Genomic DNA, 57,671 nt, shown 5'->3' on the forward strand with positions numbered 1-57,671 from the left:
TCCACCAGGGGCAGCAGGTATACCGGGTTGAAGGGATGGCCGACCACGCAGCGTTCCGGGTGGGTCGCAGACTCGTAGAACTCGCTGGGCAACAGGCCGGACGTGCTGGAGCCGATCAGGGCATCGGGTTTGGCCGCCGCACTGATCTTGCTGTGCAGGTCGAGTTTCAGCTCAAGGCGTTCCGGAGCGCTTTCCTGGATGAAATCGGCATCACGCACGCATTCCTCGATGGTGGCGACAAAGCGCAGGCGTGCTTGTGAGGCGCCGGGGGCCAGGCCCTGCTTTTCCAGGGCTGGCCAGGCATTGGCGATGCGTTTGCGCAGCGCAGCCTCGGCGCCCGGGGCCGGATCCCAGGCCACCACGTCCAGGCCGTGGGCCAGTGCGCGGGCGACCCAGCCGCTGCCAATCACGCCGCTGCCCAAGGCTGCAAAGGTCTTGATCTCGGTAATAAAGCTCATCGTGCTCTCCTGTAATCAGCGACGGGTCAGGTTCATTTTGGTGCGGCCTTCGGCCGGGGTGAGCACCCGTGCACCGAGGCGGCTGAGGATTTCCGTGGCGCGCTCCACCAATTGGCCGTTGCTGGCCAGCACGCCTTTGTCCAGGTACAGGTTGTCTTCCAGGCCGACCCGCACGTTGCCACCGAGCAGCACGGCTTGCGCGGCCATTGGCATCTGCATGCGGCCGATGCCGAAACCGGCCCAGGTCACGCCGGCAGGCAGGTTGTCGACCATGGCTTTCATGGTGGTGGTGTCGGCCGGGGCGCCCCAGGGGATGCCCAGGCACAGCTGGAACAGCGGATCGTCGAGCAGGCCTTCCTTCATCATTTGCTTGGCGAACCACAGGTGGCCGGTGTCGAAGATTTCCAGCTCGGCCTTGACGCCCAGTTCGGTGATCCGCTTGGCGCCGGCGCGCAGCTGCGACGGGGTCGAGACATAGATGCTGTTGCCGTCGCCGAAGTTGAGGGTGCCGCAGTCCAGGGTGCAGATTTCCGGCAGCAGTGCCTCGACGTGGGCCAGGCGTTCCAGCGGGCCGATCAGGTCGGTACCGGCGCCGAACTCCAGTGGGGTTTCGCCCGGGCCGATCTCCAGGTCGCCACCCATGCCGGCGGTGAGGTTGACGATGATGTCCACATCCGACTCGCGGATGCGCTCCATCACTTCGCGGTACAGCGCGACATCGCGGCTGAAACGGCCGGTCTGCGGGTCGCGGACATGGCAGTGGACCACAGTGGCACCAGCCTTGGCGGCCTCTACGGCGGCTTCGGCGATCTGTTTCGGGGTGACCGGGACCAGGTGGCTCTTGCTGGCGGTGTCGCCGGCACCGGTCAGGGCGCAGGTGATGATGACGTCGTGGTTCATGAGCGGTTTCCTTCAGGCGTCGTGGCTCGCTTCGTCGCCACGGCAGGCGACGAAGGCATCAGGTTCGTTGGGTCAGTTGGCAGTCAGTTGCAGATTGTCGGCGGCCGGCTTGCCATCGAAGGTGGTCACACCCTCAAGCCAGCGCTTCTGATCTTCGGGATGGTCCCTGAGCCACTGACGGGCGGATTCCAGCGCGTCCTTGTGCTCGAGCAGCGGTTGCATCATGCGGCTCTCGTCTTCGGCGCTGAAGGTCAGGTTGGTCAGCAGCTTGTTCACGTTCGGGCAACGCTCGGCGTAGTCGGGGGCCGTGACGGTCCACACCGTGGCGCGGCCTTCGTCCGGGCCCAGGGCGTTGTCGCTGCCGCTCAAGTAGGCCATATCGATGTTGACGTTCATCGGGTGCGGCGCCCAGCCGAAGAACACCACCGCCTCCTTGCGCCGTACGGCGCGGTCGACGGCGGCCAGCATGCCGGCTTCGCTGGATTCGACCAGCTGGAACTTGCCCAGGCCGAACTGGTTCTTGCTGATCATCGCCTTGATCTGGGTGTTGGCGCCGGAGCCGGGTTCGATGCCATAGATCTTGCCGCCCAGCTCTTTTTCGAACGTGGCGATGTCGGCAAAGGTTTTCAGGCCCTTGTCGGCCAGGTACTTGGGCACGGCGAGGGTAGCGCGGGCATCATCCAGGCTGGGTTGGTCGAGGACCTTGACCTGTTTTGCGTCGATGAACGGGGTGATGGTCTGGGTCATGATCGGGTTCCAGTAGCCCAGGAACATGTCCAGGCGCTGGTCGCGGATACCGGCGAAAATGATCTGTTGCGAGGCGCTGGTTTGCTTGGTCTTGTAGCCCAGGCCGTCGAGCAGCACCTGGGTCATGGCGCTGGTGGCTATCACATCGGTCCAGTTGACCACGCCAAGGCGCACGTTCTTGCAGGCGGCCGGTTCCGTGGCCATTACGTTGGTGCTGAGGATTGCGGTACCGACGAGCGTGAGCAGGCTACGACTGATCAATCTGTTCATGGTGGCTCCTCCAACGGCAGTTCTAATTGTTATAAGGGGCGGCCTCTGCGTGCCGTCCCGATCAAACTACGCCGACGCCAGGGTGAAAATTCGCACCCTGGCGACCAGCACTTGCACAGTGGCGACCTGCAGGGTATTAACCGCAGATCCGTGGCCGTCGAGTCGTTCGCTATGCCCCAGGATTTCTACTTTCTGCTGCTTCCCGGTTTTTCCGCCATCGGCTTCATTTCGGCGGTCGAACCGCTGCGGGTGGCCAACCGCTTTCGCGCCGGGTTGTACCGCTGGCAGGTACTGAGCATAGGGGGCGGGGCAGTGCAGGCCAGCAATGGCATGTCGGTCAACGCCGACGGCTCCCTGCAGTCGTTGGCGAAGGGCGCGACACTGCTGGTGGTGGCCGGCTTCGAGCCGTTGGGCAGCTACAGCCCGGTGCTGCAACACTGGCTGCGCAAGCTCGATCATGAGGGCGTGATACTGGGCGGGATCGACACTGGCACCGTGGTGCTGGCCGAGGCCGGGCTGCTCGACGGGCATCGGGTGACCCTGCACTGGGAGGCCCTGGAAGCGTTCAAGGAGTCCTACCCGCAGCTACAGGCAACCCAGGAACTGTTCGAAGTGGATCGGCGGCGCATCACTTCGGCCGGTGGTACCGCCTCGATCGATCTGATGCTCGACCTGATCGCCCAGGCCCACGGCCCGCAACTGGCCATCCAGGTGTCCGAACAGTTCGTGCTGGGGCGCATCCGCCCGCGCCAGGACCACCAGCGCATGCAGATCGCCTCGCGCTATGGCATCAGCAACAAGAAGCTGGTGCAGGTGATCGGCGAGATGGAGCGCAACACCGAGCAACCGCTGAACACCCTGGTGCTGGCCGAGCAGGTGCAGGTCACCCGGCGCCAGCTGGAGCGCCTGTTTCGCCTGTACCTGAAGGACACACCCAGCGGCTTCTACCTGCGCCTGCGCCTGGACAAGGCGCGCCAGCTGCTGCGTCAGACCGACATGAGTGTGCTGGAAGTGGGCATCGCCTGCGGCTTCGAATCGGCCTCCTACTTCACCCGCTGTTACCGCGGGCGTTTTGAGCGTTGCCCACGGGAGGACCGCAAGGCTCAGGCCGTGGTTGTCAGCGGCGGCTGAGCAACAGGGCGCAGGCGGTCTTGTAGGCTTCGTGCTGGTACTTGTTCAGTGAACCTGGCATTTGCAGGTTGTGCTTTTTGGCTTGAGCGCTGACGGTTTGCGGCGACAGCAAGTGAACCTCGCAGCCTTCAAGCATCTGCAGGATGGCTTCGATCTTGAACGTCAGCGGGCCGCCGGCAAACTCGCCTTTCTTGCTGCGCTTCTTGATGGCCAGGGCGGTGATGCCATGCTCGCTCAGCAGGGCTTGTACGCCGTGGGCGAATGCCTTGACTTGCGCGGCGTCCTCATCATTGTCCAGGGCAAGTTTCTTGATTGATGGTTGTGCATGGCTGGGCTGGCCAGCATCCAGCATTGCGACGGCGCACAGGGCTTCGCTGCCCTTGATTTCAATACCACAGATTTTCATGGGGGCTGCTGCTCTTCAGGGTAAGGCCTGGGCGGACCTGGCATTTCTGTCAGTATCGGCGCCAAACAATTGCGATCTATGGTGAAGCTCCTGTCCGAATAGGGCAAATCTCAAGGGAGCAATTTTTATGGACAATCTGATCAGAAAGGAAATACGAGCGCTTACTCGCGATGAAAGAGTTGGTTTAACCAGCGCATTTCTTGAGTTGAAACGTCGAGGGGAATACGACAAGTATGTGAAATGGCATCATGACGCCATGGAAGCGACTTCACTGCCTGGAGAGCCCCAGTACGCCAGTTTTCGTAACCATGCCCACAGAGGACCGGCCTTCCTGCCATGGCACCGCTGGTTCGTGAAAATGTTGGAAGATGAGCTGCGCACGGTGGGTTCGTTCAGGGACGGTGCACTGCCGTACTGGGACTGGACGCTGGACAGTGAAAATCCGCTGGCGTCGCCCATCTGGACCGCCGACTGGATGGGGGGAGATGGAAATCCGCAAGACAACGACTTCATCCAGAACGGACCTTTTTCCAACCCGCAAACGTGGCCAGTTGTTTTTCCGCTTGTAGAGGGCAGGCAAGAGCCTCTGCGGCGCAGCTTTGGCAGACTCGCAAGCACGCTGCCGAATGCACAGGCATTGGCAAGGGCCATGGCGCGGCCGCATTACTCTGAACCCGGACATTTTGGCGAGCAGTTCCAGATGGGATTCTGTAACTACCTGGAAGGATGGGTTACACCCAATGCCGACAGTGCCTTGACCGACCCGGGCACCCAGTTGCACAACCGCGTGCACAACTGGATCGGGGGCAACATGGCAACAATGATGTCACCGGATGACCCGGTGTTTTTTCTTCATCACTGCTTCGTCGACAAAGTCTGGGCGGACTGGCAGGCGATCAGGGGGCGGGACAACTATCAGCCCGAAGAGGGGGGCGCGCTGGGGCATAACCTCAATGACGATATGATTTATGGCCCGGGTGATGGCGACACACGCAAGCGCTTGAGTGATGTGTTGGATATTGCGGCCTTGGGCTACGAATACTCGTCATCGGTAACCCCGCAGCCGCCAGTATCTGAATGGGAGCATCGATTGAAGTACAACCCATATATCTAGGGTTACTGCAGGCCCAGCGATTGCAGGTATTCCGAGCGATCGTCGCTACGTTGGGCCAGGCAGGTGTTTTGCGCGGTGTCGAATGCCTGGCCGGGCTTGGCGTCAAAGGTCTCGACCTTGCAGTCGGCGTCGCGCAGCTGTTTCCACTGCGTTTCGGCGTTGTTCAGGCGCTTGCTCAGGTCACTGACCTTGGCCTCCTGGCCGGCATATTGCTCCTTGATCCGCTCCAGCAGGTCGGCAAACGCGGCGTCGAGTTCACGCTCGGCAGTGGTGCGGCTGAACAGTGCGCAGTCGTAGTTCTGCTGGTCGTTTTCGACGTTGTCGCACGGCGTACTGTCTTCTTCACTGGCGTGGGCACCAAAGGCCAGGGCGGCCAGGGCCAGCCATACCATCGTTCTCATTCAGTCATCCTCCGAGGGGAACATGGGCGCTGATTCTCGCTCAGCGCCCCGGCAAAGAACAGCATAGTGGCTGTCTCGCCACGATTGTTCATCTTGGGCCTTGCAGCACCTTTGTCGTGGTTTGACGCTTTCGGCAATTCCCCTGTCGTTTTTGCATCTTAGCGACCTGGCCCCGAGGCATATGCTGGTCCCAAAGCGCCGGCACACGATTCGGCGCAGGACTTGCCAATAAAGGGGACAGCCTGATGAGCCCAGCCGAATTACACGCCGACAGCATCGTTATCGACGGACTGATTATTGCCAAATGGAACCGCGAGCTGTTCGAGGACATGCGCAAGGGTGGCCTGACCGCCGCCAACTGCACGGTGTCGGTCTGGGAGGGCTTTCAGGCCACGGTCAACAACATTGCCGCCAGCCAGAAGCTGATCCGCGAGAACAGCGATCTGGTGATGCCGGTGCGTACCACCGCCGACATCCGCAAGGCCAAGGAGCTGGGCAAGACCGGTATCCTCTTCGGCTTCCAGAATGCCCATGCATACGAAGACCAGATCGGTTACGTCGAGGTGTTCAAGCAGCTGGGCGTGGGCATCGTGCAGATGTGCTACAACACCCAGAACCTGGTCGGCACCGGCTGCTACGAGCGTGATGGCGGTCTGTCGGGCTTCGGCCGGGAAATCGTCGCGGAAATGAACCGCGTCGGGGTCATGTGTGACCTGTCCCATGTCGGCTCGAAAACCTCCGAAGAAGTCATCCTCGAATCGAAAAAACCGGTGTGCTACTCCCACTGCCTGCCGTCCGGGCTCAAGGAGCACCCGCGCAACAAGTCCGATGAAGAGCTGAAATTCATTGCCGACCATGGCGGTTTCGTCGGCGTGACCATGTTCGCGCCGTTCCTGGCCAAGGGCATCGATTCGACCATCGACGACTACGCCGAAGCCATCGAATACACCATGAACATCGTTGGCGAAGACGCCATCGGCATCGGTACCGACTTCACCCAGGGCCATGGCCAGGATTTCTTCGAATACCTGACCCACGACAAGGGCTACGCCCGGCGCCTGACCAACTTCGGCAAGATCATCAACCCGCTGGGCATCCGCACCGTGGGCGAGTTCCCCAACCTCACCGAGACCCTGCTCAAACGCGGCCATTCCGAGCGCGTGGTGCGCAAGATCATGGGCGAGAACTGGGTCAACGTACTCAAGGACGTGTGGGGCGAGTAAGCCTTACTCCAAGTCTGTCCGCCCCGGCCAGTACGCCGGGGCCATCAATCAAAATTCTTCTGGAGTTGAGTTTCCATGGCCAAGATCGCCCCGCAATTGCCTATCGAAGTCGACAGCGAAACCGGTGTCTGGACCAGTGATGCCCTGCCGATGCTCTACGTGCCACGGCATTTCTTCGTCAACAACCACATGGGCATCGAGGAAGTGCTGGGCGCCGAGGCCTACGCCGAGATCCTCTACAAGGCCGGCTACAAGTCCGCCTGGCACTGGTGCGAGAAAGAGGCCGAATGCCATGGCCTGGAAGGCGTGGCGGTGTTCGAACACTACATGAAGCGTCTGTCGCAGCGTGGCTGGGGCCTGTTCAAGATCCAGGACATCGACCTGGAAACAGGCACCGCCAGCGTCAAGCTCGAGCATTCGGCCTTTGTCTACGTGTACGGCAAGGTCGGGCGCAAGGTCGACTACATGTTCACCGGCTGGTTCGCCGGGGCCATGGACCAGATCCTGGCCGCCCGCGGCAGCTCCATCCGCACGGTCGCCGAGCAGGTCTACGGCGGTTCGGAAGAAGGCCACGACGACGGCCTGTTCATCGTCAAGCCGCTGTAAGTCGAGGATCTCGCCATGGCTTTCGAAGCAATGTTCCAGCCGATCCAGATCGGCAAACTGACCATCCGCAACCGGGTACTGAGCACTGCGCATGCTGAGGTCTACGCCACCGACGGCGGCATGACCACCGCGCGCTACATCAAATACTACGAAGAGAAAGCCAAGGGCGGACTGGGCCTGGCGATCTGTGGCGGCTCCTCGGTGGTGGCCATCGACAGTCCGCAGGAGTGGTGGGCCTCGGTGAACCTGTCCACCGACCGCATCATCCCGCACTTCCAGAACCTGGCCGACGCCATGCACAAGCATGGCGCCAAGATCATGATCCAGATTACCCACATGGGCCGGCGCTCGCGCTGGGACGGCTTCAACTGGCCGACCCTGATGTCGCCGTCGGGCATCCGCGAACCCGTGCACCGTGCCACCTGCAAGACCATCGAGCCGGAGGAGATCTGGCGGGTGATCGGCAACTACGCGCAAGCGGCGCGCCGGGCCAAGGAGGGTGGCCTGGACGGCGTCGAGCTGTCGGCCGTGCACCAGCACATGATCGACCAGTTCTGGAGCCCGCGGGTCAACAAGCGTACCGATGAGTGGGGCGGCACCTTCGAAGGACGCATGAAGTTCGGCCTGGAAGTGCTCAAGGCCGTGCGTGCCGAGGTCGGACCGGACTTCTGCGTGGGCATGCGCATCTGCGGCGACGAATTCCACCCCGATGGCCTCAGCCACGAGGACATGAAGGAAATCGCCAAGTATTACGACGCCACCGGCATGGTCGATTTCTTCGGCGTGATCGGCTCGGGTTGCGACACCCACAACACCCTGGCCAACGTCATCCCGAACATGAGCTACCCACCGGAGCCGTTCCTGCACTTGGCCGCCGGGATCAAGGAAGTGGTCAAGGTGCCGGTGCTGCACGCGCAGAACATCAAGGACCCGAACCAGGCCACGCGCATCCTCGAAGGCGGTTACGTGGACATGGTCGGCATGACCCGTGCGCACATCGCCGACCCGCACCTGATCGCCAAGATCAAGATGGGCCAGGTCGACCAGATCAAGCAGTGCGTCGGTGCCAACTACTGCATCGACCGCCAGTACCAGGGCCTGGATGTGTTGTGCATCCAGAACGCCGCGACTTCCCGTGAATACATGGGCGTGCCGCACATCATCGAAAAATCTACCGGGCCCAAGCGCAAGGTGGTGGTGGTTGGCGCGGGACCTGCGGGGATGGAGGCGGCTCGCGTCTCGGCCGAGCGCGGCCACGACGTCACCCTGTTCGAGAAGAAGGACGCCATCGGCGGGCAGATCAGCATCGCCGCCAAGGCGCCACAGCGCGACCAGATTGCCGGTATCACCCGCTGGTACCAACTGGAGCTGGCGCGCCTGAAGGTGGACCTGCGCCTGGGCACCGCCGCGGATATCGACACCATCAAGGACCTGCGTCCGGATGTGATCGTGCTGGCAGTGGGGGGCCATCCGTTCCTGGAACAGAACGAGCACTGGGGCGCTGCCGAAGGCCTGGTGGTCAGCAGCTGGGACGTGCTCGACGGCAAGGTTGCGCCGGGCAAGAACGTGCTGGTCTACGACACCATCTGCGAGTTCACCGGTATGTCGGTGGCCGACTATATCGCCGACAAGGGCAGCCAGGTCGAGATTGTCACCGACGACATCAAGCCGGGCGTGGCCATTGGTGGCACCTCGTTCCCGACCTACTACCGCAGCATGTACCCCAAGGAAGTGATCATGACCGGCGACCTGGCGCTGGAGAAGGTCTACCGCGAGGGCGACAAGCTGGTGGCGGTGCTGGAGAACGAATACACCGGCGCCAAGGAGGAGCGGGTGGTCGACCAGGTGGTGATCGAGAACGGCGTGCGGCCGGACGAGGCGCTCTATTACGGGCTCAAGGAAGGCTCGCGCAACAAGGGCCAGATCGATATCGAGGCACTGTTCGCGATCCAGCCGCAGCCGATCCTCAGCCAGCCGGGCGAAGGGTATCTGCTGTATCGCATCGGCGACTGCGTGGCGCAGCGCAACACCCATGCCGCCATCTATGACGCCTTGCGCCTGTGCAAGGATTTCTGACCAGACTGCGGGACTGTGTAGGAGCGGGCTTGCCCCGCGATACGGTGTATGAAGCACCGTCGTAATCGCGGGACAAGCCCGCTCCTACAGGGTCATTTCCCGAGCGCGATTCGTGTGGGAGCCTCCCATGTTGAACACCCTTTTACCCATCCTGCTGTTCGCCGCCCTGGGCCTTGCCGCCCTCGGCGCACTGCGGCGTGTGCGGATGTGGCGCCAAGGCCGACCATCGAAGGTCGACTTGCTCGGCGGCCTGCTGGCCATGCCGCGGCGCTACATGGTCGACCTGCACCACGTGGTCGCCCGCGACAAATACATGGCCAACACCCACGTCGCCACTGCCGGTGGCTTTGTGCTGGCTGCGCTGCTGGCGATCCTGGTGCACGGCTTCGGTCTGCACAACAAGATTCTCGGCTATGCCTTGTTGTTCGCTACGGTACTGATGTTTGCCGGTGCCCTGTTCGTCTACAAGCGCAGGCTCAACCCGCCCTCGCGCCTGTCGAAAGGCCCGTGGATGCGCCTGCCGAAAAGCCTGCTGGTGTTCGCCGCGAGCTTCTTTATCGCCACCTTGCCGGTCGCCGGGATCCTGCCGGAAGGCTTCGGTGGCTGGCTGCTGGTCGCGTTGCTGGGCGTGGGTGTGCTCTGGGGTGTGTCCGAGCTGTTCTTCGGCATGACCTGGGGCGGGCCGATGAAGCACGCCTTCGCCGGTGCCCTGCACCTGGCCTGGCACCGCCGTGCCGAGCGCTTCGGCGGCGGACGTTCCACTGGCCTCAAGCCCCTGGACCTGGAAGACCCCGAGGCGCTGCTGGGGGTGGAGAAACCCAAGGATTTCACCTGGAACCAACTGCTCGGCTTCGACGCCTGCGTACAGTGCGGCAAATGCGAAGCCGCCTGCCCGGCCTTTGCCGCCGGACAACCGCTGAATCCGAAAAAGCTCATCCAGGACATGGTCGTCGGCCTGGCCGGCGGCACCGATGCCAAATTCGCCGGCAGCCCGTACCCGGGCAAGCCGGTTGGTGAACACGGCGGCAACCCGCACCAGCCGATCGTCAACGGCCTGGTCGATGCCGAAACCCTATGGTCGTGCACCACCTGCCGCGCCTGCGTGGAGGAGTGCCCGATGATGATCGAGCACGTCGATGCCATCGTCGACATGCGCCGTCACCTGACCCTGGAAAAAGGCGCCACGCCGAACAAGGGCGCCGAGGTCCTGGACAACCTGATCGCCACCGACAACCCCGGCGGTTTCGCCCCGGGCGGGCGGATGAACTGGGCGGCGGACCTGAACCTGAATGTGCTCGGCGACATCCAGACCACCGAAGTGCTGTTCTGGGTCGGCGACGGCGCCTTCGACATGCGCAACCAGCGCACCCTTCGTGCCTTCGTCAAGGTGCTCAAGGCGGCCCAGGTGGACTTCGCCGTGCTCGGCCTGGAGGAGCGCGACAGCGGCGACGTGGCCCGTCGCCTGGGTGACGAGGCGACCTTCCAGCAACTGGCCCGGCGCAATATCCAGACCATGGCCAAGTACAGCTTCAAGCGCATCGTCACCTGCGATCCGCACAGCTTCCATGTGCTCAAGAACGAATACGGCGCCTTCGGTGGTGACTACCTGGTGCAGCACCACAGCACCTACATTGCCGAACTGATCGGTGCCGGCAGGCTCAACCTCGGCCAGCACAAGGGCGGCAGCGTGACCTATCACGATCCGTGCTACCTGGGCCGCTACAACGGCGAGTACGAAGCGCCGCGCGACGTGTTGCGCGCCCTGGGCATCGAGATCAAGGAGATGCAGCGCTCGGGCTTCCGTTCGCGTTGCTGCGGCGGTGGCGGCGGTGCGCCGATCACCGATATCCCCGGCAAGCAGCGGATTCCCGACATGCGCATGGACGATATCCGCGAGACCGCTGCCGAGTTGGTCGCCGTGGGTTGTCCACAGTGCACGGCGATGCTTGAAGGTGTGGTCGAGCCCCGGCCGCTGATCAAGGACCTGGCCGAACTGGTGGCCGACGCCCTGCTCGAAGAACAAGCGCCAGCGAACAAGTCGACGCCGGCAAAGCGTGAACCTGCGGAGGTGCACTGATGAGCGACATTATTCGCCGTGATCCGCGCGCCGAGTGGATCGCCCGCAACCGCCTGCACCCCTTGCACGCGGCCATGCAGCAGACGCAGCAGCACAGCTGGATGGGCCCCAACGGCATTATCCGCAAGAACCCTCACGGCGTCGGTTTCATCGGCCCCAACGGTATCAAGCGCATCGACCGCAGCGGTGCCCAGCAGGGCACCAGCAACAAGCGAACAGCTGCCGTTGCCGTGCAGTTGCCGCTGCACCAGGTGCCGGCGCCGGCGTTCTACATTGCCGTGGTTCCGGACATGGTCGGTGGCCGCCTGGGCAGCCACGACCGTGACCTGCTCGGGCTTGCCCACAGCCTGGCCGGTAGCGACGGTGCTGTGCTCGCCGTGGTCTTTGGCGAGCACAAAGAGAGCAACTTTGCTGGTGCGGGCGTTGATCGACTGCTGGTCATCGAGGGCGATGAGTTCGAAGGTTATGCACCGGAGCAACTGGTGCAAGGCCTGCGGGCTGTGGATAACCAGTTTTCACCACGGCACTGGCTGCTTCCGGACAGTCGCACGGGAGGAGGGGAGCTGGGCCGGCGCTTTGCCGCCGCCATTGGCGAGCGGCCGGCGACCCGGGTCTGGCAGGTCAAGGATGGCCAATGCACCGGTCGAGCGGGTGCTGGCCAGCAGGACCTCCACCGCAGCTTGCCGCGGCTGGTCCTGGCGGCGGCAGAATGCGCCGAGCCGGTCAGCGAAACCCGTCATGAAGCCCTGCCGGTGGAGTTGTCCACAGGCGTGGCGCGCCACCTTGCACGCATCGAAGACCTGGGGCCGGTCGCTGTAGACCCGGCGGCGATTGCCATGGCCGAAGCCGAATTCATCGTCTCTGGCGGCAACGGCGTCAAGGACTGGGAGCTGTTCCACCGTGCGACCGTCGCCCTCGGCGCGACCGAAGGCGCCTCGCGGGTGGCGGTGGACGACGGCTTCATGCCGCGTAACCGCCAGGTCGGGGCCACCGGTACCTGGGTCACGGCGCGGGTTTACGTGGCTGTGGGTATCTCGGGCGCGATCCAGCACCTGCAGGGCATCGGCGCCTGCGACAAGGTGGTGGCGATCAACATGGACCCCGGTTGCGACATGATCAAACGGGCCGATCTGTCAGTGATCGGCGACAGCGCCGCGATTTTGCAGGCGCTGGTCGAGGCTGTGGAAAACTATCGCAACGACGCCAAGCGTGACGCGGCGTAAGGGCAGGGGATAACTATGAACGCCAAGGTCATCAGTCTGGTTTCAATCGGTGCCCATCCCAGCTCCGGCCGCAGCCGGCGTGCAGAGCAGGACGCCCGGGCGGTGGAACTGGGGCTGCAACTGGCTGGGGATAACTTGCAGGTGCTGCATGCTGGTGATCCACAGGAGCCGGCATTGCGCGCCTACCTGGGCATGGGCCTGGCGCAGCTGGATGTACTGGAGCAACCCCAGGGAGCGGATGCCTTGGGTGTGTTGGGCGACTATCTTCGTGACGCCGGTGCACAGTTGGTCCTGACCGGGAGCCAGGCCGAGACCGGCGAAGGCTCGGGTATGCTGCCGTTCCTGTTGGCCGAGCGTCTGGGCTGGCCGCTGGTGGTCGGGCTGGCCGAAGTGGAATCTATCCACAATGGCGTAGCCCAGGTTTTACAAGCCTTGCCACGGGGCCAGCGGCGTCGGCTCAAGGTGCGCCTGCCATTGCTGGCCACTGTGGATAACGCTGCGCCCAAGCCGCGCCAGAGCGCTTTCGGCCCGGCGCGGCGGGGCGTGCTGGCGGCGCGCACGGTAGAAATTGTCGAAGATACGTTATTCACAAGCGCCGAACTGCAGTCGGCCAAACCGCGGCCCAAGCGCCTCAAGGTGATCAAGGCCAAGAGCGGCGCCGACCGCATGAAAGCCGCCACCGCCAAGGCCAGTGGCGGCGGTGGACAAGTGCTCAAGGACGTCAGCCCGCAGGCCGGTGCCGAAGCCATCCTCAAGTTGCTGGTGGAAGAAGGCGTATTGCGCTGAGGGATTGCCCACAATCTCTGTTGGCCGATCTGTGGATAAAGTGTTTGTGTATGGCTGGAGGGCACGCATGGCGTGCCCTCTGGCGTTATGGTCAAAAAATGATCAGGTTAAGTCACGGATTTTCCTGGTTATTCTCCCTCTGTCCTGATTGATATTGCCCACAATGGCTGTTGGCGCCTCTGTGGATAATATGTTTGCCCATGGCTGCAGGCCACGTTCTGCAAGGGCTGTATCGAATTGATCAAATAGTGATCGATTGCCGGCCTTAGCGCTGTTTATCCCCGTCAAACCTGGCGCTCAGGGCATTATCCACAGCACTTTTCCACCGTCCTGACTTTTGCACACAAAGTCTGTTGGCGTCTTTGTGGATAAGGTGTTTGCGCTCGCCTGTGAGCCACGTTTTACAAGGTGTTCAGCCGATTGATCAAATATTGATCAAACTATTTTCGAGGGAAAATCAATGACTTGCCCACATTCGCTGTGGGTTGTCCTGTGGATAAAGTGTTTGCTGTGTGGCGCGGGCCAGGAGGGGCTGGGGATTGCGGGGGGTGATCAGAATTTGTACAGGCAGTGCCGGCCTCATCGCGGGGCAAGCCCGCTCCTACAGACCCGTAGGAGCGGGCTTGCCCCGCGATGGGTTCACTACTATTGCGCAGCCACACCCTTGAGGTAAGGCGCAGGCGCCGCCCCCAGGTTGTTCAGCATTCGCTCGCTGTACCAGTCGACAAAGTTCACCACACCGAACTCATAGGTCTTGGAATAAGGCCCTGGCTGGTAAGCCGTGGAGTTGATACCCCGCTGGTTCTCCTCGGCCAGGCGACGGTCCTGGTCGTTGGTGGCGTCCCATACCTGGCGCATGCGCTCGGGGTCGTAGTCCACGCCTTCGACCGCGTCCTTGTGCACCAGCCACTTGGTGGTGACCATGGTTTCCTGGGCGCTGATCGGCCAGACGGTGAAGACGATCATGTGATCGCCCATGCAGTGGTTCCAGGAGTGCGGCAGGTGCAGGATGCGCATCGAACCGAGGTCTGGGTTCTTGATCCGGCCCATCAGCTTCTGGCAGCCCTGCTTGCCATCCAGGGTCATGGACACCGTGCCCTTGAGCAGCGGCATGCGCACGATACGGTTGCGCAGGCCGAAGCTGGCATGGGCATAGGGGATCTTCTCGGCGTCCCAGGCCGCCGCGGAGGCGGCGACGTGGTCCTTGAACGCCTGGTCGGCCCGTGGGTCGGTGACGTCGTCCCACTCCAGCAGGGTTTTCAACAGCTCCGGGTGCGAACCACTGCAGTGGTAGCACTCGCGGTTGTTCTCCAGTACCAGCTTCCAGTTGGCCTTTTCCATCAAGGTGGTCTGTACGGCCACCTTGGTGTTCTCCATGTCGTAGGGCTCCATGTAGTGAGCCAAGGTGGAGAGGAAGTCGTCGATCGCCGGCGGATTCTCCGCCAGGCTGATGAAGATGTAGCCACCGGCAGTCTTCACGTTCACAGGCTTGAGGCCGTATTGCTTCATATCGAAGTCGGCACCCATCTCGGTGCCGGCGAACAGCAGGCGGCCATCGAGCTCGTAGGTCCACTGGTGGTAATGACAGACCAGCTTGGCCACCTTGCCCTTGTCACTGGTGCACAGGCGCGAGCCACGGTGCCGGCAGACGTTATGGAAGGCATGCACCTGGCCTTCGGCGCCACGCACCACCAGGATCGGGTTCTTGCCGATCTGCAGGGTCAGGAAGTTGCCTTTGGCCGGGATCTCACAGGTCATCCCGGCAATCAGCCATTCCTTCTGGAAGATTTCTTCCATGTCGATCTGGAACAGGCGTTCGTCGGTGTAGAACGGCTGTGGCAGCGAGAAGGTGCGCTCGCGGCTCTGCAGCATCTCGGCTGTCGCCTTGCGCGCAGGTTCCAGTGGATCGCCCAGACTCAAAGTTGCGGTGACGTCCATCGTGTAGGTCCTCATGGCCGGTGCTGGTGGCCGGTGAAAGTGGCTAATCGTTGTTATGGCGACGCAAGGCTTGATTACAGCAGGATCATTTGCGATGGAGTGTGCGTTCGAAGGCGCCACGAACCATATCCATGGGCGACATGAAAAGATCCGTTTCCGACGCGCCAGCCCTTGTGGCAGGGGCCTGGTCGCGATAAGCACGCCGATGTCGCGGATAGGTATGTGTCCGTTGCGCAGCTTGAGCAGAATCGAAGCCATCAGGCCGCAGTCGGCCGTGGAGACGAGCATGTCCAACTTCCTCAATCCGGTCAGCACCCAGACCTGGGCCAACGGCCGCCACATCGTCCGTTGCGTCAAGGTGATCCAGGAAACCTGGGATGTGCGGACCTTCTGTTTCATGGCCGACCAGCCCATCATGTTCTTCTTCAAGCCCGGGCAGTTCGTGACCCTGGAGCTGGAGATCGAGGGCGAGCCGATCATGCGCTCGTACACCATTTCCAGTTCGCCGTCGGTGCCCTACAGCTTCTCGGTGACCATCAAGCGGGTGCCGGGTGGCAAGGTTTCCAACTGGTTGCACGATACCCTGCACGAAGGTCAGGAGCTGGCGGTGCACGGGCCGGTCGGGCTGTTCAACGCCATCGACTTCCCCAGCCCCAAGGTGCTGTACCTCAGCGGCGGCGTCGGCATCACCCCGGTGATGTCCATGGCCCGCTGGTTCTACGACACCAACGGCAATGTCGACATGGTCTTCGTCCATAGTGCCCGCTCACCGAAAGACATCATCTACCACCGCGAGCTGGAACAGATGGCCTCGCGGATCCCCAACTTCAGCCTGCACATCATTTGCGAGAAGCATGGCCTGGGCGAACCCTGGGCAGGCTATCGCGGCTACCTGAACCAGAAGCTGATGGAGTTGATCGCGCCGGACTTCATGGAGCGGGAAATCTTCTGCTGCGGCCCGACCCCCTACATGCACGCGGTCAAGCGCCTGCTCGAAGGTGTCGGTTACGACATGAGTCGTTATCACGAGGAATCGTTCGGGGCGACACCGGCCGAGGTCAAGGCCGATGCCGTGGAACACGCCGAGCAGGCGGCGGAAGCTGCCGAAGTCGACGCCAGCGACCTGCACCAGGTGGAGTTCACCTCTACCGGCAAGAGCATCCGCGTGGCCCCGGGCGAAACCGTGCATGCGGCGGCGGCCAAGCTGGGCCTGATGATCCCCAAGGCCTGCGGCATGGGCATCTGCGGCACCTGCAAGGTGCTCAAGCTGGGCGGCGAAGTGGAGATGGAGCACAACGGCGGCATCACTGACGATGATGTGGCGGAGGGCTATATCCTGTCCTGCTGCAGTGTGCCCAAGGGGGATGTGCGGATTGAGTACTAGTGCCGCACACACCGCCGTAGAGTTCCGGGCGGCGATCCTGGTGCACATGGTTATGGTCGCTGATCCACTTGTCGTCGGCTTCGGCAAGATCGATGTCGGTCACCAGCAATTGTGCTTCGGGCAGGCTGCTGGCGCCGGCCAGGGGGAAACCGTCGGCGTCGACAATGGTTGATCCACCCACCCAGTCAATCCCGCGCTCATGGCCGTGGCGATCACAGGCGGCGATGAACATTCGGTTGACTGCCGCGCCGGCCTGGACTCTCACGATCTCGGCCGGCCTTTCACCTTCCGGACGACCCAGGTCTGGCCAGTTGACGGGCGCACAGAGCAACTGTGCGCCGCCGAGTGCCGCCAGGCGAACCCATTCGGGTAGTTCCAGGTCGTAGCAGATCACCAGGCCGATGCGGCCTTTGGCCGTATGCACGATGGGTGGAGGCTGGTCGCCGGGGGTGAAGATGAGTTTTTCCCGGTCCCACAGGTGGGCCTTGCGGTAGCAGGTCAACCAGCCCCGGGGATCGACCAGCACGACGCTGTTGGCCACTTCGACGGCTGACAGGCGCTCGCAGAGCCCGCCGACAACGATGATGTCGTGTTGGCGTGCCAACTCGAACCAGCCCATTACCGTCTGGTCGTACAGACCTTCCGCCGACTCGAGGGCTTCATCAAGGTCATGGAAGGCATAACCGCTTTGCGCCAGCTCCGGCAGTACGACCAGTTCTGCACCTTGTTGCGCGGCGTGGGCAATGGCCGCGTTGCACAGTTGGCGGTTGTAGTCCACTTCGCCCACCCTGGGGGCGATCTGGGCACAGGCGATACATAAAGGCAATGATGTGCGGGTCATGCGTTTATCTCCTGGAAAGAGCATGTATCAATGCGCTATTAACTGCGGCCGTCAACTAGCATTTTTGCCAGTCCAAGAAACTTGGCTTGAATTTCAATTCAATATAAGTAGCCCGATTCTCTGGCACTACGCTCTTTCCGTAGGTCTAACTTCTGCGGAGAGTGCAATGTCTTCCATTCCTTCTCGTATACGCCTTGCCAAACACGTTATGGACAAGGATGTGAGTGCGCTTATTCCAGACTTTCCATTTGATTATGGTGGTTACCTTCTGGCGAGAGGGGAGAAGACGCTTGGATCTATCAGTGCGCAACACGCAGGGGAGCAGGTGCTGGTGGTAGGTGCGGGTGCCGCCGGGCTGGTTGCGGCCTACGAGATCATGCGCATGGGGCTGCACCCGGTTGTTGTTGATGCGGGGGGGCGTATTGGTGGGAGACTGTTTTCACAATCGGTAAATGACGCTGTACCTTTTGAGCGTGGTGCCATGCGCTTTCCTGTTTCGGGGAAGGCCTTGATGCACTATTTTCGTAAAGTCGGAATGGTTGGTAATAGTGAGGAGTTCCCTAACCCGGGAAGTTCGGCGGCAGTGAGTACGGTGGTTGATTTCGAGGGGGATAAATATTATTTCGAAGGTGATGAGGGAGCGTTTCCGCGCCCTCTTCGATTTAAGGAAATAGAAGATCGGTTCTTTGGCGAGTTTCTTGAACAACAACCCATCCGCTTCACTGAGATGGAAAATGCCATGTCAGCGGGCTCAATCGATCAAGCATTGATCAAGCAGATATGGGACAACATTCTCAGTGAGGGTTGGGACAACCTCAGCTTCCATGCCGCCATGGTCGAGCAGGCACGCTGGTCAGCAGCAGACATCAATGTATTCGGACAGATCGGCTTCGGTACGGGGGGCTGGAATACAGACTTCCCCAACTGTTTTCTCGAAGTGCTGCGGGTGCTGTACACCGGCCTGGATATCAATCACCTGTTAATGCGCGACGGCGCCGACCAACTGCCCCAACGCTTATGGTCACGACCTGCTGCCGATTTCGGTGATGAGCAGGTGCCCGGGTTGCCCGCCGAGACCGTAGAACAGTTGAGCCTCCACGCATTGCAGGGAGTCAACCCCCTGCGTCAGGAAGTCAGACTGATCAGTCGGCGGGAAGATGGCCGATTCGAGGTGGTATTCCACAACCTTGATAGCGGAGCGGACTTTCGTCGCGACTACGCTGCAGTTGTGTACACCCCGCACCTTCGGGTTCTCGATAAATTCCGCTATTTGAACGGTGTCGAGGGGCTCGAGGCCAGCCAGTCATTGTTAAGCCAGAAGCAGTGGGAAGCGGTGATGTACTGCCACTACATGCAATCGGCAAAGATTTTTGCCCAGACCCGCACGCCTTTCTGGCACCAACGCGGAACTGATGGCAAACAACTGATGAGCATCACGCTTTCCGACCGCCTGACCCGAGGCACTTACCTGGTCGATTACAGCCGAAACACAGGAGACTACAAGGGCAGTGGCATTTTCCTTTCCTACACCTGGAACAACGACAGCCTTAAATTTCTCGGTGATCGTTCGATCATGCGCCATGGCGAGCTATGCACGACGCTGCTTGACAAGGTTTACCCAGGCCTGGACCTGGCTTCGCACTTTGTCGACAGCGATCCTTTCGTGGAGATCAACTGGGAGGAAGAGCCGTTTTACCTGGGCGCATTCAAGATGAACCTGCCGGGGCAGTATGAGAACCAGCGGCAGTTGTTCAGCCAGTTCTACGAGGGCGGCAATGGCGTTGCCATGGATGGTTTCATCCTGGCCGGGGATGATGTTTCCTGGACGGGCGGCTGGGCGGAGGGGGCGGTAACCACGGCGTTGAACGCCGTGGACAAGCTGGCGACCAAGTTCAACAACGGCTTCGCCCCCGAGGGTGGCCCTGTATCGCAGTGGCATCGCCTCAAGCCGAAGGTATTGGAGGAAAGGGTGCATTGCCGCCAAGACGTGCCGCGCCTATCGGTCTGGATAAGACGGTTGTGGGCGAAGATAAAAATCTGGGCCGGCCAGCTTTTCCCTGACCAGCGGCAATGATGAAAGGGGAACCGGTGGGGTATCGGTTGGTCAATCAACACCAGGCCGATGTGTCTAGATCCGATATCCCTGGCGACCACGCGGAGTTTTCTTTATCGTGTGCGCCCCCTGAAAATCCCCGAGAAGGCAATCATGTTGGAAACTTCCCTCAGTCAACTGGAACAACTGGTCAGCGACCTGGTGCAGAAGAATCAGGAACTGGCCGAGCGCAACGCGCAGATCAGCGCCGAACTGGCCCAGGCCAAGGATGAAAACGAAAGCCTGCAGCTGGCGCTGATGGAACACGAAGAGAAGCAGGGCGCTACCGCCGCGCGCATCCAGGCCCTGGTCGAGCGCGCCAGCGTCGGTGCCGTCAACGCATGAGAACTTCAGCACAGCCGATCAATGTCGTGTCGATCCTTGGCAACGACTATTCGATCAAGGCCCCCGAAGGCCAGGAACAGGCCCTGGCGCAGGCCGTGCAGATGCTCAATGCGTCGCTGGCCGAGACCAAGCGTAAATACCCGACCCTGATCGGTGACAAGCTGCTGGTCCTGGCAGCCCTCAACCTGTGCTCCAAGCAGATCGAACTGCAACAGCAGCACCAACAGGCCCTCGACCGTTACCAAGAGCAAGTCAGCGCCACGGTCGATGTCATTGCCCGGACCATCAGCAACAACTGATCGTCCTGCGCCCAACGTTGTCCCTTCTTTTGCTCGCTCACTGCCTGTGGCAGTGGGCGGCATTGCCGTGGGTCAATGAAGTAATTGTATTTCCATCTGTATACAATTGGCTTGTGTATTGCAGTACAAGGCTCATTTACCCAGGGGAAATCCATGCAGTTCTGGCGGCGCAGTATCCAGTGGCAATTGATCGCAAGCATGGGCGCAGCCCTGCTGGTGAGCGTTCTCATCGTGGTCGGGATCTATTCGGTGGCGGTCAATCGCCTGACGGAACGTTACCTGGTCGACACTGCCTTGCCGGCAAGCATTGAGGCAATTGGTAACGACATCGAGCGCATGTTGACGCGTCCGCTGACCGCTGCGGCCGACATTGCCAACAACACCCTGCTGCGTGACTGGTTGGCGGCCGGAGAGGACAGTGCCCAGGCGCCGCAATTTATCGAGTACCTCGAAGCGGTCAGAGAAAAGAACCAGGCATTCACCGCACTGTTCGCCGCCACCGAAACCCATCACTACTACAACGAGAAAGGCCTGGACCGGACCCTGAGCCGCAGCAATCCGGCAGACAAGTGGTTTTACGGCTTTATCGATAGTGGTAACCCACGGTTACTGAACATCGACACCGACGGCGGCACTGGCGAGCTGGCGCTGTTCATCGACTATCGGGTAGAGAAAGCCGGCAAACTGGTGGGTATAGCCGGGTTGGGCCTGCGCATGACCGAACTGTCGGCCCTGATCCACAATTTCAGCTTCGGTGAGCGCGGTCGGGTCTTCCTGGTGCGTGGCGACGGCTTGATTCAGGTCCACCCCGAGCAGCAATTCAGTGGTAAACGCACCCTGGCCGAGCAAATCGGTGAGGAGGCTGCGCAGGTTGCACTGAGCCGCGGGCAAGGCGTACACAGTAGCCGCTTCGAGCGGGATGGTGAGGGCTACCTGGCCCTGAGTCTACCGCTGCGTGACCTGAACTGGAGCCTGGTGGCCGAGGTGCCGGAATCGCAGATCTATGCGCCAGTGCGCGAAACGCTGTGGTTGACCAGCCTGATCGGTGCGGCGGTGGCGCTGGTATCGTTGTTGCTGGTGGTGCTGCTGGCGCGGGGGATCGTGCGACCGATTCGCCGGGTTACCGGCGCCTTGATGGCGATCGGCAACGGTGGCGGCGACCTGACCCAGCGCCTGGATGCCTCCCGCGCCGATGAATTGGGTGACCTGGCCCGGGGGTTCAACGGCTTCCTCGACAACCAGCGCGCACTGATCGGCGACGTGTTGCGCACCACCGGGCGCTTGCATGAGGCGGTTGGTCAGGTGAGCGAAGTGGTGGACAACACCGCCGATCGTTCGCTCAGGCAGCAGGAAATGACCGAAATGGTCGCCACGGCGGTGCATGAGATGGGCCTGACCGTGCAGGAGATCGCGCAAAACGCCGGCAATGCCGCCCAGGCCTCGCAGACGGCGCGCAGCGAAGCCCTGCAGGCCCGCGATGTGGTGCAGCGTTCCATTGCACATATTGAAGGCATGTCTGGCGAGATTGGCCAAGCCGCAGGAGCTGTCAGCCAGTTGGCCGAAGAAGTCGCCTCGATTGACGAAGTTCTTGCAGTAATCCGCAGTATTTCCGAACAGACCAACCTGCTGGCGCTGAACGCGGCCATCGAGGCGGCGAGGGCTGGCGAGATGGGCCGTGGCTTTGCCGTGGTCGCTGATGAAGTGCGCACCCTGGCCCAGCGGACCCAGGTGTCCACCGACGAGATCCAGCAGATGATCCAGCGCCTCAAGCAGGGCGCCGGCAACGCCGTGGCCTCGATGCATGCCGGGCAGGCGGCAACGGGTACGGGGGTCGAGTCTAGCCAGCGTACGGGGGCGTCCCTGACCACCATCACCGGGCAGGTGGAGCACATCAGCGACATGAACCTGCAGGTGGCGACAGCGACTGAAGAGCAGTCGGCGGTGACCGAGGAGATCAACCGTAACGTGCAGGGAATTTCCGATCTGGCGCGGCAGACAGCGGCCGAGGTGCAGGGCTGCCGGCAGGATTGCCAGGCGTTGCGCGGGCTGGCCGATGACCTGGCACGGCAGATGGGTGGGTTCCGTCTGTAGCCCCGCTCAATGCTTTTGCTTGCCGCGTCGAGAGTGAGCAGTCATGAGTTTGAGGAGGCGCTCTTTGTCTTTCGATGTATACCCGATAATGCCAATGGTCCATTTTCCTTGATTGGGACTCTCAAAAACATATCGTTGAGAGACACGAAAACTAAGGTACTTGTTTGCTGTTGTAGTGAATTGCACATTGTCGCCGATGGCGAAGGACGAAAGCATTTCTATGCCCATCACATCACGGGGGTTGTGAGGTTCGCCATCGACAATAAAAAATGCTGAGACAACGAGATTTGAAATGTCTGTCATTTTGAGACCTGGGGGTGAATTGATCACCAGTAAATCGCTGTGGGGATCCACTCTAAACCGCAGCAAACAGGGGCTCAACTGACAGAAATATCAGGTCAATTCGCGGGGCAAGCCCGCTCCCACATGGCCCGGTGGGAGCGGGCTTGCCCCGCGATAGGGTCCTCAAGCCCCCATTGCAGCCCGGATATCCGCCGCCAGCTCACGCACCCGCGCTTCGTCGGTATCCCAGGAGCACATGAAGCGCGCGCCACCGCTGCCGATAAAGGTGTAGAAACGCCAGCCCTTGTTGCGCAAGGCTTCCAGGGCAGGCTCCGACATCTGCAGGAACACCCCGTTAGCCTCCACCGGGAACATCAGCTCGACACCCGGCACGTCGCTCACCAGTTCGCTGAGCAGCTGTGCGCAACGGTTGGCATGGGCGCCGTACTTGAGCCAGGCACCGCTTTCGAGCAGGCCGACCCAGGGCGCGGACAAAAAGCGCATCTTCGACGCCAGCTGGCCCGCCTGCTTGCAGCGGTAGTCGAAGTCATCGGCCAGCTTGCGGTTGAAGAACAGGATCGCCTCACCCACAGCCATGCCGTTCTTGGTGCCGCCAAAGCACAGCACATCGACCCCGGCCTTCCAGGTCAGCTCGGCCGGCGAGCAGCCCAGGTACGCGCAGGCGTTGCTGAAGCGGGCGCCGTCCATGTGCAGGTTCAGGCCCAGTTCCTTGCAGGTGGCGCTGATCGCCTTGAGCTCGTCGGGGCGATAGACGCTACCGACCTCGGTGGCCTGGGTGATGGTCACCACCCGTGGCTTGGGGTAGTGGATGTCCTGGCGCTTGAGGGCCACTTCGCGGATTGCATCCGGGGTCAGCTTGCCGGCCACGGTACGGGCGGTGAGCAGCTTGGAGCCGTTGGAAAAGAACTCGGGCGCGCCGCATTCGTCGGTCTCGACGTGGGCAGTCTCCGAACAGATCACGCTGTGATAGCTCTGGCACAGGGACGACAGCGCCAGGGAGTTGGCCGCGGTGCCGTTGAAGGCGAAGAACACCTCGCAGTCGGTTTCGAACAGTTGGCGGAAATACTCGGCGGCCCGGGCCGTCCACTGGTCGTCGCCGTAGGCGCGGTCGTGACCCTGGTTGGCTTTTTCCATGGCGGCCCAGGCTTCCGGGCAGATGCCTGAGTAGTTGTCGCTGGCGAATTGTTGGCTTTTATCTGTCATGACACTGTCCTGTGAACGACGCAGGTGAGCACTGTAAACAAGATTTATGAAGTCGCCTATACAACCGTAATAAGCGGCAAACCATCGCGGGGCAAGCCCGCTCCTACAGGCTGTAGGAACGGGCTTGCCCCGCGATGCGTCCCCATGTCGTAAACGCACCTTTGTGTGGCGCCCGTAGGCATCTGGGCTGTCTGCGCCAGTCATACCATCGCTGCAAAAGGGCAATTGCCCCACAAGAACCGATGCCGCTGCCGGGAGAGACTGCGATGTTCAGCAAGCAAGACCAGATCCAGGGTTACGACGATGCACTGCTGGCGGCGATCAATGCCGAAGAGCAACGCCAGGAAGATCACATCGAGCTGATCGCCTCGGAGAACTACACCAGCAAGCGCGTGATGCAGGCCCAGGGCAGCGGCCTGACCAACAAATACGCCGAAGGCTATCCAGGCAAGCGCTACTACGGCGGTTGCGAGCATGTGGACAAGGTCGAGCAACTGGCCATCGACCGCGCCAAGCAGCTGTTCGGTGCCGACTACGCCAACGTCCAGCCACATTCCGGCTCCTCGGCCAACGCGGCGGTCTACCTGGCCCTGCTTCAGGCCGGCGACACCATCCTGGGCATGAGCCTGGCCCACGGCGGCCACCTGACCCACGGTGCCAAGGTGTCGTCCTCGGGCAAGCTGTACAACGCCGTGCAGTACGGTATCGACACCGTCACTGGACTGATCGACTACGACGAAGTCGAGCGCCTGGCGCTGGAACATAAACCGAAAATGATCGTTGCCGGGTTCTCGGCCTACTCGAAAACCCTCGATTTCCCACGCTTCCGTCAGATCGCTGACAAGGTCGGTGCCTACCTGTTCGTCGACATGGCCCACGTTGCCGGCCTGGTTGCCGCGGGCCTGTATCCGAATCCGCTGCCGTACGCCGACGTGGTCACCACCACCACCCACAAGACCCTGCGTGGTCCGCGCGGTGGCCTGATCCTGGCGCGCAGCAACGAAGAGATCGAGAAGAAGCTCAACGCCGCGGTGTTCCCCGGTGCCCAGGGTGGCCCGCTGATGCACGTGATCGCCGCCAAGGCGGTGTGCTTCAAGGAAGCGCTGGAGCCGGGCTTCAAGACCTATCAGCAGCAGGTCATCGACAACGCCCAGGCCATGGCCCAGGTATTCGTCGAGCGCGGCTACGACGTTGTCTCCGGCGGCACCGACAACCACCTGTTCCTGGTCAGCCTGATCCGTCAGGGCCTGACCGGCAAGGACGCTGACGCCGCCCTGGGCCGCGCCCACATCACCGTGAACAAGAACGCCGTGCCCAACGATCCGCAGTCGCCGTTCGTCACCTCGGGCCTGCGCATCGGTACCCCCGCAGTCACCAGCCGTGGCTTCAAGGTTGCCCAGTGCGTGGAGCTGGCCGGCTGGATCTGCGACATCCTCGACAACCTCGGCGATGCCGATGTCGAGGCCGATGTCGCGAAGAACGTGTCGGCACTCTGTGCAGATTTCCCGGTTTATCGCTGAGTGGTTCAGGAGTGAAGACTATGCAACGTTACTCGGGCTTCGGCCTCTTCAAGCACTCGCTCAGCCACCACGAGAACTGGCAGCGCATGTGGCGCACGCCGACCCCGAAAAAGGTCTACGACGTGGTCATCGTCGGCGGTGGCGGGCACGGCCTGGCCACGGCCTACTACCTGGCCAAGGAACACGGCATCACCAACGTTGCAGTGGTCGAGAAAGGCTGGCTGGGCGGTGGCAACACCGCACGCAACACCACCATCGTGCGCTCCAACTACCTGTGGGACGAGTCGGCGCACCTCTATGAGCACGCCATGAAGCTCTGGGAGGGTCTGTCCCAGGACATCAACTACAACGTGATGTTCTCCCAGCGCGGCGTCTACAACCTCTGCCACACCCTGCAGGACATGCGCGATTCCGAGCGCCGGGTCAGCGCCAACCGCCTCAACGGCGTGGACGGCGAACTGCTCAATGCCCAGCAGGTGGCTGAAGAAATTCCGTACCTGGACTGCTCGAAGAACACCCGTTACCCGATCATCGGCGCCACCGTGCAACGTCGCGGTGGTGTGGCCCGTCACGACGCCGTGGCCTGGGGCTTTGCCCGCGCCGCCGACGCCCTGGGCGTGGACCTGATCCAGCAGACCGAAGTGATCGGCTTTCGCAAGGAAAACGGCGTGGTCATCGGCGTCGAGACCAACAAGGGCTTCATTGGCGCCAAGCGCGTCGGCGTGGTCACTGCCGGTAACTCCGGGCACATGGCCCGGCTGGCGGGCTTCCGTCTGCCGATCGAATCGCACCCGCTGCAGGCGCTGGTGTCCGAGCCGCTCAAACCGATCATCGACAGCGTGATCATGTCCAACGCCGTGCACGGCTACATCAGCCAGTCGGACAAGGGCGACCTGGTCATCGGCGCCGGTATCGACGGCTGGGTCGGCTACGGCCAGCGCGGCTCTTACCCGGTGATCGAACACACCCTGCAGGCCATCGTCGAGATGTTCCCGATCCTCTCCAGGGTGCGCATGAACCGCCAGTGGGGCGGCATCGTCGACACCACCCCGGACGCTTGCCCGATCATCTCCAAGACCCCGGTGAAGAACATGTTCTTCAACTGCGGTTGGGGCACCGGTGGCTTCAAGGCCACCCCCGGCTCGGGCAACGTCTTCGCCGCCAGTCTGGCCAAGGGCGAAATGCACCCGCTGGCCAAACCCTTTTCCATCGACCGTTTCTACAACGGTGCACTGATCGACGAACACGGCGCCGCCGCTGTCGCCCACTAACAGGAGAAATTCCCATGTTGCATATCTTCTGTCCCCACTGCGGCGAGATGCGCTCCGAGGAGGAGTTCCACGCCGCAGGCCAGGCGCATATTCCGCGGCCGCTGGACCCCAACGCCTGCTCCGACGAGGAGTGGGGCACCTACATGTTCTTCCGCGACAACCCCCGTGGCCTGCACCACGAGCTGTGGATTCACGCCGCCGGGTGCCGCCAGTATTTCAACGCCACGCGCGACACGGTGACCTACGAGATTCTGGAAACCTATCCGATTGGCGCCAAGCCGCAAGTGACCGGCAAAAGCACCAGCCCGCAGTTGGCAGTCAGTGGTCAGGGAGAAAAGGTATGAGCCAGGTCTATCGCCTGTCCAACGGCGGTCGCATCGATCGCAGCAAGGTCTTGAACTTCACCTTCAACGGCCAGACCTACCAGGGCTACGCCGGTGACACCCTGGCCGCCGCGTTGCTGGCCAACGGTGTGGATATCGTCGGGCGCAGCTTCAAGTACTCGCGCCCGCGCGGGATCATCGCAGCCGGTTCCGAAGAGCCCAATGCCATCCTGCAGATCGGTGCCACCGAAGCCACCCAGGTCCCCAACGTGCGTGCCACCCAACAGGCCCTGTACGCCGGCCTGGTGGCCACCAGCACCAACGGCTGGCCGAACGTGAACAACGACGTCATGGGGATCCTCGGCAAGGTCGGCGGCAAGCTGATGCCGCCGGGCTTCTACTACAAGACCTTCATGTACCCGCAGTCGTTCTGGATGACCTACGAGAAGTACATCCGCAAGGCGGCGGGCCTTGGGCGTGCGCCGCTGGAAAACGATCCGGACACTTATGACTACATGAACCAGCACTGCGACGTGCTGGTGGTGGGCGCAGGCCCTGCCGGCCTCGCCGCAGCACTGGCCGCTGGCCGCAGCGGTGCCCGGGTGATCCTCGCTGACGAACAGGAAGAGTTCGGCGGCAGCCTGCTCGACAGCCGCGAAACCCTCGACGGCAAACCGGCCGCCGACTGGGTCGCCGCAGTGGTCGCCGAGCTCAAGGGCATGCGCGAAGTGACCCTGCTGCCACGGGCCACGGTCAATGGTTACCACGACCACAACTTCCTCACCATCCACGAGCGCCTGACCGACCACCTGGGTGACCGTGCGCCGATCGGCCAGGTGCGCCAGCGCATGCACCGGGTTCGCGCCAAGCGCGTGGTGCTGGCGACCGGCGCCCATGAACGTCCGCTGGTGTACGGCAACAACGATGTGCCGGGCAACATGCTCGCCGGGGCGATCTCCACCTACGTGCGCCGCTATGGTGTGGCGCCGGGCCGCAACCTGGTGCTGTCGACCAACAACGACCATGCCTACCGCGTGGCCCTGGACTGGCACGATGCCGGCCTGAAAGTGGTCGCCATCGCCGACGCTCGCCACAACCCACGCGGTTCGCTGGTGGAAGAGGCACGCGCCAAGGGTATCCGCATCCTCACTTCCAGCGCGGTGATCGAGTCCCGTGGCAGCAAGCATGTGACCGCTGCCCGTGTTGCCGCCATCGACGTCAAGGCGCACAAAGTCACCAGCCCCGGTGAATGGCTGGACTGCGACCTGGTGGCCTCCTCCGGTGGCTACAGCCCGGTGGTGCACCTGGCGTCGCACCTGGGCGGCAAGCCGGTCTGGCGTGACGACATCCTCGGCTTCGTGCCGGGCGATGCCCCGCAAAAACGTGTGTGCGTCGGTGGCATCAACGGTGTGTTCGCCCTCGGCGACGCCCTGGCCGACGGTTTCGAAGGCGGCGTGCGTGCGGCCACCGAAGCAGGCTTCAAGGCGGTGCAGGGCAGCCTGCCCAAGGTCCTGGCGCGTCATGAGGAAGCCACCGTGGCCCTGTTCCAGGTGCCCCACGACAAGAACACCGCCCGGGCGCCGAAGCAGTTCGTCGACCAGCAGAACGATGTCACCGCAGCGGCCATCGAACTGGCCACCCGCGAAGGCTTCGAGTCGGTCGAGCACGTCAAGCGCTACACCGCCCTGGGCTTCGGTACCGACCAGGGCAAACTGGGCAACATCAATGGCCTGGCCATTGCCGCCCGCTCCATGGGCATCAGCATCCCGGAAATGGGCACCACCATGTTCCGCCCCAACTACACGCCGATCACCTTCGGCGCCGTGGCCGGCCGGCACTGTGGTCACCTGTTCGAGCCGGTGCGCTTCACCGCGCTGCATGCCTGGCACCTGAAGAACGGCGCCGAGTTCGAAGATGTCGGCCAGTGGAAACGGCCGTGGTACTTCCCGCGCAACGGCGAAGATATCCATGCCGCCGTGGCCCGCGAGTGCAAGGCGGTGCGTGACAGCGTCGGCCTGCTCGATGCCTCGACCCTGGGCAAGATCGACATCCAGGGCCCCGATGCCCGCGAGTTCCTCAACCGCATCTACACCAATGCCTGGACCAAGCTGGACGTGGGCAAGGCCCGCTACGGCCTGATGTGCAAGGAAGACGGCATGGTCTTCGACGACGGCGTCACCGCCTGCGTCGGCGACAACCACTTCATCATGACCACCACCACCGGCGGCGCGGCCCGCGTACTGCAGTGGCTGGAGATCTACCAGCAGACCGAATGGCCGGAGCTGAAGGTGTACTTCACCTCGGTCACCGACCACTGGGCGACCCTGACCCTGTCGGGCCCCAACAGCCGCAAGCTGCTCAGCGAAGTGACCGATATCGACCTGGACAAGGACGCCTTCCCGTTCATGACCTGGAAGGAAGGCCTGGTCGGTGGGGTGCCGGCGCGGGTGTTCCGTATCTCCTTCACCGGTGAGCTGTCCTACGAGGTCAACGTCCAGGCCAACTACGCCATGGGCGTGCTGGAGAAGATCGCCGAGGCCGGCAAGCAGTACAACCTGACCCCATATGGCACCGAAACCATGCACGTGCTGCGGGCTGAGAAGGGCTTCATCATCGTCGGCCAGGACACCGATGGCTCGATGACCCCGGACGACCTCAACATGGGCTGGTGCGTAGGGCGCACCAAACCGTTCTCGTGGATCGGCTGGCGCGGCATGAACCGTGAAGACTGCGTGCGCGAGAACCGCAAGCAGCTGGTTGGTCTCAAGCCGGTCGATCCGACCCAGTGGCTGCCGGAAGGTGCGCAACTGGTGTTCGACCCGAAACAGGCGATCCCGATGGACATGGTCGGCCACGTCACCTCCAGCTATGCCAGCAACTCCCTGGGCTATTCCTTCGCCATGGGTGTGGTCAAGGGCGGGCTCAAGCGCATCGGTGAGCGGGTCTACTCGCCCCAGGCCGACGGCAGCGTGATCGAGGCGGAGATTTGCTCTTCGGTGTTCTTCGATCCGAAGGGCGACCGGCAGAACGTGTAATCGACTTGGTGGCGTGATCACCCTGTGGGAGCCGGCGTAGCCGGCGATGAGCGCCAAACCCGCTCCCACAGGGCGATCACCGAACAGCATACGAATTCAAGGTAGGTGCCCCATGAGCACAATCAACGTTTACCAGCAACGCCCCGGCAACGACGCCAAGGCCGAGTCGCCACTGCATCACGCCGATTTGCCCAGCCTGGTCGGCAAGGGCCGCAAGAACGCCGGGGTGACCCTGCGCGAGCACAAGTTCCTCGGTCACCTGACCCTGCGTGGCGATGGCCGCGATCCGGCCTTCGCTGGTGGCGTGTTCAAGGCCCTGGGCCTGGAGCTGCCGGTGGCCCTCACCGTGGTCGCCAATGGCGACATGTCGCTGCAATGGCTGGGCCCGGATGAGTGGCTGCTGATCGTACCCGGCGGCCAGGAATTCGCCATCGAACAGAAACTTCGCGATGCCCTCGACGGCCAGCACATCCAGGTGGTCAACGTCAGCGGCGGGCAGACCCTGCTGGAGCTGAGCGGCCCCAACGTGCGCGACGTGCTGATGAAATCCACCAGCTATGATGTACACCCGAACAACTTCCCGGTCGGCAAGGCCGTGGGCACGGTATTCGCCAAGTCGCAGCTGGTGATCCGTCGTACCGGCGAGGAAACCTGGGAGCTGTTGATCCGCCGTAGTTTCTCCGACTACTGGTGGCTGTGGCTGCAGGACGCAGCAGCCGAATACGGTCTGAGCATCGAAGCCTAGGGAGGGTTGTCATGAGCCGAGCACCGGACACCTGGATTCTTACCGCCGACTGCCCGAGCCTGCTTGGCACGGTGGATGTGGTGACGCGCTACCTGTACGAGCAGCAGTGCTATGTCACCGAGCATCACTCGTTCGATGACCGTTTGTCCGGGCGCTTTTTCATCCGCGTGGAATTTCGCCAGCCCGATGGGTTCGACGAAGCCAGCTTCCGCGCGGGCCTGGCCGAGCGCAGCGATGCCTTCGGCATGCTGTTCGAACTGACCGCGCCCAACCATCGACCCAAGGTGGTGATCATGGTTTCCAAGGCCGATCACTGCCTCAACGACCTGCTGTACCGCCAGCGCATCGGGCAGTTGGGCATGGACGTGGTGGCGGTGATTTCCAACCACCCCGACCTTGAGCCCCTGGCCCAGTGGCATCGTATTCCCTACTACCACTTCGCCCTCGACCCGCACGACAAACCGGCGCAGGAACGCAAGGTGCTGAAAGTGATCGAGGAGTCTGGCGCGGAGCTGGTGATCCTTGCCCGTTATATGCAGGTGCTGTCGCCTGAGTTGTGCCGCAAGCTCGATGGCTGGGCGATCAATATCCATCACTCCCTGCTGCCGGGCTTCAAGGGTGCCAAGCCATATCACCAGGCCTACAACAAGGGCGTGAAACTGGTGGGCGCCACCGCGCACTACATCAACAACGACCTCGACGAAGGGCCGATCATCGCCCAGGGCGTCGAGGCGGTGGATCACAGCCATTACCCCGAAGACCTGATTGCCAAGGGGCGGGACATCGAGTGCCTGACCCTGGCGCGGGCGGTGGGGTATCACATCGAGCGGCGGGTCTTTTTGAACGCCAACAGAACGGTAGTGCTCTGACGGCCGCCATCGCGGGGCAAGCCCGCTCCTACACCGGTAGGAGCGGGCTTGCCCCGCGATGAGGCCTTCAAGGCAAAAACAGATTCCAGTAACACAGCGCAGCCCTCTGGCTGCGCACTTTGCACCGCTACATAACAACAAACTTTAGCGAGGTAAAAGCATGTCTGGTAATCGTGGTGTGGTGTATCTCGGCGCCGGCAAGGTCGAGGTGCAGAAAATTGACTACCCGAAAATGCAGGATCCGCGTGGCAAGAAGATCGAGCACGGGGTGATCCTGAGGGTGGTCTCCACCAACATCTGTGGTTCCGACCAGCACATGGTACGTGGCCGTACCACCGCCCAGGTCGGGCTGGTGCTGGGCCATGAGATCACAGGTGAAGTGATCGAGAAGGGCCGTGACGTCGAGAACCTGCAGATCGGCGACCTGGTCTCGGTTCCCTTCAACGTCGCCTGCGGCCGCTGCCGCTCGTGCAAGGAACAACACACCGGTGTCTGCCTGACCGTCAACCCGGCCCGTGCCGGTGGTGCCTACGGCTATGTCGACATGGGCGACTGGACCGGTGGCCAGGCCGAGTACGTGATGGTGCCCTATGCCGATTTCAACCTGCTGAAACTGCCGAACCGCGACAAGGCCATGGAGAAGATCCGTGACCTGACCTGCCTCTCCGACATCCTGCCGACCGGTTACCACGGTGCCGTCACCGCGGGCGTCGGCCCGGGCAGCTCGGTGTACATCGCCGGTGCTGGCCCGGTGGGCCTGGCCGCTGCCGCCTCGGCGCGCCTGTTGGGCGCGGCGGTGGTGATCGTCGGTGACGTCAACCCGGTGCGCCTGGCCCACGCCAAGTCCCAGGGCTTCGAAATCGTCGACCTGTCCCAGGACACCCCGCTGCATGAACAGATCGCCAACCTGCTGGGCGAGCCGGAAGTGGACTGCGCGGTCGATGCCGTGGGCTTCGAAGCCCGTGGCCACGGTCATGCCGGCGTCCAGCACGAAGCCCCGGCCACCGTGCTCAACTCGCTGATGGGCGTGGTGCGCGTTGCCGGCAAGATCGGTATTCCCGGCCTGTACGTCACTGAAGACCCGGGCGCGGTGGATGCTGCGGCGAAGATCGGCAGCCTGAGCATCCGCTTTGGCCTCGGCTGGGCAAAGTCGCACAGCTTCCACACCGGCCAGACCCCGGTGATGAAGTACAACCGCCAGCTGATGCAGGCGATCATGTGGGACCGCATCAACATCGCCGAAGTGGTGGGCGTGCAGGTGATCAGCCTGGACCAGGCGCCGGAAGGCTACGGTGAGTTCGATGCCGGCGTGCCGAAGAAATTCGTGATCGATCCGCACAAGCTGTTCAGCGCGGCTTAAGCTCATCGCGGGGCAAGCCCGCTCCCACAAAATCTGTGGGAGCGGGCTTGCCCCGCGATAGGCTTTCAAAGCCAAACCGCATCCCAATGCGGATAGTCCCCCAGTTTCTTCACCAACCCGGCCCGCAGCGGGTTGGCCACTACATAGCGCGCCACCGCACATACATTTTCTTCCCGACGCAACGCATGGTCATGGTACCCAGGCTGCCACAGTGTGCCCTGCAGTTTGCCCAGCTTGAACAACGCACAACGGCTTCGGGATTTGAAACGGCGCATCAGACAGGCCAGTGAGCTTTGCTGCAACTCGATCAGCCAGTGCACATGATCCGGCATAACCACCCAGGCCAAGGTACGTGCGGCACCTTCAAGTTGTGCCTGGCGGAACTGGTGCGCAATGCAGCGTGCGGCCTGGAAACTCTCGAAGATTGGTATTCGGTCACGCGTGATACTGCTCAGCAGGTAAAGGCGGCCAGGCTCGGAAAATCGACCGCGACGTAGCCGGTGGGATGCAGGACTGTCCATGTCTTGGCTCCTTGAAAGATGAATATTCAAGGTAGATGTCGAGCGCTGGCATTACTGTGCTGGATTGGTTCTTGATGTTGCCGCAACTGAGTCCTCGATGGCGCATGTGCCGCGATGCGATGTGGCAGACAAACCGCAATCGCGGGGCAAGCCCGCTCCCACCGGCAATACATACACCCAGTGGGAGCGGGCTTGCCCCGCGATGAGGCCGCCACTGGCCACGGAACATTCCCCCGTCTACACAGTCCAACCCCTCGTTTCCCCGCCTTTTTTGGCCGACGAGGTCCTTGAATGAAACGTTTTGCACTGGTCACCCTGATGACCCTGGCCGCCAGCCCGGTGTTCGCCTTCAACCTCAGTGATGCGGCCAATGCCGTTTCCGCCATGCAAGGCAACAAGGACGGTGCGGCGGTGCAGGCGCCCGCCGCCTCGGCGAACCTGCTCAATACCCTCGGCAGCGAGTTGAAGATCACCCCGGAACAGGCCATCGGTGGCACTGGCGCCTTGCTGGGCCTGGCCCGCAACCAGCTCAGCAGCGGTGACTTCGAGCAACTGAGCAAGGCCGTGCCAGGCCTGGACCTGCTGGCCGGCGAGAATGCCCTGGGTGCGCTGAGCGGCCTGGGTGAGCTGCTGGGCAACAGCGACAACGCCTCTGCCTTGAGCAATGCCCTGGGCAACAACGTCAAGAACACCAACGACCTGAGCAACGCCTTCAGTGCCCTGGGGATGGACACCGGCATGATCGGCATGTTCGCTCCGCTGCTGCTGCAGTACCTCGGCCAGCAGGGTGTCACCGCTTCGCTGTTGCAGAACCTGGGCAGCCTGTGGACCACCCCGGTCGCTCCGATCGCTCCGGTCGCCCCGCCTTCGGTGTAACGCGGGTCAGCCTGCTTCGGAGAAATTGACCATCCGTACCGGGCGGCGGAACCCTGCGGTGAGTACCAGCAGGTAGGCCAGGCCCAGGCCGAACCAGGCAAGGCCGATGGTCAGGGTCAGGGTCGACAGGCTGGTCCACAGCCACAGGGTCAGCCCCAGCCCGACCAACGGGATCAAACCGTAGTGCAGCAACCCTGGCAGAGTGCGCTGGCCGGCTTCGTTGAGCAGGTGGGTGCGGATCACCGCCAGGTTCACGGCCGAGAAGGCCACCAGCGCGCCAAAGCTGATCAGCGAGGCGAGGGTGGCGAGGTCAATGACCAGGGCCAGCAGGGAAAACGCCGACACTACCAGGGTCGCCGTGACCGGCGTGCCAAAACGTGGCGACAGGTGGCCGAACCAGCGCTGCGGCAGGACCTTGTCGCGGCCCATGGTGTAGAGGATCCGCGACACCGCCGCCTGCGAGGCGAGGGCCGAGCCGAGGCTGCCGGCGACGAAGGCGGCGGTGAAGAAGTTGGCCAGGAACTGGCCGCCTGCCTTGAACATCACCTCGTTGGCGGCGGCGTCGGTGTTTTCGAAATGACTTCCCGGCAGCACCAGCTGGCTGATGTAGGCGAGCAGGGTGAACAGCAGGCCGGCGCCGAGGGTGGTGAGGATGATCGCCCGTGGCACATCGCGCCGCGGGTCGCGGGTTTCCTCGGCCAGGGTCGACACCGCATCGAAGCCCAGGAACGACAGGCACAGCACCGCCGCACCCGCCATCAAATGACTGAAGCCAGGCCGGCTGCCGTCGCCCAGCAGCGGCGAGAGCAGGTCGACCGGCTGACCGCCGCCCAGGGTCTTGCACGACAGCGCAACGAACACCCCGATAAAGACGATCTGCGCGCCGACGATCAGGTTGCTGGCCTTGGCCACCGAGTGGATGCCGACCACGTTGAGCACCGTGACCAGGGCGATCGAGGCCAGGACCAGGGTCCAGACCGGAATGCTCGGGAAGGCAATGTTCAGGAACAGGCCGATGAGCAGGTAGTTGATCATCGGGATGAACAGGTAGTCGAGCAGCAGCGACCAGCCGGCGAGAAAGCCGATGTTCGGCCCGAAGGCCAGGTTGGTATAGGAGTAGGCGGAACCGGCCACCGGAAAGCGCCGGACCATGAAGCTGTAGGACGTTGCCGTGAACAGCATGGCCAGCAGGGTGACCAGGTAGGCCCCGGCGGTGCGTCCGCCGGTGAGTTCGGTGACGATGCCGTAGGTGGTGAAGATGGTCAGCGGAACCATGTACACCAGTCCGAAGAACACCAGGGCAGGGAGCCCGAGGACGCGGCGCAGTTGAGCGGGGGCTGCCTGGGCAGCAGGGCTGGATTGCTTGGCCATTGATCGATCCTGGCTATTTTTGTAGTTGTTCGTTGATCGATTTTTATCCAGTTAAATGGCCAATAGCAAAGAAGATTCCCTTATCTCGATTATTAACGCAGATTTTAATCGGCTATCTGTGGGGGCCGGCATCGCCGGCGATGGCATCAGCGCAGTATCAGTTCGTCTCGGCGCCTGCATCGCAGGCTTCGCCAGCTCCCACAACAGCAGGCCTTGGCAGACCGCCGCTCAGCGCAGCTCGGTTCGCAGGCGTTCGATACGTTCGTCCTTGTCATGCCACAACTGGTTGACCCAGTCCTGCACCGCCTGGCGCACGGCCGGATCGCTTTCGTAGTCGCCGCTCCACAGCGCCGGGTCCAGTTCGCGCACCTGGATATCGATGATCACCCTGGGGACTGCGCCACAGAGCAGGTCCCAGAAGCCCGGGGCCTTGTCACCGGGGTAGACGATGGTGACATCGAGCAGGGCGTCGAGCTGTTCGCCCAAAGCCGCCAGTACGAAGGCCACGCCGCCGGCCTTGGGCTTGAGCAGGTGTTTGAAGGGTGACTGCTGGGCAGTGCGCTTGGCGTCGGTGAAGCGTGTGCCTTCCAGGTAGTTGACCACGGTCACCGGCTGGCGCTTGAACAACTCGCAGGCGGCCTTGGTGATTTCCAGGTCCTGGCCTTTGAGCTCGGGGTGCTTGTCGAGGAAAGCCTTGCTGTAGCGCTTCATGAACGGGTAATCCAGCGCCCACCAGGCCAGGCCCAGCAATGGCACCCAGATCAGCTCTTTTTTCAGGAAGAACTTGAAGAACGGGATGCGCCGGTTCAGTACCTGGATCAGCGCCGGAATATCCACCCAGCTCTGGTGGTTGCTGATGGCCAGGTAGGAGGTGTCCAGGCGCAGGCCTTCAGCACCGCGCACATCCCAGACCGTGGGGATGCACAGGCGGAAGATCAGTTTGTCGATTTGTGCCCAGGTCTCGGCGATCCACATCACAGCCCACGAGGCGTAGTCGCGGTAACGGCCCGGCAGGACCAGTTTGAGCAGGGCAAAGACCATCAGCGGGCCGATCAGGACCAGGGTGTTGAGCAGCAACAGCACGGTCACGAGAATGCCCGTCAGCAAGCGGCGCATAAGAAAACTCGTTATCTCAGGTAAGCGGTCGGCAATGATAAGCAGCCTGCCTGCGTACGCCAAATGCTCAGGCGGGCGTGGGCAGGACAAATGTTTCACTTTGTGTTGGTTAATCTATCGCGGCGAACCTATCCTGCCTTCGCAGTCTAAACACTGTCTTGTCTCAAGGAAGCGGATCCTGTGAAACCTGTACTTGCCCTGCTGTCGCTGCTCGCCCTGCCGGTCATGGCAGCCGAGCCGACCCTCTATGGTCGTTACGAATACATCGCGTTGCCGGAGTTCGGCGGCGAAACCCTCAAGGCCAAGATGGACACCGGCGCCCTGACCGCCTCGCTGTCGGCCAAGGACATCGAAACCTTCACCCGCGATGGCGAGGACTGGGTGCGCTTTCGCCTGGCCACCAAGGACAGCGACGGCAAGGTCTATGAACACAAGCTGGCGCGCATCAGCAAGATCAAGAACCGCGCCGATGAAGACGAAGACGGCGAGGGCGCCGAGATCAGCAAGCGCCCGGTGGTGGACCTGGAGCTGTGCCTGGGCGACGTCAAGCGCACGGTCGAAGTCAACCTGACCGACCGCAGCAGCTTCAACTACCCGCTGCTGATCGGCGCCAAGGCGTTGCGTGAATTCAAGGCGGCGGTGAATCCGGCGCGCAGGTTTACGGCGGGCAAGCCGGATTGCTGATGGAGCTGTAGGAGCGGGCTTGCCCCGCGATGCGGTGTAACTGACAGTACGTCATCGCAGGGCAAGCCCGCTCCTACAAGACAATCTAGAATCTTCTACACGTTCATCATCCCTGGTCAGGCCCGGACGCCATGCCCCACATACTCATCGTCGAAGACGAAGCCGCCATTGCCGACACGTTGATCTTCGCCCTGCAGGGCGAGGGGCACAGCACCGAGTGGGTCACACTGGGCAACGCCGCCCTGGAACAGCAACGCCAGCGGCCCGCCGACCTGATCATCCTCGACATCGGCCTGCCGGATATCAGCGGCTTTGAAACCTGCCGGCAACTGCGGCGTTTCACCGATGTGCCGGTGATGTTCCTCAGCGCGCGCGATGGCGAGATCGACCGGGTAGTGGGCCTGGAAATCGGTGCCGACGACTATGTGGTCAAGCCCTTCAGCCCGCGCGAGGTGACGGCCCGGGTGCGGGCGATCCTCAAGCGCATGGCGCCGCGTGCCGAACCACTGGTCGCGGCTACGTCGTTGTTCAAGGTCGACACCCTGCGCATGCAGATCAGCTACCGCGGCCAGACGCTGAGCCTGACCCGCCATGAGTTCCGCCTGTTGCAGCGCCTGCTGGAGCACCCCGAGCGGGTGTTCAGCCGGGAGCAACTGCTCGATGCCACCGGGGTCGCCGCCGACGCCGGTTATGAGCGCAGCATCGACAGCCACATCAAGAGCCTGCGTGCCAAGCTGCGCCAGGTGACCGCCGAGAGCGAGCCGATCCAGACCCATCGCGGCCTGGGCTACAGCTATTGTCCGGGGCGCAGCTGATGCGCCTGGGGATGCGGATCTTCCTGGTCTATTTCCTGTTCGTCGGGCTGGCCGGCTATTTCATCCTCAGCACCGTGCGCGAACAGATTCGCCCCGGGGTGCGCCAGTCCACCGAAGAAACCCTGGTCGACACCGCCAACCTGCTGGCCGAGTTGCTGCACGATGACGTCAAGGCCGGCACCCTCGGCCAGAGTCGTCTTCCCGTGCTGTTGCGCGCTTATGGGCAACGGCAACCCAATGCCGAGATCTGGGGCCTGGCCAAGAACCAGGTAAACCATCGCATCTATGTCACCGATGCCAAGGGCATCGTCCTGCTCGACTCGACCGGGGCGGCCGTGGGCCAGGATTACTCGCGCTGGAACGATGTCTACCTGACCTTGCGCGGCGAATATGGCGCACGCTCCACCCGCAGCGATCCGGACGATCCCGATTCGTCGGTGATGCATGTCGCGGCGCCGATCCTCGATGAGGGCAAGATCATCGGCGTGGTCACCGTGGCCAAGCCGAACAAGTCGCTGCAACCCTACATCGACCGCTCCGAACTGCGTTTGCTGTACCTGGGCCTGGGGCTGATCGTCCTGGGCTTGCTGGTCGGTGCGGCGCTGTCCTGGTGGCTGGCACGCTCGCTGCGGCGCCTGACCGGTTATGCTGAAGCCGTCAGTGCAGGCGAGCGCACCGTCTTGCCGCATTTTCGTGGGGGTGAGCTGGGCCAGCTGGCTGCGGCGGTCGAGCGCATGCGTACCCGGCTGGAAGGCAAGGACTATGTCGAGCGCTACGTGCACACCCTGACCCATGAACTGAAAAGCCCGTTGGCGGCCATTCGTGGTGCCTCGGAGCTGCTCCAGGAGCCGATGCAGGAGGAGCAGCGCCAGCGCTTTGCCGGCAATATCGAAAGCGAAAGCGCGCGCATGCAGCAATTGATCGAGCGCCTGCTCAACCTGGCCCAGGTCGAACAGATGCAGACGCTGGAAGAGCAGCAGCAGGTGCCGCTGGCAGCCCTGGTCGATGAGCTGTTGCTGGCCCACAGTGCACGAATCGAAAACGCCGGCTTGCAGGTGCGCCAGCGTGTGCCGGCGTCGGTGCATTTGTTGTGCGAACCCTTCCTGATGCGCCAGGCGATTGCCAACCTGCTGGACAACGCCCTGGACTTCACGCCACCGGGCGGCATGTTGCTGTTCGAGCTGGAGCGGCGCGAAGGGCAGGTGGCCCTGAGCCTGTTCAACCAGGGCGAGGCGATTCCCGACTATGCCCTGGGCCGCTTGAGCGAACGTTTCTACTCCCTGCCGCGCCCCTTCAGCGGGCGCAAGAGCACAGGGTTGGGGCTGAACTTCGTCGAGGAAGTGATGCAACTGCACGGCGGCTCGCTGCAGATCGCCAACGTCGAAGACGGCGTGCGTGTGCGCTTGTGGCTATCGGCCAAACGCCTGGGCTGAACACTCCACACAAGCTCCACACAGACTCCACAAAAGTCCTCAAGGCTTCCATATCGAGTGCGCAGACTCTGCCCATCGAAACCGGAGCCTTGCCCCATGAACCGAACCTTGAGTCTCAAACTCGGCGCCATCGCCGGGCTGATCATCCTGCTGCTGGTGCCCTTGCTGATGATTGGCGGCCTGATCGACGAGCGCCAGGCACTGCGCGACAGCGTGGTGCAGGACATTGCCCAGAGCTCCAGCTACAGCCAGCAGATCAGCGGGCCTGTGCTGGTGGTGCCGTACCGCAAGACCGAACGGCGCTGGAAGCTGCAGGAGGGTCGGAGCATTCAGGAAACCAGCCAGGTCAGTGGCCAGCTGTACTTTCTCCCGGAAACCTTCGTGCTCAAGTCAGGCATCGACACCGAGCTGCGCTCGCGAGGGATCTACCAGGCCCGCCTGTTCCACGCCGATAACCATGTCAGCGGCCAGTTCAGGCTACCCGCGCACTGGGGCATCAGCGAAGACTTCGACGATTATCGCTTCGAGCCGGCTTTTCTCGCCGTTGGCATCAGTGACATCCGCGGCATCGAAAAAGGCCTGCAGTTGCAGCTCAACGACCGGCACCTGGACTTCCAGGCCGGCACGCGCCTGGGCTGGCTCGGCAGTGGCGTGCACGTGGTCCTGGGGGCGCTCGACGGCAAAGGCGAAACACTGCTCGACTATGCCTTTGACCTCAGCCTGCAGGGCACCGGGCAACTGCATGTGCTGCCGGTCGGGCGCAGTACCAGCGTCAGCATGGCGGCCAACTGGCCGCACCCAAGCTTTATCGGCAACTACCTGCCGGCTAGCCGCAAGGTCGATGCCGCAGGGTTCTCTGCGCGCTGGCAAGCTTCGTTCTTTTCCACCAACCTGGAGGACGCCCTGAGTCAGTGCGTGAGCAATGCCAGCTGCGAGGATTTTCGCAGCCAGGCCTTTGGGGTCAGCTTTGTCGATCCGGTGGACCAGTACCTCAAGAGCGAACGGGCGATCAAATACGCCTTGCTGTTCATCGCCCTGACCTTCGCCGGATTCTTTCTCTTCGAAGTGCTGCGCAACCTCAGTGTCCACCCGATCCAGTACGCCCTGGTCGGCGCGGCCCTGGTGCTGTTCTACCTGTTGCTGTTGTCGCTGTCCGAGCACCTGGGGTTCGGCCTGGCCTACCTGTTGTCTGCCGGGGCCTGTGTTGTGTTGATCGGCTTCTACCTGTGCCACGTGCTGCGCAGCCTGGGGCGGGCGCTGGGTTTTGCCCTGGGGCTGGTGGTGCTCTACGGCATGCTCTACGGACTGCTCAGCGCCGAGGACTATGCCTTGCTGATGGGGGCGTTGTTGCTGTTCGGCTTGCTGGGCGTGTTCATGGTCCTGACCCGGCGTCTGGACTGGTATGGGGTTGGCCTGGGGAGGCAACCATGAGTGGGTTGCGCGAGGAAAGGTGCCAGGGGGCTGTATTGGCGGCAGGCATCGGTAATCTGTGGTCGGCGCAGATCACTGTGGGAGCCGGCATGGCCGGCGATGAGATCGCTGCGGTGTCAGGTGCTGCGCGGCGTCTGCATCGCTGGCGTTGCCAGCTCCTACAGGGGGGGCTTCAGCGCGACGGGTCGGTCGCCTGCATCGAGGGTCGCTGACTCACCTGCGCGTACCAGTCCGCCAGCTTCGGCTGTTGCTCACGCCAGCCGGAGTCGGGGAAGCGCAGGTCGAGGTAACCCAGGGCACACGCCACGCCAATGGCGGCGATGTCGAACACCGAGGCCAGTTCGGCGATATGCTCCTGCTCAAGGTTGCTCAGGCCGCGACGGATCTTGTCCTGTTGCGCTTCGATCCAGCTGTCCCATTGCTTGTCCGTGGGCCGCAGGAAGGTCTCGTAACGGGTCAGCACCGCGGCATCCATGATCGCATCGGCCAGGGACGCCAGGGTCAGGCGACGCCAGCGCGCCGGGCCTTCACGGGGGATCAGCGGGTTACCCACATGCTGCAGGTCGAGGTACTCGCAGATTACCCGGCTGTCGTGCAGCACGGTGCCATCGTCCAGCCGCAGGGCCGGGATCTTCCCGGCCGGGTTGCCCTGGTTGAGATCGGCATCGGGGGTCACCGGTGACAGGTTGATGCTGTGCACGGCAACCCGCTCGCTCTGCCCGGTCTCGTGCAGCAGCACCATGACCTTGCGCACGAAGGGGGAGGCCGGCGAGTGGAACAACATCATGCTTGGCGCGGACATGGCGATCCCTCAGTTGCCTTGCAGGCTGGGCGGCAGGCAGACACCGGTGCCACCGATACCGCAGTAGCCGTCCGGGTTCTTGGCCAGGTACTGCTGGTGGTAGGCCTCGGCGAAGTAGACGGTCGGCGCCTGGTCGATCTCGGTGGTGATCTGGCCAAAACCGGCCTTGTCCAGCTCGGCCTGGTAGTCGTCCTTGCTGGCCTGGGCCAATTTCAGCTGCTCGGGGGAGGTGCAGTAGATCACCGAGCGGTACTGGGTGCCGATGTCGTTGCCCTGGCGCATGCCCTGGGTCGGGTTGTGCAGTTCCCAGAACATCGCCAGCAGCTCGCGGTAGCTGACCTTGTCCTTGTCGAACACCACCAGCACCACTTCGGTGTGCCCGGTCAGGCCCGAGCAGACTTCTTCGTAGGTGGGGTTGGGGGTGAAGCCACCGGCATAGCCGACCACGGTGCTGACCACACCCTCACGCTGCCAGAAGCGGCGCTCGGCGCCCCAGAAGCAACCCAGGCCGAAGATGGCAAAGTCGACGTTCTGGAAGAACGGGCCCAGCAGCGGGGTGTCTTCGAAGACGAAGTGCTTTTCTGGCAGGGCCATCGGGGTTTCGCGGCCAGGCAGGGCCTGTTCCGCGGTAGGCAGGACGTTTTTGTTCACCAGGATTTCCGAGCGCAGGACCATGGACCCATTCCTCTTCACGATAGGACGACAGGGATTAGACCTGTAGTGTGCCCGAGTGTTACGCCGCTGTCAGGCGCCGGGACCACGCGGATAACGCTTGAGCTTGTCCACCAGTTCGGCCCCTGGAATTGGCCGGTCGAACAGGTAGCCCTGGCCGACGTCGCAGCGGTGGCGACGCAGGAACGCCAGTTGTTCGGCGGTCTCGATGCCTTCGGCGACCACCTTGAGCTTGAGGTTGTGGGCCATGGCCACCACCGCCGAGGTGATTTCCATGTCGTCCTGGTTGTCGGGGATCTCGTGGATGAAGCTGCGGTCGATCTTGATGATGTCGATCGGGAATTTCTTCAGGTAGCTGAGCGAGGAATAGCCGGTGCCGAAGTCGTCCATGGCCAGGGTCAAACCCAGCTGCTTGAGCTGATCGAGCTGGCGGTGGGTGTCTTCGGTGGCTTCCAGCAGCAGGCCTTCGGTCAGTTCCAGCTCCAGCAAGTGCGCCGGCAGGGCTTCTTCCTTGAGGATGTTGGCGATCGAGCTGACCAGGTCGGGATCGGAAAACTGCTTGGGCGACAGGTTGATTGCCACCTGCAGGTTGCCCAGCCCTTCGGTGCGCAATTGCTGGCTCATGCGACAGGCCTGGCGGGCGATCCACTTGCCGATGGGGATGATCAGGCCGGTCTCTTCGGCGACGCTGATGAACTGGTCCGGGCGGATCATGCCCTTTTCCGGGTGGTTCCAGCGCAGCAGTGCCTCCAGGCCCAGCAAGCGGCCGCTGCGCAGGCACAGCTTGGGCTGGTAGAACACATCCAGTTCGTTCTGGGTCAGGGCCCGGCGCAGGTTGTTCTCGACGAACAGCTTGTAGCTGGCTTCGGCATTGAGCGCTTCGGTGAACACCTGGACCTGGTGCTTGCCGTTGGCCTTGGCCTTGTGCAGGGCAAGGCCTGCGTTTTTCATCAGGGTCTGCGGGTCGCGGCCATGCAACGGGGCGCAGGCCAGGCCCACGGAACCGGTGACGCTGATCAGTTGGTTGTCGACGAACAGCGGTTTGTCGAGGGTCCTGAGCAACTGCAAGGCGATCTGCTGGCCACTGTCCTGGTCGGTGTCTTCGAGCAACACGGCGAACTCGTTGCTGGCAAAGCGCGCCAGGCTGCCGCCGGTGCTCAGGCTGTTGCGCAGGCGCCGGGCCAGGCTGATCAGCAGTTTGTCGCCGGTCTGGTGGCCGAGGCTGTCGTTGATCCGCTTGAAGTTGTCGATGTCCACCAGCAACAGGCAGATGGGGCTGTCGCTGTCGCGGGCGAAGCGCTCATCGAGGTTGCGGATGAAGGCCGGACGGTTGCCCAGGCTGGTCAGGTTGTCGGTGTAGGCCAGGCGCTCGATGCGCTGCTGGGCCAGCTTGCTCTGGGTGATGTCTTCGTAGATGCCGATGTAGTGGGTCAGCTCGCGGTTGTCGCCGTAGACCTTGGAAATCGACAGCTGTCCCCAGTAGGGCTCCAGGTTCTTGCGCCGGCTCTTGAATTCGCCTTGCCAGCTGTTGCTCATGGCCAGGCTCGACGGTGCGTCGAACAGCAGTTCGCTGAGGTTTTCCAGGGCCGGCAGCTCCGAGAGCCGGTGCCCGTGGACCTCGTCGGTGCTGTACTGGGTGATGGCGGTGAAGCTGGGGTTGACGTACTCGACCACGCCGTCGCGGTTCACCAGCAAAAAGGCGTTGGCGCTTTGTTCCACCGCGCGCTGGAACAGGTGCAGGGCGCTGGTGGCGGTTCGCCGGTTGTGGTTGTTGATGACCTGGGCGAACTGGTCGGCCAGCTCACCGGCAAAGGCGATCTCATCGGTCTGCCAGGCCCGCGCCGAGCCGGTCTGCTCCAGGCACAGCACGCCGACCACCTGGCCATCGATGCGGATGCTGGCATCGAGCATGGCGTTGATGTCGCGCGGACGCAGGCTCTCGGCCATGTCCCGGGTACGCGGGTCATGGGTGGCATTGTGGGCGTCGATGGCGCGGCTGGTGTGCAGGGCGTCGAGGTAGTCAGGAAAGCGGCTGGCGTCGATCGGCTCGGGCAGGTGGTATTCCTGGGTCTCGCGGTAGTAGGCGGAAATCGGCTCCAGACGCTGGCCTTCCAGGTACCAGATGCTCGCGCAGTCGATCCTGTAGATCTCGCAGGCGCTGCGGGTGATCAGTTCGGCCGCTTCGAGCAGCGAGTTGCTGGCGCTGTAGCGGTGGCGGGCCAGGTGCAGGATCAGCTCCTGCTGGGCCCGTACCCGTTCCAGGTGCTCGAGCTGTTCCTGCTGGGCCCGCTGGTTGAGCTGCAAGGCGATCTGCAGGCGGTTGTTGCGGGTTTCCAGCTCGGCGGCGCCGAGGTTCGGCGCATCGCCTGGCTGGGTGTCGATCACCATCAGGTAGCCGCGCAGCAACTGGCGGTTGTGCTGTTTGTAGGCTTCTCCTGATTCGAGCAGATGCAACGGGCCCTGGGCCGTATGCAGGGTGTAGCGCACCCGGTAGTGCGAGCGCTGGCCAAGTTGCAGCTGGATATCGTCATGCAGTTTGTAGCGCGCCTCGGGCTCCATCAGGCTTGCGTAGGGCGAGCCGACCAGGGCGCACAGATCGACGGCAGCCATGCCGAACTGGCGTTCGCAGGCGGGATCGAGGTACAGCAGCGCCCAGCTGGCTTCATTCAGGCGCTCGAAGCGCAGCATGCCGAGCCGCGAGGGCACGGGCAACTGCGTCACTACCTCGGCCGCCATACGGCTGGCGGCATCAGGTTGGCTTTTCATCGAGTGCTCGCTTCAAGAAAACAGTCCGTGCAGATAGCGCAATCTGCTACTACGCGTGTTGGGCAAGGTTGCATGATGCGCAGGAGGCTGACAAGCCATACCGAGACCTCTGCGCTAACTGTTTCGGCTGCTTGGCCGGATTCTTAAGCATGGCGCGGTAGGGATGCTGTGGGGGCGGCCGATTGCAGCCTGGCGGCAGCGGCTACAGAAGGGAAATCGCAGGCAAAAAAAGCCCCGCCAAAGTGACGGGGTTGAGGTACGAGCGTGGCAGCTCGAAAAGGGAGCCTGTCTCCCCGGCAGGGGAGACAGGAAACAGCATTACAGCAGCATGGTGCGGATGTCGGCCAGCAGGTCGCCCAGACGCTTGGTGAAGCGCGCGGCAGCGGCGCCGTTGATCACGCGGTGATCGTAGGACAGCGACAGCGGCAGCATCAGTTTCGGCTGGAAGGCTTTGCCGTCCCAGACTGGCTGGATGGTGGCCTTGGAGACACCCAGGATCGCCACTTCCGGCGCGTTGACGATCGGCGTGAAGCCGGTACCGCCAATGTGGCCGAGGCTGGAGATGGTGAAGCAGGCGCCTTGCATGTCGTCCGCCGACAGCTTCTTGGTCCGGGCTTTTTCAGCCAGGGCCGCCGCTTCGCCAGCCAGCTGCAGCAGGCTCTTCTGGTCGACGTTCTTGATCACCGGGACCAGCAGGCCGTCAGGGGTATCGACTGCGAAGCCGACGTTGACGTACTTCTTGCGGATGATCGCCTTGCCGCTAGGGGCCAGCGAGCTGTTGAAGTCCGGCAGTTCCTTGAGCAGGTGGGCACAGGCCTTGAGCAGCAGCGGCAGGACGGTCAGCTTGACGCCGGCCTTCTCTGCAACGGCTTTCTGCGCAACGCGGAAGGCTTCCAGCTCAGTGATGTCGGCCGAGTCGAACTGGGTGACGTGAGGCACGTTCAGCCAGCTGCGATGCAGGTTGGTAGCACCCATCTGCATCAGGCGGGTCATCGGCACTTCTTCGATTTCGCCGAAACGGCTGAAATCGACTTCAGGGATCGGCGGGATGCCTGCACCACCGGTTGCACCGGCGGCTGGAGCTTCCTTGGCCTTCTGCATCATGGCCTTGACGTAGACCTGCACGTCTTCCTTGAGGATGCGACCGTGCGGGCCGGTGGCCGCAACCGCGCTCAGCTCGACGCCGAACTCGCGGGCCAGCTGACGCACGGCAGGGCCTGCGTGAACCTTGGCACCGTTGCCGGCTGCAGGCGCAGCAACGGGAGCAGCGGCTGGGGCAGCCGGTGCAGGTGCAGCAGCCGGAGCGGCAGCAGGTGCAGCAGGCGCCGGAGCGGCAGCGGCAGGTGCTGGTGCGGCGGCAGGCGCGGCGCCTGCCACTTTCAGCTTGAGGATCAGGTCGCCAGTGCCGACTTCGTCATCGAGCTTGGCGATCACGGCTTCGACCACGCCTGCGGCTGGAGACGGGATCTCCATCGAGGCTTTGTCCGATTCCAGGGTGATCAGCGACTGGTCGGCTTCGACGGTGTCGCCGACCTTGACCAGTACTTCGATGATCTTGGCCTTGCCCGAGGAGCCGATGTCCGGAACGTGGATGTCCTGGACGCTGGCAGCAGCAGGGGCGGCAGCCGGCGCCGGAGCGGCCGCAGCAGCAGGGGCTGCGGCAGGCTTCTCTTCGGCGGCAGGCGCTGCGGCGGCGGGAGCCGCGGGTGCCGCGGCGGCACCCTCGACTTCCAGTTCCAGCAGTTCGTCGCCTTCCTTCAGGCGGTCGCCCAGCTTGACCTTCAGCGACTTGATCACGCCGGCCTTGGGAGCCGGGATCTCCATGGAGGCCTTGTCGGACTCCAGGGTCAGCAGGCTCTGGTCGGCTTCGATGCGGTCGCCGACTTTGACGAACAGCTCAATGATTTCACCTTCACCGCTGCCGATGTCAGGTACGCGAATGAGTTCGCTCACTTAAAAATACTCCTCAGCAGTCCAGTGGGTTGCGCTTGTCCGGGTCGATGCCGAACTTGACGATGGCGTCGGCCACCACCTTCGGTTCGATCTCGCCACGGTCAGCCAGGGCTTCCAGGGCAGCCAGCACGACGAAGTGACGGTCGACTTCGAAGAAGTGACGCAGCTTCTTGCGGCTGTCGCTGCGACCGTAGCCATCGGTACCCAGGACTTTGAATTCTTTGCTCGGCACCCACTGACGGATCTGTTCGGCGAACAGCTTCATGTAGTCGGTGGAGGCGATGACCGGACCCTTGCGACCGTTCAGGCACTGCTCGACGTAGGTCTGCTGTGGCTTCTGGCCAGGCTTGAGGCGGTTGCTGCGCTCTACGGCCAGGCCGTCGCGACGCAGTTCGTTGAAGCTGGTGACGCTCCACACGTCGGCGCCGACGTTGAACTCTTCACGCAGGATCTTCGCCGCTTCACGCACTTCGCGCAGGATGGTGCCCGAGCCCATCAGCTGGACGTGGTGCGCCGCTTCGCGGGTATCTTCCTCGAGCAGGTACATGCCCTTGATGATGCCTTCCTCGACGCCGGCCGGCATGGCAGGCTGCTGGTAGGACTCGTTCATCACGGTGATGTAGTAGAAGATGTCCTGCTGCTCTTCGGTCATCTTCTTCATGCCGTCCTGGATGATCACCGCCAGCTCGTAGCCGTAGGTCGGATCGTAGGTGCGGCAGTTCGGGATGGTACCGGCCATCATGTGGCTGTGACCGTCTTCGTGCTGCAGGCCTTCACCGTTGAGGGTGGTACGGCCGGCAGTACCGCCGATCAGGAAGCCGCGGGTACGGCTGTCGCCAGCGGCCCAGGCCAGGTCACCGATACGCTGGAAACCGAACATCGAGTAGAAGATGTAGAACGGCAGCATCGGCTGGTTGTGGCAGCTGTACGAGGTGCCGGCAGCGATGAACGACGACATGGCGCCGGCTTCGTTGATGCCTTCCTCGAGGATCTGGCCCTTCTTGTCTTCGCGGTAGAACATCACCTGGTCTTTATCGACTGGCTCGTAGAGCTGGCCGACGGACGAGTAGATGCCCAGCTGGCGGAACATGCCTTCCATACCGAAGGTACGGGCTTCGTCCGGGATGATCGGGACGATGCGCTGGCCGATTTCCTTGTCCTTGACCAGTTGCGCGAGGATCCGCACGAAAGCCATGGTGGTGGAGATTTCGCGGTCGCCCGAACCGTCCAGGATCGCCTTCAGGGTTTCCAGTGGCGGGGTCGGCACGCTGAAGCTCTGTGCACGGCGCTGTGGCACGAAACCACCCAGGGCAGTGCGGCGCTCGGCCAGGTAACGGGCTTCGGCGCTGCCTTCCTCAGGCTTGAAGAACGGCAGGTTTTCCAGCTCGTCGTCCTTGACCGGGATGTCGAAGCGGTCGCGGAACTGGCGCAGGCTGTCGACGTCGACCTTCTTGGTGTTGTGTGCGGTGTTCTTGGCTTCGCCGGCACCGGTACCATAACCCTTGATGGTCTTGGCCAGGATGACGGTCGGTTGCTCTTTGTGGTTGACCGCCTGGTGGTAGGCCGCATAGACCTTGTACGGGTCGTGGCCGCCACGGTTGAGCTTCCAGATCTCTTCGTCGGACAGGTCTTCGACCATGGCCTTGAGTTCTGGGGTGTTGAAGAAGTGCTCACGGACGAACGCGCCGTCCTTGGCCTTGTAGTTCTGGTACTCGCCGTCGATGACTTCGTCCATGCGGCGCTGCAGGGCACCGTTGGTGTCCTTGGCGAACAGTGGGTCCCAGAAACGGCCCCAGACCACCTTGTTGACGTTCCAGCCGCCGCCACGGAACACGCCTTCGAGTTCCTGGATGATCTTGCCGTTGCCGCGAACCGGGCCGTCGAGGCGCTGCAGGTTGCAGTTGATGACGAAGATCAGGTTGTCCAGCTTCTCGCGGCCGGCCAGGGCGATTGCGCCCAGGGATTCCGGCTCGTCGCACTCGCCGTCGCCCATGAAGCACCAGACCTTCTGCTTGCCGGCCGGGATGAAGCCACGGGCTTCCAGGTACTTCATGAAGCGAGCCTGGTAGATCGCCTGGATCGGGCCCAGACCCATGGAAACGGTCGGGAACTGCCAGAAGTCAGGCATCAGCCAAGGATGCGGGTAGCTCGACAGGCCCTTGCCATCGACTTCCTGACGGAAGTTGTTCATCTGGTCTTCGTTGATGCGACCTTCCATGAAGGCGCGGGCGTAGACGCCAGGCGAGGCGTGGCCCTGGAAGAAGATCAGGTCGCCGCCGTGTTCTTCGGTCGGGGCCTGGAAGAAGTAGTTGAAGCCAATGTCATACAGGGTGGCGCTGGAGGCGAAGCTCGAAATGTGGCCGCCCAGGTCCGAGTCTTTCAGGTTGGTGCGCATGACCATCGCCAGCGCGTTCCAACGTACCATCGAGCGAATGCGGCGTTCCATGAACAGGTCGCCAGGCATGCGTGCTTCGTGGGTGACGGGGATGGTGTTGCGGTATGGCGTGGTGATGGCATATGGCAGCTGGGAGCCACTACGGGTGGCCAGCTCGCCCATTCGGGTCATCAGATAGTGAGCGCGGTCTTCGCCTTCTTTGTCGAGAACCGACTCCAGGGCGTCCAGCCATTCCTGGGTTTCGACGGGATCGAGGTCTTGCATGGCTTGCTCCAGGGCGGAAAGGCTTCCAGAATCGGTTGCCTGAGTTTGCGACTGGCCTTTTGGGCAGACGACATGAAATTCTTGGATTACCGGAGAGTGTACCGGCGTTGTGTAGTTTTACTACAAATGAATCACCATTTCATGCTTTTGAAGTGAAAAGACAGTAGTAAAACTACAGAAAAATGGCTCGTGGCCTCTGTTCAGGTTGTGGGAAAAAACGATACCGGTGGTTAAAAGCTAGTCAAAAAAAGGTTCGCTGCGATGGTTTCTGCCAGAAAATCAGAATTTTCAGCTATTTCTAACTTTTGTATGACAGTCCAACCGTGCCGGTGGGAGCGGGCTTGCCCCGCGATCGCATTCTGTCGGGCCAATTGCATCGCGGGGCAAGCCCGCTCCCACTGCCGCCAATCTTTTCTCGCCGATCAAGGATAGACCATGAGCCTGCCCCTGCTGGTTGAACTGCCCGCTACCCTCGCACCGTTGGTCAGCCGCAATGAGCATTCGTTTCGCACTGCGCTGGCCCAACAGGCTGAGTTGACGGTCGACGACTGGAGCGATGAGCGCTGGGCACAGTTTGCCCGGGTCACCGCAGCCAGCGATTTTGTCCTTGAACAAGTGGTGCGCGATCCGGCGATGCTGGTTGAGCTGGCCCGTAGCGGTGAACTCGACCGCAGCTTCGGCGCGGGAGAGCTTTGCGCGCAGATCGCCGCTGCCAGCCAGGCGGCCGAAAGCGAAGACGCGCTGGCGCGCAACCTGCGCCGCCAGCGCAACCGCCAGCAGGTGCGGATCATCTGGCGCGACCTGAACCGCCAGGCTGACCTGGTGCAGACCTGCCGCGATCTGTCGGACCTCGCCGACGCGTGCATCGACCAGGCCTACCACTGGCTCTACCCGCGTCACTGCCAGCAGTTCGGCACCCCCATCGGCCATCGCAGCGGCCAGCCACAACATATGGTAGTGCTGGGCATGGGCAAGCTCGGCGCAGTGGAGCTGAACCTGTCGTCGGACATCGACCTGATCTTCGCCTTCCCCGAAGGCGGCGAGACCGAAGGGGTCAAGCGCTCGCTGGATAACCAGGAGTTCTTCACCCGCCTGGGCCAGCGCCTGATCAAGGCCCTGGACCCGATCACCGTCGATGGCTTCGTGTTCCGCGTCGACATGCGCCTGCGCCCTTATGGCTCCTCCGGCGCGCTGGTGCTCAGCTTCAATGCCCTGGAGCAGTACTACCAGGACCAGGGCCGCGACTGGGAACGCTACGCGATGATCAAGGCGCGGGTGGTGGCCGGCGACCAAGTGGCCGGGGCACAGTTGCTGGAGCTGCTGCGACCGTTCGTCTACCGGCGCTATCTGGACTTCTCGGCGATCGAAGCGCTACGCACCATGAAGCAGCTGATCCAGCAGGAAGTGCGGCGCAAGGGCATGGCCGAGAACATCAAGCTCGGTGCCGGTGGCATCCGCGAAGTCGAGTTCATCGCCCAGGCGTTCCAACTGATCCATGGTGGCCGCGACCTGAGCCTGCAACAGCGGCCCTTGCTCAAGGTGCTGGCGACCCTGGAAGGCCAGGGCTTCCTGCCGCCGGCGGTGGTGGCCGAGCTGCGCGAGGGCTACGAGTTCCTGCGTTACACCGAGCACGCCATCCAGGCCATCGCCGACCGCCAGACCCAGATGTTGCCGGACGACGAGCGGGACCGCGCGCGTATCGCCTTCATGCTTGGCTTTGCCGACTGGTCGGGCTTCCACGCCCAACTGATGCACTGGCGCGGCCGTATCGACTGGCACTTCCGCCAGGTGATTGCCGATCCGGACGAGGATGAAGAAGAGGGCGAGGTCATCGTCGGCGGTGAATGGCTGCCGCTCTGGGAGGAAGCCCAGGATGAAGATGCCGCCTGCCGTCAGTTGCAGGACGCCGGCTTTACCGACCCGGGCAAGGCGCTCAGACAATTGGCAGGGCTGCGCAGCAGTCCGCAGTTGCGCGCCATGCAGCGCCTGGGGCGCGAGCGTCTGGATGCCTTTATTCCACGCCTGCTGGCCCAGGCGGTGGAGCATGCCGACCCCGACCTGGTGCTGGAGCGGGTGTTGCCGCTGGTTGAGGCGGTTGCCCGGCGTTCGGCCTATCTGGTGCTGCTCACCGAGAACCCGGGGGCGCTGCGTCGGCTGTTGACCCTGTGCGCCGCGAGCCCCTGGATCGCCGAGCAGATCACCCGCTTCCCGTTGCTGCTCGATGAACTGCTCAACGAAGGTCGCCTGTTCAGCCCGCCCAAGGCGCCGGAACTGGCCGCAGAACTGCGCGAGCGTCTGACGCGGATTCCCGAGGACGATCTGGAGCAGCAAATGGAAGCCCTGCGGCACTTCAAGCTGGCGCACAGCTTGCGGGTGGCCGCCTCGGAAATCGCCGGCAACCTGCCGCTGATGAAAGTCAGCGATTACCTGACCTGGCTGGCTGAAGCCATCCTCAACCAGGTGCTGGCCCTGGCCTGGCGCCAGACCGTGACCCGACACGGCCAGCCCAAGCGCAGTGACGGCAGCCTGTGCGATCCGGGCTTTATCATCGTCGGCTACGGCAAGGTCGGGGGTATCGAGCTGGGCCATGGTTCGGACCTGGACCTGGTGTTCATCCATGACGGCGACTCGCAGGCCGAGACCGACGGCGCCAAGCCCATCGACAGCGCCCAGTTTTTCACCCGCCTGGGGCAGCGGATCATTCACCTGCTGGCCACCCAGACCAACTCCGGGCAGCTCTACGACGTGGACATGCGCCTGCGTCCCTCCGGCGCATCGGGCCTGTTGGTCAGTTCTGTGGGCGCTTTCGAGCGCTACCAGCAGAACGAAGCCTGGACCTGGGAGCACCAGGCCCTGGTGCGTGCCCGGGTGCTGGTGGGGTGCCCGCAAGTGGGCGCAGCCTTCGAGGCGGTGCGTGCGCGGATCCTCGGCCAGGCTCGCGACCTGCCGAAACTGCAGGCGGAAGTCAGCGAGATGCGCGCCAAGATGCGCGACAACCTGGGGACCAAGGTCACTGCCGCCGGCACCGGTGCCAATGCCTTCGAGGCCGGGGTGCCCTTCGATATCAAGCAGGACTCCGGTGGTATCGTCGATATCGAATTTATGGTGCAATACGCCGCTTTGGCCTGGTCTCACGACCATCCGGAACTGCTGCGCTGGACCGACAACATCCGCATCCTCGAAGAGCTCGAGCAGGCCGGGCTGATGCCCGCCAGCGACGCGGTACTGCTGCGTGAGGTGTACAAGGCGTTCCGTTCGGCCGCGCACCGCCAGGCCCTGCAGAAACAGGCCGGGGTGATCGATGCCGGGCAGTTCGTGCAGGAGCGCGGCGAGGTACGGCGGATCTGGTCCGAACTGGGCCTGAGCTGAGCGGTTGAACCAGGCGAATCAGGCGGCAGGAGGCCAGCCTTGACCACAGTACAGCCCGAGTGGCGTACACTGGTCCCTCTATAGCCTGAATATAAAGAAGGGAGGCCAGGCTGTTCGCGGACAGGCTGCAGCCTCCCTGATCGTTTCTGGATAAAGCATGAGAATTTTGATCATTGGCCCCAGCTGGGTGGGCGACATGGTAATGGCGCAGACCCTGTTCCAGTGCCTGAAGCAACAGCACCCGGCGTGCGTGATCGATGTGCTGGCCCCTGAGTGGAGCCGGCCGATCCTTGAGCGCATGCCTGAAGTCCGCCAGGCCTTGAGCTTTCCGCTCGGCCACGGCGCACTGGAGCTGGCGACCCGCCGGCGCATCGGCAAGTCCCTGGCTGGCCAGTACGACCAGGCGATTCTGCTGCCCAACTCGCTGAAGTCGGCGCTGGTGCCGTTCTTTGCCGGCATTCCCAAGCGTACCGGCTGGCGCGGCGAGCTGCGCTTTGGCCTGCTCAATGATGTGCGCAAGCTCGACAAGGCTCGCTACCCGCTGATGATCGAACGCTTCATGGCCTTGGCCTACCCGGTGGGCACCGAGTTGCCCAAGCCGTACCCGCGCCCGAGCCTGCAGATCGAAGCCGCCAGCCGCGACGCGGCCCTGGCCAAGTTCGGCCTGAGCCTGGACCGGCCGGTGCTGGCGCTGTGCCCGGGGGCCGAGTTCGGCGAGGCCAAGCGCTGGCCATCGGAGCATTACGCCAAGGTCGCCGAAGTCAAGATCCGTGAAGGCTGGCAGGTCTGGCTGTTCGGCTCGAAGAACGACCACGCCGTGGGCGAGTCGATTCGTGATCGACTGATCCCGGGCTTGCGCGAAGAGTCCTATAACCTCAGCGGTGAAACGTCGTTGGCCGAGGCCATCGACCTGATGTCGTGCAGCGACGCGGTGGTGTCCAACGATTCGGGCCTGATGCACGTGGCCGCGGCGTTGAACCGACCGCTGGTGGCGGTCTATGGCTCGACCTCGCCGGGTTTCACCCCGCCGCTGGCCGACCAGGTCGAAGTGGTGCGTTTGGGGCTCGAATGCAGCCCGTGTTTCGACCGCACCTGCCGCTACGGTCATTACAACTGCCTGCGCCAGCTTGAGCCGGATACCGTGGTGGCCGCGTTGCAGCGCCTGAACGGCCCGACCCTGATCGATGTCATGGCCGAGGTCGACTAAGTGCGGGTATTGCTGATCAAGACGTCCTCCCTGGGCGATGTGATTCATGCGCTGCCGGCGCTGACCGATGCGGCCCGGGCGATTCCCGGCATCCGCTTCGACTGGGTGGTCGAGGAAGGCTTCGCCGAAATTCCCAGCTGGCACCCGGCGGTGGACAAGGTCATCCCGGTGGCGATCCGCCGCTGGCGCAAGAACCTCTGGCAGACCTTCAAGAGCGGCGAGTGGCGCCAGTTCAAGCAGCGCCTGCGCGAAAACAAGTACGATCTGGTGATCGACGCCCAGGGCCTGGTCAAGTCGGCCTGGCTGACGCGCTACGTCAAGGCGCCGGTGGCCGGCCTCGACCGCTATTCGGCCCGTGAAGGGCTGTCCAGTCGCTTCTATGACCGACGCTTCTCGGTGCAGCGCGGGCAACATGCGGTGGAGCGGGTGCGCCAGCTGTTCGGCCTGGCCCTGGGTTACGACTTGCCGGCAGGCCTGGGCGACTACGGTCTGGACCTCGATCGCCTGCAGTTGCCGCCGGCCGCGCCCTTCGTGGTGTTCCTGCATGGCACCACCTGGGCGACCAAGCATTGGCCCGAGGCTTACTGGCGCGAGCTGGCCGAGCGCCTGGGTCAGCAAGGGCTTGAGGTACGCCTGCCGTGGGGCAACCCGGCCGAGCAGGCCCGCGCCGAGCGCATCGCCAAGGGCTTGAATAACTGCCAGGTACTGCCCAAGTTAAACCTGGCGGGTGTCGCCCGCGTGCTGGCGGCCGCCAAGGCCTGCGTGGCGGTGGACACCGGCCTTGGCCACCTGGCGGCGGCCCTGGATGTGCCGACCCTGTCACTGTTCGGCCCGACCAACCCGGGGCTGACCGGCGCCTACGGCAAGTCCCAGGTGCACCTGGCCAGCGATTTCGCCTGCGCCCCGTGCCTGCAGAAAAAATGCACTTACAAACCGAGCGCTGACGATCAGCGCCGGTTCGATCTCAAACGCGAGTGGCCACTGTGCTTCACTCGCCTGAATCCCGAGCGTGTGGCGAGCCAATTGCGCGCGTTGCTGCTGGCTGAGGATGTTCGTTGATGCAACTGGCTTTTGTTCTGTACAAGTATTTCCCCTTCGGTGGCCTGCAGCGTGACTTCATGCGCATCGCCCTGGAGTGCCAGCGTCGTGGCCACAAGATCCGCGTCTACACCCTGATCTGGGAAGGCGACGTGCCTGAGGGCTTCGAGGTGCTGGTGGCGCCGGTCAAGGCGCTGTTCAACCATCGACGCAACGAGAAGCTCAGCGCCTGGATGGAAGCGGACCTGGCCAAGCGTCCGGTGGATCGCTTGATCGGCTTCAACAAGATGCCCGGACTGGACGTCTACTACGCCGCTGACGGCTGCTTCGAAGACAAGGCGCAGAACCTGCGCAACTCGCTGTACCGGCGCTGGGGTCGCTACCGGCACTTCGCCGAGTACGAGCGGGCGGTGTTCGCCAGGGAGGCCAAAACCGAGGTCCTGATGATCTCCGAGGTCCAGCAACCGCTGTTCATCAAGCATTACGACACGCCGATCGAGCGCTTCCACCTGTTGCCACCGGGCATCAGCCAGGATCGCCGGGCGCCGGCCAATGCCGCCGAAATCCGCGTCGAGTTCCGTCGCGAATTCGACCTGAAAGACGATCAACTGCTGATGGTGCAGATTGGCTCCGGGTTCAAGACCAAAGGCGTCGATCGCACCCTCAAGGCCCTGGCAGCCTTGCCCTCGGCCTTGCGCAAGCGCACCCGGCTGATGGTCATCGGCCAGGACGACCCCAAGGTGTTCCAACTGCAAAGCGCGACCCTGGGCCTGACCGATCAGGTGCAGTTCCTCAAGGGCCGCAGCGATATTCCGCGCTTCCTGCTGGGCGCCGACCTGCTGATCCACCCGGCCTACAACGAGAACACCGGCACCGTGCTGCTTGAGGCGCTGGTGGCCGGTCTGCCGGTGCTGGTCTCGGCGGTCTGCGGTTATGCCCATTACATCGCCGAGGCCGACAGCGGCCTGGTGCTCGATGAGCCGTTCGAGCAGGATCAGCTCAACCGCTACCTGCAGCGCATGCTCGAAGACGATGCGGCCCGTGGCGCCTGGGCGAGCAACGGCCTGGCGTTCGCCGAAACCGCCGACCTCTACAGCATGCCCGAGCATGCCGCCGATGTGATCCTGGCCCCGGAGCGCCCATGAAACTGATACTGGCCGAGCCGTTCAAGCGCCTGTGGGCCGGGCGCGATGCCTTCGATGCCGTGGAGGGCCTGCAAGGGCAGGTGTACCGCGAGCTGGAAGGACGTCGCACCTTGCGTACCGAAGTCGAGGGGCGCGGTTATTTCGTCAAGATCCACCGCGGCATCGGCTGGGGCGAGATTTTCAAGAACCTGTTCACCGCCAAGTTGCCGGTGCTCGGTGCCGGCCAGGAATGGCAGGCGATCCAGCGCCTGCACGAAGTTGGCGTGCCGACCATGACCGCCGTCGCCTATGGCGAGCGCGGCAGCAACCCGGCGCAGCAGCACTCGTTCATTGTCACCGAGGAACTGGCGCCGACCATCAGCCTGGAAGACTTCAGCATCGACTGGGTCAAGCAACCGCCTGTGCCACGCCTCAAGCGTGCGCTGGTCGCCGAGGTGGCACGCATGACCGGCATGATGCACCGCGCCGGGGTCAATCACCGCGACTGCTATATCTGCCACTTCCTCCTGCACACCGATCGTGAAGTGACGGCCGATGACTTCAAACTGTCGGTCATCGACCTGCATCGCGCCCAGACCCGTACGAGTATCTCCCGGCGCTGGCGCAACAAGGACCTGGCGGCGCTGTATTTCTCGGCGCTCGACATCGGCTTGACCCGGCGCGACAAGCTGCGCTTCCTGCGTGGCTACTTCCAGCAGCCGCTGCGCCGGATCCTGGCCGAGGAAGCCACGCTGCTGCGCTGGCTGGAAGGCAAGGCGCGCAAACTCTATGCGCGT

General features: G+C 62.9%; 47 protein-coding genes and 1 pseudogene (2 of these 48 running past the window's edge). 31 read left to right on the forward strand and 17 right to left on the reverse strand.

The genetic code is table 11. The features are described from left to right. The 3 genes from ACIQUS_RS07705 to choX form a co-directional block, all read right to left on the reverse strand. On the reverse strand, positions 1-458 hold the start of the coding sequence (locus ACIQUS_RS07705) for an L-carnitine dehydrogenase (protein WP_403045053.1). The gene continues 508 nt to the left of window position 1, outside the view; only the first 458 of its 966 coding nucleotides appear in the window; it begins with the start codon at positions 456-458; the stop codon falls past the left edge of the window. Positions 459-473: 15 nt separating this feature from the next. After that, positions 474-1,358, reverse strand: a complete 885-nt coding sequence (locus tag ACIQUS_RS07710) for a 3-keto-5-aminohexanoate cleavage protein (RefSeq protein ID WP_403045055.1) — start codon at positions 1,356-1,358, stop codon at positions 474-476. A 72-nt stretch (positions 1,359-1,430) separates the two neighbouring features. Beyond that, positions 1,431-2,375, reverse strand: a complete 945-nt coding sequence (gene choX / locus ACIQUS_RS07715; protein WP_403045057.1) for a choline ABC transporter substrate-binding protein — start codon at positions 2,373-2,375, stop codon at positions 1,431-1,433. A 171-nt stretch (positions 2,376-2,546) separates the two neighbouring features. Between choX and ACIQUS_RS07720 the strand changes: the two genes are divergently transcribed. Beyond that, positions 2,547-3,506, forward strand: a complete 960-nt coding sequence (locus ACIQUS_RS07720; protein WP_403045059.1) for a GlxA family transcriptional regulator — start codon at positions 2,547-2,549, stop codon at positions 3,504-3,506. On the opposite strand, the gene ACIQUS_RS07725 is transcribed toward ACIQUS_RS07720, so the two are convergent. Next, entirely contained in the window at positions 3,493-3,912 is a 420-nt protein-coding gene (locus ACIQUS_RS07725; protein ID WP_403045062.1) for a DUF3010 family protein, read from the reverse strand. The two genes, ACIQUS_RS07720 and ACIQUS_RS07725, sit on opposite strands and share 14 nt — an antisense overlap. 127 nt (positions 3,913-4,039) lie before the next feature. Here ACIQUS_RS07725 and ACIQUS_RS07730 point away from each other — a divergent pair, with 127 nt between their 5' ends. Beyond that, on the forward strand, positions 4,040-5,026 hold the full coding sequence (locus tag ACIQUS_RS07730; RefSeq protein WP_403045064.1) for a tyrosinase family protein: 987 nt from the start codon (positions 4,040-4,042) through the stop codon (positions 5,024-5,026). Positions 5,027-5,028: 2 nt separating this feature from the next. Here the strand turns inward: ACIQUS_RS07730 and ACIQUS_RS07735 are convergent, their stop codons facing one another. After that, the gene (locus ACIQUS_RS07735; RefSeq protein ID WP_403045067.1) at positions 5,029-5,427 is read right to left on the reverse strand and encodes a lysozyme inhibitor LprI family protein; all 399 of its coding nucleotides are present in this window, start codon (positions 5,425-5,427) and stop codon (positions 5,029-5,031) included. A 245-nt stretch (positions 5,428-5,672) separates the two neighbouring features. Here ACIQUS_RS07735 and ACIQUS_RS07740 point away from each other — a divergent pair, with 245 nt between their 5' ends. From ACIQUS_RS07740 to ACIQUS_RS07765, 6 genes are all read left to right on the forward strand, one after another. Then, complete coding sequence (locus tag ACIQUS_RS07740; protein ID WP_403045069.1) at positions 5,673-6,650, forward strand: dipeptidase; 978 nt, start codon at positions 5,673-5,675, stop codon at positions 6,648-6,650. Between the two features lie 75 nt (positions 6,651-6,725). After that, positions 6,726-7,256: a DUF5943 domain-containing protein gene (locus tag ACIQUS_RS07745; protein ID WP_095156247.1), complete on the forward strand. Its 531-nt coding sequence runs from the start codon at positions 6,726-6,728 to the stop codon at positions 7,254-7,256. Between the two features lie 15 nt (positions 7,257-7,271). Then, complete coding sequence (dgcA, locus tag ACIQUS_RS07750) at positions 7,272-9,332, forward strand: dimethylglycine demethylation protein DgcA (protein WP_403045074.1); 2,061 nt, start codon at positions 7,272-7,274, stop codon at positions 9,330-9,332. Between the two features lie 127 nt (positions 9,333-9,459). Next, the gene (dgcB, locus tag ACIQUS_RS07755; protein WP_403045077.1) at positions 9,460-11,409 is read left to right on the forward strand and encodes a dimethylglycine demethylation protein DgcB; all 1,950 of its coding nucleotides are present in this window, start codon (positions 9,460-9,462) and stop codon (positions 11,407-11,409) included. Then, positions 11,409-12,632, forward strand: coding sequence for an electron transfer flavoprotein subunit alpha/FixB family protein (locus ACIQUS_RS07760; protein ID WP_403045080.1), 1,224 nt, complete (start codon positions 11,409-11,411; stop codon positions 12,630-12,632). The genes dgcB and ACIQUS_RS07760 overlap by 1 nt, the downstream gene beginning before the upstream one ends. A gap of 15 nt (positions 12,633-12,647) precedes the next feature. Further along, positions 12,648-13,418, forward strand: a complete 771-nt coding sequence (locus ACIQUS_RS07765) for an electron transfer flavoprotein subunit beta (RefSeq protein ID WP_403045082.1) — start codon at positions 12,648-12,650, stop codon at positions 13,416-13,418. A gap of 645 nt (positions 13,419-14,063) precedes the next feature. Here ACIQUS_RS07765 and gbcA read toward each other — a convergent pair. Then, on the reverse strand, positions 14,064-15,356 hold the full coding sequence (gene gbcA, locus ACIQUS_RS07770) for a glycine-betaine demethylase subunit GbcA (protein WP_403045085.1): 1,293 nt from the start codon (positions 15,354-15,356) through the stop codon (positions 14,064-14,066). A gap of 286 nt (positions 15,357-15,642) precedes the next feature. Here gbcA and gbcB point away from each other — a divergent pair, with 286 nt between their 5' ends. Continuing rightward, positions 15,643-16,740 carry a glycine-betaine demethylase subunit GbcB gene (gbcB, locus tag ACIQUS_RS07775; RefSeq protein WP_403045088.1) on the forward strand — a complete coding sequence of 366 codons (1,098 nt, stop codon included), beginning with the start codon at positions 15,643-15,645 and terminating at the stop codon, positions 16,738-16,740. On the opposite strand, the gene ACIQUS_RS07780 is transcribed toward gbcB, so the two are convergent. Further along, positions 16,661-17,581 carry a nitrilase-related carbon-nitrogen hydrolase gene (locus ACIQUS_RS07780; RefSeq protein ID WP_403045091.1) on the reverse strand — a complete coding sequence of 307 codons (921 nt, stop codon included), beginning with the start codon at positions 17,579-17,581 and terminating at the stop codon, positions 16,661-16,663. The two genes, gbcB and ACIQUS_RS07780, sit on opposite strands and share 80 nt — an antisense overlap. Before the next feature lie 166 nt (positions 17,582-17,747). Here ACIQUS_RS07780 and ACIQUS_RS07785 point away from each other — a divergent pair, with 166 nt between their 5' ends. The 5 genes and pseudogenes from ACIQUS_RS07785 (at position 17,748) to ACIQUS_RS07805 (ending at position 22,408) form a co-directional block, all read left to right on the forward strand. Continuing rightward, positions 17,748-19,655: a flavin monoamine oxidase family protein gene (locus ACIQUS_RS07785; protein ID WP_403045094.1), complete on the forward strand. Its 1,908-nt coding sequence runs from the start codon at positions 17,748-17,750 to the stop codon at positions 19,653-19,655. 132 nt (positions 19,656-19,787) lie between these two features. Next, the gene (locus tag ACIQUS_RS07790; protein ID WP_403045097.1) at positions 19,788-20,018 is read left to right on the forward strand and encodes a hypothetical protein; all 231 of its coding nucleotides are present in this window, start codon (positions 19,788-19,790) and stop codon (positions 20,016-20,018) included. Further along, positions 20,015-20,317, forward strand: a complete 303-nt coding sequence (locus ACIQUS_RS07795) for a cell division protein ZapA (protein WP_403045100.1) — start codon at positions 20,015-20,017, stop codon at positions 20,315-20,317. Before ACIQUS_RS07790 ends, ACIQUS_RS07795 begins: the two co-directional genes overlap by 4 nt. A gap of 198 nt (positions 20,318-20,515) precedes the next feature. Then, positions 20,516-21,547, forward strand: a pseudogene (locus ACIQUS_RS07800) (cache domain-containing protein); the annotation flags it as partial. Between the two features lie 132 nt (positions 21,548-21,679). Then, positions 21,680-22,408 (forward strand): methyl-accepting chemotaxis protein, encoded by a 729-nt coding sequence (locus ACIQUS_RS07805; protein WP_403045397.1) that lies wholly within the window; start codon positions 21,680-21,682, stop codon positions 22,406-22,408. 6 nt (positions 22,409-22,414) lie between these two features. On the opposite strand, the gene ACIQUS_RS07810 is transcribed toward ACIQUS_RS07805, so the two are convergent. Both ACIQUS_RS07810 and ACIQUS_RS07815 read right to left on the reverse strand, forming a co-directional pair. Next, entirely contained in the window at positions 22,415-22,711 is a 297-nt protein-coding gene (locus tag ACIQUS_RS07810) for a hypothetical protein (RefSeq protein ID WP_403045102.1), read from the reverse strand. Positions 22,712-22,873: 162 nt separating this feature from the next. Then, positions 22,874-23,914 carry a low specificity L-threonine aldolase gene (locus ACIQUS_RS07815; protein WP_403045104.1) on the reverse strand — a complete coding sequence of 347 codons (1,041 nt, stop codon included), beginning with the start codon at positions 23,912-23,914 and terminating at the stop codon, positions 22,874-22,876. 266 nt (positions 23,915-24,180) lie between these two features. Here ACIQUS_RS07815 and glyA point away from each other — a divergent pair, with 266 nt between their 5' ends. From glyA to fdhA, 7 genes are all read left to right on the forward strand, one after another. After that, positions 24,181-25,434, forward strand: a complete 1,254-nt coding sequence (gene glyA, locus ACIQUS_RS07820; protein ID WP_403045106.1) for a serine hydroxymethyltransferase — start codon at positions 24,181-24,183, stop codon at positions 25,432-25,434. A gap of 20 nt (positions 25,435-25,454) precedes the next feature. Continuing rightward, a complete protein-coding gene (locus ACIQUS_RS07825; RefSeq protein WP_285863838.1) occupies positions 25,455-26,705 on the forward strand; it encodes a sarcosine oxidase subunit beta family protein in 1,251 nt (416 codons plus the stop codon). Positions 26,706-26,719: 14 nt separating this feature from the next. Then, positions 26,720-27,049 carry a sarcosine oxidase subunit delta gene (locus ACIQUS_RS07830; RefSeq protein ID WP_285863840.1) on the forward strand — a complete coding sequence of 110 codons (330 nt, stop codon included), beginning with the start codon at positions 26,720-26,722 and terminating at the stop codon, positions 27,047-27,049. After that, positions 27,046-30,063, forward strand: a complete 3,018-nt coding sequence (locus tag ACIQUS_RS07835) for a sarcosine oxidase subunit alpha (RefSeq protein WP_403045110.1) — start codon at positions 27,046-27,048, stop codon at positions 30,061-30,063. The genes ACIQUS_RS07830 and ACIQUS_RS07835 overlap by 4 nt, the downstream gene beginning before the upstream one ends. A 112-nt stretch (positions 30,064-30,175) precedes the next feature. After that, positions 30,176-30,808: a sarcosine oxidase subunit gamma gene (locus ACIQUS_RS07840; protein ID WP_285863842.1), complete on the forward strand. Its 633-nt coding sequence runs from the start codon at positions 30,176-30,178 to the stop codon at positions 30,806-30,808. Positions 30,809-30,819: 11 nt separating this feature from the next. Beyond that, entirely contained in the window at positions 30,820-31,677 is an 858-nt protein-coding gene (gene purU / locus ACIQUS_RS07845) for a formyltetrahydrofolate deformylase (RefSeq protein WP_403045113.1), read from the forward strand. Between the two features lie 160 nt (positions 31,678-31,837). After that, positions 31,838-33,037: a formaldehyde dehydrogenase, glutathione-independent gene (fdhA, locus tag ACIQUS_RS07850; RefSeq protein ID WP_403045115.1), complete on the forward strand. Its 1,200-nt coding sequence runs from the start codon at positions 31,838-31,840 to the stop codon at positions 33,035-33,037. 65 nt (positions 33,038-33,102) lie between these two features. Here the strand turns inward: fdhA and ACIQUS_RS07855 are convergent, their stop codons facing one another. After that, positions 33,103-33,558 carry an REP-associated tyrosine transposase gene (locus tag ACIQUS_RS07855; protein WP_403045117.1) on the reverse strand — a complete coding sequence of 152 codons (456 nt, stop codon included), beginning with the start codon at positions 33,556-33,558 and terminating at the stop codon, positions 33,103-33,105. 291 nt (positions 33,559-33,849) lie between these two features. Here ACIQUS_RS07855 and ACIQUS_RS07860 point away from each other — a divergent pair, with 291 nt between their 5' ends. Beyond that, the gene (locus ACIQUS_RS07860; protein WP_403045119.1) at positions 33,850-34,434 is read left to right on the forward strand and encodes a DUF2780 domain-containing protein; all 585 of its coding nucleotides are present in this window, start codon (positions 33,850-33,852) and stop codon (positions 34,432-34,434) included. Between the two features lie 6 nt (positions 34,435-34,440). On the opposite strand, the gene ACIQUS_RS07865 is transcribed toward ACIQUS_RS07860, so the two are convergent. Beyond that, complete coding sequence (locus ACIQUS_RS07865; RefSeq protein ID WP_403045122.1) at positions 34,441-35,805, reverse strand: APC family permease; 1,365 nt, start codon at positions 35,803-35,805, stop codon at positions 34,441-34,443. Between the two features lie 228 nt (positions 35,806-36,033). Next, positions 36,034-36,921 (reverse strand): acyltransferase, encoded by an 888-nt coding sequence (locus ACIQUS_RS07870; RefSeq protein ID WP_403045124.1) that lies wholly within the window; start codon positions 36,919-36,921, stop codon positions 36,034-36,036. 180 nt (positions 36,922-37,101) lie between these two features. Here ACIQUS_RS07870 and ACIQUS_RS07875 point away from each other — a divergent pair, with 180 nt between their 5' ends. From ACIQUS_RS07875 to creD, 4 genes are all read left to right on the forward strand, one after another. Further along, positions 37,102-37,605 carry an ATP-dependent zinc protease gene (locus tag ACIQUS_RS07875; protein WP_403045127.1) on the forward strand — a complete coding sequence of 168 codons (504 nt, stop codon included), beginning with the start codon at positions 37,102-37,104 and terminating at the stop codon, positions 37,603-37,605. Positions 37,606-37,736: 131 nt separating this feature from the next. After that, positions 37,737-38,420, forward strand: coding sequence for a two-component system response regulator CreB (gene creB, locus ACIQUS_RS07880; RefSeq protein WP_403045129.1), 684 nt, complete (start codon positions 37,737-37,739; stop codon positions 38,418-38,420). Beyond that, positions 38,420-39,853, forward strand: coding sequence for a two-component system sensor histidine kinase CreC (gene creC, locus ACIQUS_RS07885; protein ID WP_403045131.1), 1,434 nt, complete (start codon positions 38,420-38,422; stop codon positions 39,851-39,853). The genes creB and creC overlap by 1 nt, the downstream gene beginning before the upstream one ends. 96 nt (positions 39,854-39,949) lie before the next feature. Continuing rightward, a complete protein-coding gene (gene creD, locus ACIQUS_RS07890; RefSeq protein WP_403045134.1) occupies positions 39,950-41,284 on the forward strand; it encodes a cell envelope integrity protein CreD in 1,335 nt (444 codons plus the stop codon). Between the two features lie 172 nt (positions 41,285-41,456). On the opposite strand, the gene ACIQUS_RS07895 is transcribed toward creD, so the two are convergent. The 5 genes from ACIQUS_RS07895 to aceE form a co-directional block, all read right to left on the reverse strand. Next, on the reverse strand, positions 41,457-42,086 hold the full coding sequence (locus ACIQUS_RS07895) for a glutathione S-transferase (protein ID WP_403045136.1): 630 nt from the start codon (positions 42,084-42,086) through the stop codon (positions 41,457-41,459). Between the two features lie 9 nt (positions 42,087-42,095). After that, positions 42,096-42,761 carry a peptide-methionine (S)-S-oxide reductase MsrA gene (gene msrA / locus ACIQUS_RS07900; protein ID WP_403045139.1) on the reverse strand — a complete coding sequence of 222 codons (666 nt, stop codon included), beginning with the start codon at positions 42,759-42,761 and terminating at the stop codon, positions 42,096-42,098. 69 nt (positions 42,762-42,830) lie between these two features. Next, positions 42,831-45,524: a putative bifunctional diguanylate cyclase/phosphodiesterase gene (locus tag ACIQUS_RS07905; protein ID WP_403045142.1), complete on the reverse strand. Its 2,694-nt coding sequence runs from the start codon at positions 45,522-45,524 to the stop codon at positions 42,831-42,833. Between the two features lie 318 nt (positions 45,525-45,842). Further along, positions 45,843-47,477 carry a dihydrolipoyllysine-residue acetyltransferase gene (gene aceF, locus ACIQUS_RS07910; protein WP_403045144.1) on the reverse strand — a complete coding sequence of 545 codons (1,635 nt, stop codon included), beginning with the start codon at positions 47,475-47,477 and terminating at the stop codon, positions 45,843-45,845. A 13-nt stretch (positions 47,478-47,490) separates the two neighbouring features. Further along, positions 47,491-50,136 (reverse strand): pyruvate dehydrogenase (acetyl-transferring), homodimeric type, encoded by a 2,646-nt coding sequence (gene aceE / locus ACIQUS_RS07915; protein WP_403045147.1) that lies wholly within the window; start codon positions 50,134-50,136, stop codon positions 47,491-47,493. Between the two features lie 435 nt (positions 50,137-50,571). Between aceE and glnE the strand changes: the two genes are divergently transcribed. The 5 genes from glnE to rfaP all read left to right on the forward strand — a co-directional run. Next, positions 50,572-53,505, forward strand: a complete 2,934-nt coding sequence (gene glnE, locus ACIQUS_RS07920) for a bifunctional [glutamate--ammonia ligase]-adenylyl-L-tyrosine phosphorylase/[glutamate--ammonia-ligase] adenylyltransferase (RefSeq protein WP_403045150.1) — start codon at positions 50,572-50,574, stop codon at positions 53,503-53,505. 157 nt (positions 53,506-53,662) lie between these two features. Further along, a complete protein-coding gene (waaF, locus tag ACIQUS_RS07925; protein WP_403045154.1) occupies positions 53,663-54,712 on the forward strand; it encodes a lipopolysaccharide heptosyltransferase II in 1,050 nt (349 codons plus the stop codon). Then, positions 54,713-55,771 (forward strand): lipopolysaccharide heptosyltransferase I, encoded by a 1,059-nt coding sequence (gene waaC, locus ACIQUS_RS07930; protein ID WP_403045157.1) that lies wholly within the window; start codon positions 54,713-54,715, stop codon positions 55,769-55,771. It begins immediately after the preceding gene. Beyond that, positions 55,771-56,895, forward strand: coding sequence for a glycosyltransferase family 4 protein (locus ACIQUS_RS07935; RefSeq protein ID WP_403045159.1), 1,125 nt, complete (start codon positions 55,771-55,773; stop codon positions 56,893-56,895). Before waaC ends, ACIQUS_RS07935 begins: the two co-directional genes overlap by 1 nt. Continuing rightward, on the forward strand, positions 56,892-57,671 hold the 5' portion of the coding sequence (gene rfaP, locus ACIQUS_RS07940; protein ID WP_403045162.1) for a lipopolysaccharide core heptose(I) kinase RfaP. 27 nt of this gene lie beyond the right edge of the window; 780 of the gene's 807 nt are visible here — the first part of the coding sequence; its start codon is at positions 56,892-56,894; its stop codon lies beyond the right edge, outside the window. Before ACIQUS_RS07935 ends, rfaP begins: the two co-directional genes overlap by 4 nt.

The organism is Pseudomonas sp. NPDC090755 (genome assembly GCF_044769005.1).
GTDB lineage: Bacteria > Pseudomonadota > Gammaproteobacteria > Pseudomonadales > Pseudomonadaceae > Aquipseudomonas.

Bases quoted from the DNA above. Each gene is read 5' to 3' on its own strand.
- creB (WP_403045129.1), top strand. From the start codon at position 37,737: ATGCCCCACATACTCATCGTCGAAGACGAAGCCGCCATTGCCGACACG.
- glyA (WP_403045106.1), top strand. From the start codon at position 24,181: ATGTTCAGCAAGCAAGACCAGATCCAGGGTTACGACGATGCACTGCTG.
- ACIQUS_RS07865 (WP_403045122.1), bottom strand. From the start codon at position 35,805: ATGGCCAAGCAATCCAGCCCTGCTGCCCAGGCAGCCCCCGCTCAACTG.
- msrA (WP_403045139.1), bottom strand. From the start codon at position 42,761: ATGGTCCTGCGCTCGGAAATCCTGGTGAACAAAAACGTCCTGCCTACC.
- ACIQUS_RS07810 (WP_403045102.1), bottom strand. From the start codon at position 22,711: ATGACAGACATTTCAAATCTCGTTGTCTCAGCATTTTTTATTGTCGAT.
- gbcB (WP_403045088.1), top strand. From the start codon at position 15,643: ATGTCCAACTTCCTCAATCCGGTCAGCACCCAGACCTGGGCCAACGGC.
- ACIQUS_RS07895 (WP_403045136.1), bottom strand. From the start codon at position 42,086: ATGTCCGCGCCAAGCATGATGTTGTTCCACTCGCCGGCCTCCCCCTTC.
- ACIQUS_RS07795 (WP_403045100.1), top strand. From the start codon at position 20,015: ATGAGAACTTCAGCACAGCCGATCAATGTCGTGTCGATCCTTGGCAAC.
- ACIQUS_RS07740 (WP_403045069.1), top strand. From the start codon at position 5,673: ATGAGCCCAGCCGAATTACACGCCGACAGCATCGTTATCGACGGACTG.
- ACIQUS_RS07815 (WP_403045104.1), bottom strand. From the start codon at position 23,914: ATGACAGATAAAAGCCAACAATTCGCCAGCGACAACTACTCAGGCATC.
- glnE (WP_403045150.1), top strand. From the start codon at position 50,572: ATGAGCCTGCCCCTGCTGGTTGAACTGCCCGCTACCCTCGCACCGTTG.
- dgcB (WP_403045077.1), top strand. From the start codon at position 9,460: ATGTTGAACACCCTTTTACCCATCCTGCTGTTCGCCGCCCTGGGCCTT.
- ACIQUS_RS07745 (WP_095156247.1), top strand. From the start codon at position 6,726: ATGGCCAAGATCGCCCCGCAATTGCCTATCGAAGTCGACAGCGAAACC.
- ACIQUS_RS07835 (WP_403045110.1), top strand. From the start codon at position 27,046: ATGAGCCAGGTCTATCGCCTGTCCAACGGCGGTCGCATCGATCGCAGC.
- ACIQUS_RS07855 (WP_403045117.1), bottom strand. From the start codon at position 33,558: ATGGACAGTCCTGCATCCCACCGGCTACGTCGCGGTCGATTTTCCGAG.
- ACIQUS_RS07830 (WP_285863840.1), top strand. From the start codon at position 26,720: ATGTTGCATATCTTCTGTCCCCACTGCGGCGAGATGCGCTCCGAGGAG.
- ACIQUS_RS07720 (WP_403045059.1), top strand. From the start codon at position 2,547: ATGCCCCAGGATTTCTACTTTCTGCTGCTTCCCGGTTTTTCCGCCATC.
- ACIQUS_RS07760 (WP_403045080.1), top strand. From the start codon at position 11,409: ATGAGCGACATTATTCGCCGTGATCCGCGCGCCGAGTGGATCGCCCGC.
- ACIQUS_RS07780 (WP_403045091.1), bottom strand. From the start codon at position 17,581: ATGACCCGCACATCATTGCCTTTATGTATCGCCTGTGCCCAGATCGCC.
- fdhA (WP_403045115.1), top strand. From the start codon at position 31,838: ATGTCTGGTAATCGTGGTGTGGTGTATCTCGGCGCCGGCAAGGTCGAG.
- choX (WP_403045057.1), bottom strand. From the start codon at position 2,375: ATGAACAGATTGATCAGTCGTAGCCTGCTCACGCTCGTCGGTACCGCA.
- ACIQUS_RS07785 (WP_403045094.1), top strand. From the start codon at position 17,748: ATGTCTTCCATTCCTTCTCGTATACGCCTTGCCAAACACGTTATGGAC.
- ACIQUS_RS07735 (WP_403045067.1), bottom strand. From the start codon at position 5,427: ATGAGAACGATGGTATGGCTGGCCCTGGCCGCCCTGGCCTTTGGTGCC.
- ACIQUS_RS07790 (WP_403045097.1), top strand. From the start codon at position 19,788: ATGTTGGAAACTTCCCTCAGTCAACTGGAACAACTGGTCAGCGACCTG.
- gbcA (WP_403045085.1), bottom strand. From the start codon at position 15,356: ATGGACGTCACCGCAACTTTGAGTCTGGGCGATCCACTGGAACCTGCG.
- ACIQUS_RS07870 (WP_403045124.1), bottom strand. From the start codon at position 36,921: ATGCGCCGCTTGCTGACGGGCATTCTCGTGACCGTGCTGTTGCTGCTC.
- aceE (WP_403045147.1), bottom strand. From the start codon at position 50,136: ATGCAAGACCTCGATCCCGTCGAAACCCAGGAATGGCTGGACGCCCTG.
- ACIQUS_RS07710 (WP_403045055.1), bottom strand. From the start codon at position 1,358: ATGAACCACGACGTCATCATCACCTGCGCCCTGACCGGTGCCGGCGAC.
- ACIQUS_RS07825 (WP_285863838.1), top strand. From the start codon at position 25,455: ATGCAACGTTACTCGGGCTTCGGCCTCTTCAAGCACTCGCTCAGCCAC.
- purU (WP_403045113.1), top strand. From the start codon at position 30,820: ATGAGCCGAGCACCGGACACCTGGATTCTTACCGCCGACTGCCCGAGC.
- creD (WP_403045134.1), top strand. From the start codon at position 39,950: ATGAACCGAACCTTGAGTCTCAAACTCGGCGCCATCGCCGGGCTGATC.
- dgcA (WP_403045074.1), top strand. From the start codon at position 7,272: ATGGCTTTCGAAGCAATGTTCCAGCCGATCCAGATCGGCAAACTGACC.
- waaF (WP_403045154.1), top strand. From the start codon at position 53,663: ATGAGAATTTTGATCATTGGCCCCAGCTGGGTGGGCGACATGGTAATG.
- creC (WP_403045131.1), top strand. From the start codon at position 38,420: ATGCGCCTGGGGATGCGGATCTTCCTGGTCTATTTCCTGTTCGTCGGG.
- ACIQUS_RS07725 (WP_403045062.1), bottom strand. From the start codon at position 3,912: ATGAAAATCTGTGGTATTGAAATCAAGGGCAGCGAAGCCCTGTGCGCC.
- ACIQUS_RS07730 (WP_403045064.1), top strand. From the start codon at position 4,040: ATGGACAATCTGATCAGAAAGGAAATACGAGCGCTTACTCGCGATGAA.
- ACIQUS_RS07935 (WP_403045159.1), top strand. From the start codon at position 55,771: ATGCAACTGGCTTTTGTTCTGTACAAGTATTTCCCCTTCGGTGGCCTG.
- ACIQUS_RS07860 (WP_403045119.1), top strand. From the start codon at position 33,850: ATGAAACGTTTTGCACTGGTCACCCTGATGACCCTGGCCGCCAGCCCG.
- ACIQUS_RS07905 (WP_403045142.1), bottom strand. From the start codon at position 45,524: ATGAAAAGCCAACCTGATGCCGCCAGCCGTATGGCGGCCGAGGTAGTG.
- ACIQUS_RS07765 (WP_403045082.1), top strand. From the start codon at position 12,648: ATGAACGCCAAGGTCATCAGTCTGGTTTCAATCGGTGCCCATCCCAGC.
- ACIQUS_RS07840 (WP_285863842.1), top strand. From the start codon at position 30,176: ATGAGCACAATCAACGTTTACCAGCAACGCCCCGGCAACGACGCCAAG.
- ACIQUS_RS07805 (WP_403045397.1), top strand. From the start codon at position 21,680: ATGGTCGCCACGGCGGTGCATGAGATGGGCCTGACCGTGCAGGAGATC.